This window comes from Pedobacter chinensis (assembly GCF_003339865.1).
Lineage (GTDB): Bacteria > Bacteroidota > Bacteroidia > Sphingobacteriales > Sphingobacteriaceae > Pedobacter > Pedobacter chinensis.
The window spans coordinates 749729-807399 of sequence record NZ_QPKV01000003.1; the positions used below are offsets into that span (position 1 = coordinate 749729).

At 36.8% G+C, this 57671-nt stretch carries 51 protein-coding genes and 1 riboswitch (2 of these 52 running past the window's edge); of the genes, 33 read left to right on the forward strand and 18 right to left on the reverse strand.

What is annotated here, in order from left to right:
* From murQ to DU508_RS08635, 8 genes are all read left to right on the forward strand, one after another.
* On the forward strand, positions 1 to 482 hold the 3' portion of the coding sequence (gene murQ / locus DU508_RS08600; protein WP_115402401.1) for an N-acetylmuramic acid 6-phosphate etherase. 334 nt of this gene lie to the left of the window's left edge; only the last 482 of its 816 coding nucleotides appear in the window; its start codon lies beyond the left edge, outside the window; the stop codon is at positions 480 to 482.
* A gap of 53 nt (positions 483 to 535) precedes the next feature.
* Entirely contained in the window at positions 536 to 1102 is a 567-nt protein-coding gene (locus tag DU508_RS08605; RefSeq protein WP_115402402.1) for a hypothetical protein, read from the forward strand.
* Between the two features lie 36 nt (positions 1103 to 1138).
* Positions 1139 to 1894 (forward strand): Bax inhibitor-1/YccA family protein, encoded by a 756-nt coding sequence (locus tag DU508_RS08610; RefSeq protein WP_115402403.1) that lies wholly within the window; start codon positions 1139 to 1141, stop codon positions 1892 to 1894.
* A 156-nt stretch (positions 1895 to 2050) separates the two neighbouring features.
* Positions 2051 to 2153: riboswitch (SAM riboswitch) on the forward strand.
* A 178-nt stretch (positions 2154 to 2331) separates the two neighbouring features.
* The gene (metH, locus tag DU508_RS08615) at positions 2332 to 6528 is read left to right on the forward strand and encodes a methionine synthase (protein ID WP_115402404.1); all 4197 of its coding nucleotides are present in this window, start codon (positions 2332 to 2334) and stop codon (positions 6526 to 6528) included.
* Positions 6529 to 6657: 129 nt separating this feature from the next.
* A complete protein-coding gene (locus tag DU508_RS08620) occupies positions 6658 to 7611 on the forward strand; it encodes a methylenetetrahydrofolate reductase (protein ID WP_115402730.1) in 954 nt (317 codons plus the stop codon).
* 198 nt (positions 7612 to 7809) lie between these two features.
* Positions 7810 to 8112, forward strand: a complete 303-nt coding sequence (locus DU508_RS08625) for a hypothetical protein (RefSeq protein ID WP_115402405.1) — start codon at positions 7810 to 7812, stop codon at positions 8110 to 8112.
* Between the two features lie 162 nt (positions 8113 to 8274).
* The gene (locus tag DU508_RS08630; RefSeq protein ID WP_115402406.1) at positions 8275 to 8694 is read left to right on the forward strand and encodes a tail fiber domain-containing protein; all 420 of its coding nucleotides are present in this window, start codon (positions 8275 to 8277) and stop codon (positions 8692 to 8694) included.
* Positions 8695 to 9355: 661 nt separating this feature from the next.
* Complete coding sequence (locus tag DU508_RS08635) at positions 9356 to 10879, forward strand: glycoside hydrolase family 10 protein (RefSeq protein WP_115402407.1); 1524 nt, start codon at positions 9356 to 9358, stop codon at positions 10877 to 10879.
* 203 nt (positions 10880 to 11082) lie between these two features.
* Here DU508_RS08635 and DU508_RS08640 read toward each other — a convergent pair whose 3' ends face one another.
* The 4 genes from DU508_RS08640 to thrA all read right to left on the reverse strand — a co-directional run bounded on the left by DU508_RS08640 (position 11083) and on the right by thrA (position 16637).
* The gene (locus DU508_RS08640) at positions 11083 to 11553 is read right to left on the reverse strand and encodes an REP-associated tyrosine transposase (RefSeq protein WP_199562675.1); all 471 of its coding nucleotides are present in this window, start codon (positions 11551 to 11553) and stop codon (positions 11083 to 11085) included.
* A 146-nt stretch (positions 11554 to 11699) separates the two neighbouring features.
* Entirely contained in the window at positions 11700 to 13007 is a 1308-nt protein-coding gene (gene thrC, locus DU508_RS08645; protein ID WP_115402408.1) for a threonine synthase, read from the reverse strand.
* A gap of 82 nt (positions 13008 to 13089) precedes the next feature.
* On the reverse strand, positions 13090 to 14085 hold the full coding sequence (locus tag DU508_RS08650; RefSeq protein ID WP_233509433.1) for a homoserine kinase: 996 nt from the start codon (positions 14083 to 14085) through the stop codon (positions 13090 to 13092).
* A 101-nt stretch (positions 14086 to 14186) separates the two neighbouring features.
* Positions 14187 to 16637 (reverse strand): bifunctional aspartate kinase/homoserine dehydrogenase I, encoded by a 2451-nt coding sequence (gene thrA / locus DU508_RS08655; RefSeq protein WP_115402409.1) that lies wholly within the window; start codon positions 16635 to 16637, stop codon positions 14187 to 14189.
* A 507-nt stretch (positions 16638 to 17144) separates the two neighbouring features.
* Here thrA and rsgA point away from each other — a divergent pair.
* The 3 genes from rsgA (at position 17145) to DU508_RS08670 (ending at position 19656) form a co-directional block, all read left to right on the forward strand.
* Positions 17145 to 18065: a ribosome small subunit-dependent GTPase A gene (gene rsgA, locus DU508_RS08660; RefSeq protein ID WP_115402410.1), complete on the forward strand. Its 921-nt coding sequence runs from the start codon at positions 17145 to 17147 to the stop codon at positions 18063 to 18065.
* A 111-nt stretch (positions 18066 to 18176) separates the two neighbouring features.
* Positions 18177 to 19127, forward strand: coding sequence for a Smr/MutS family protein (locus DU508_RS08665; RefSeq protein WP_115402732.1), 951 nt, complete (start codon positions 18177 to 18179; stop codon positions 19125 to 19127).
* A 103-nt stretch (positions 19128 to 19230) separates the two neighbouring features.
* Positions 19231 to 19656: a YybH family protein gene (locus DU508_RS08670; RefSeq protein ID WP_115402411.1), complete on the forward strand. Its 426-nt coding sequence runs from the start codon at positions 19231 to 19233 to the stop codon at positions 19654 to 19656.
* Here the strand turns inward: DU508_RS08670 and DU508_RS08675 are convergent.
* The 8 genes from DU508_RS08675 to hemW form a co-directional block, all read right to left on the reverse strand.
* Positions 19653 to 20924, reverse strand: coding sequence for a DUF5690 family protein (locus DU508_RS08675; RefSeq protein ID WP_115402412.1), 1272 nt, complete (start codon positions 20922 to 20924; stop codon positions 19653 to 19655). The two genes, DU508_RS08670 and DU508_RS08675, sit on opposite strands and share 4 nt — an antisense overlap.
* 82 nt (positions 20925 to 21006) lie before the next feature.
* Positions 21007 to 21621, reverse strand: coding sequence for a sugar O-acetyltransferase (locus DU508_RS08680; RefSeq protein ID WP_115402413.1), 615 nt, complete (start codon positions 21619 to 21621; stop codon positions 21007 to 21009).
* Positions 21622 to 22436: 815 nt separating this feature from the next.
* Complete coding sequence (locus DU508_RS08685) at positions 22437 to 23315, reverse strand: cupin-like domain-containing protein (RefSeq protein WP_115402414.1); 879 nt, start codon at positions 23313 to 23315, stop codon at positions 22437 to 22439.
* Positions 23316 to 23479: 164 nt separating this feature from the next.
* Positions 23480 to 24271 carry a DUF3050 domain-containing protein gene (locus DU508_RS08690; RefSeq protein WP_115402415.1) on the reverse strand — a complete coding sequence of 264 codons (792 nt, stop codon included), beginning with the start codon at positions 24269 to 24271 and terminating at the stop codon, positions 23480 to 23482.
* Between the two features lie 94 nt (positions 24272 to 24365).
* Positions 24366 to 25247, reverse strand: coding sequence for a cupin-like domain-containing protein (locus DU508_RS08695; RefSeq protein ID WP_115402416.1), 882 nt, complete (start codon positions 25245 to 25247; stop codon positions 24366 to 24368).
* Between the two features lie 312 nt (positions 25248 to 25559).
* A complete protein-coding gene (locus DU508_RS08700; protein WP_115402417.1) occupies positions 25560 to 26111 on the reverse strand; it encodes a fasciclin domain-containing protein in 552 nt (183 codons plus the stop codon).
* Between the two features lie 360 nt (positions 26112 to 26471).
* A complete protein-coding gene (locus DU508_RS08705; protein WP_115402418.1) occupies positions 26472 to 27254 on the reverse strand; it encodes an SDR family oxidoreductase in 783 nt (260 codons plus the stop codon).
* 79 nt (positions 27255 to 27333) lie between these two features.
* Positions 27334 to 28461, reverse strand: a complete 1128-nt coding sequence (gene hemW, locus DU508_RS08710; RefSeq protein ID WP_115402419.1) for a radical SAM family heme chaperone HemW — start codon at positions 28459 to 28461, stop codon at positions 27334 to 27336.
* Positions 28462 to 28559: 98 nt separating this feature from the next.
* On the opposite strand from hemW, the gene DU508_RS08715 reads away from it, so the two are divergent.
* From DU508_RS08715 to porN, 6 genes are all read left to right on the forward strand, one after another.
* Positions 28560 to 29537: a DUF4271 domain-containing protein gene (locus DU508_RS08715; RefSeq protein WP_115402420.1), complete on the forward strand. Its 978-nt coding sequence runs from the start codon at positions 28560 to 28562 to the stop codon at positions 29535 to 29537.
* Between the two features lie 13 nt (positions 29538 to 29550).
* Positions 29551 to 30321 (forward strand): uroporphyrinogen-III synthase, encoded by a 771-nt coding sequence (locus DU508_RS08720; RefSeq protein WP_115402421.1) that lies wholly within the window; start codon positions 29551 to 29553, stop codon positions 30319 to 30321.
* A 224-nt stretch (positions 30322 to 30545) separates the two neighbouring features.
* Positions 30546 to 31871, forward strand: a complete 1326-nt coding sequence (porK, locus tag DU508_RS08725; protein WP_115402733.1) for a T9SS ring complex lipoprotein PorK/GldK — start codon at positions 30546 to 30548, stop codon at positions 31869 to 31871.
* A 42-nt stretch (positions 31872 to 31913) separates the two neighbouring features.
* Positions 31914 to 32720: a type IX secretion system motor protein PorL/GldL gene (gene porL, locus DU508_RS08730; RefSeq protein WP_115402422.1), complete on the forward strand. Its 807-nt coding sequence runs from the start codon at positions 31914 to 31916 to the stop codon at positions 32718 to 32720.
* Positions 32721 to 32763: 43 nt separating this feature from the next.
* Positions 32764 to 34299, forward strand: coding sequence for a type IX secretion system motor protein PorM/GldM (porM, locus tag DU508_RS08735; protein ID WP_115402423.1), 1536 nt, complete (start codon positions 32764 to 32766; stop codon positions 34297 to 34299).
* A gap of 7 nt (positions 34300 to 34306) precedes the next feature.
* Positions 34307 to 35218, forward strand: coding sequence for a type IX secretion system ring subunit PorN/GldN (porN, locus tag DU508_RS08740; RefSeq protein ID WP_233509437.1), 912 nt, complete (start codon positions 34307 to 34309; stop codon positions 35216 to 35218).
* A gap of 150 nt (positions 35219 to 35368) precedes the next feature.
* Here porN and uvrC read toward each other — a convergent pair whose 3' ends face one another.
* From uvrC to porW, 5 genes are all read right to left on the reverse strand, one after another.
* Positions 35369 to 37171, reverse strand: coding sequence for an excinuclease ABC subunit UvrC (gene uvrC / locus DU508_RS08745; RefSeq protein ID WP_115402425.1), 1803 nt, complete (start codon positions 37169 to 37171; stop codon positions 35369 to 35371).
* Positions 37172 to 37200: 29 nt separating this feature from the next.
* Positions 37201 to 37458 carry a PIN domain-containing protein gene (locus tag DU508_RS08750; RefSeq protein WP_115402426.1) on the reverse strand — a complete coding sequence of 86 codons (258 nt, stop codon included), beginning with the start codon at positions 37456 to 37458 and terminating at the stop codon, positions 37201 to 37203.
* 2 nt (positions 37459 to 37460) lie between these two features.
* Positions 37461 to 37691 carry a hypothetical protein gene (locus DU508_RS08755; protein WP_115402427.1) on the reverse strand — a complete coding sequence of 77 codons (231 nt, stop codon included), beginning with the start codon at positions 37689 to 37691 and terminating at the stop codon, positions 37461 to 37463.
* 80 nt (positions 37692 to 37771) lie between these two features.
* On the reverse strand, positions 37772 to 39991 hold the full coding sequence (locus DU508_RS08760; RefSeq protein ID WP_115402428.1) for a transglycosylase domain-containing protein: 2220 nt from the start codon (positions 39989 to 39991) through the stop codon (positions 37772 to 37774).
* 107 nt (positions 39992 to 40098) lie between these two features.
* The gene (gene porW / locus DU508_RS08765) at positions 40099 to 42864 is read right to left on the reverse strand and encodes a type IX secretion system periplasmic lipoprotein PorW/SprE (RefSeq protein ID WP_115402429.1); all 2766 of its coding nucleotides are present in this window, start codon (positions 42862 to 42864) and stop codon (positions 40099 to 40101) included.
* A gap of 109 nt (positions 42865 to 42973) precedes the next feature.
* Between porW and DU508_RS08770 the strand changes: the two genes are divergently transcribed.
* The 13 genes from DU508_RS08770 (at position 42974) to DU508_RS24185 (ending at position 53835) form a co-directional block, all read left to right on the forward strand.
* Positions 42974 to 43198 (forward strand): AtpZ/AtpI family protein, encoded by a 225-nt coding sequence (locus DU508_RS08770; RefSeq protein WP_115402430.1) that lies wholly within the window; start codon positions 42974 to 42976, stop codon positions 43196 to 43198.
* A 200-nt stretch (positions 43199 to 43398) separates the two neighbouring features.
* Positions 43399 to 43788 carry a hypothetical protein gene (locus DU508_RS08775; protein WP_233509440.1) on the forward strand — a complete coding sequence of 130 codons (390 nt, stop codon included), beginning with the start codon at positions 43399 to 43401 and terminating at the stop codon, positions 43786 to 43788.
* A 14-nt stretch (positions 43789 to 43802) separates the two neighbouring features.
* Positions 43803 to 44927 carry a F0F1 ATP synthase subunit A gene (atpB, locus tag DU508_RS08780; protein WP_115402431.1) on the forward strand — a complete coding sequence of 375 codons (1125 nt, stop codon included), beginning with the start codon at positions 43803 to 43805 and terminating at the stop codon, positions 44925 to 44927.
* A 43-nt stretch (positions 44928 to 44970) separates the two neighbouring features.
* Complete coding sequence (atpE, locus tag DU508_RS08785; protein ID WP_025144011.1) at positions 44971 to 45183, forward strand: ATP synthase F0 subunit C; 213 nt, start codon at positions 44971 to 44973, stop codon at positions 45181 to 45183.
* An 89-nt stretch (positions 45184 to 45272) separates the two neighbouring features.
* Entirely contained in the window at positions 45273 to 45767 is a 495-nt protein-coding gene (locus DU508_RS08790; protein WP_090765368.1) for a F0F1 ATP synthase subunit B, read from the forward strand.
* 71 nt (positions 45768 to 45838) lie between these two features.
* Positions 45839 to 46378 (forward strand): ATP synthase F1 subunit delta, encoded by a 540-nt coding sequence (gene atpH, locus DU508_RS08795; protein ID WP_115402432.1) that lies wholly within the window; start codon positions 45839 to 45841, stop codon positions 46376 to 46378.
* A gap of 295 nt (positions 46379 to 46673) precedes the next feature.
* Positions 46674 to 48248 (forward strand): F0F1 ATP synthase subunit alpha, encoded by a 1575-nt coding sequence (gene atpA / locus DU508_RS08800; protein ID WP_115402433.1) that lies wholly within the window; start codon positions 46674 to 46676, stop codon positions 48246 to 48248.
* An 87-nt stretch (positions 48249 to 48335) separates the two neighbouring features.
* Positions 48336 to 49229 (forward strand): ATP synthase F1 subunit gamma, encoded by an 894-nt coding sequence (gene atpG / locus DU508_RS08805; RefSeq protein ID WP_115402434.1) that lies wholly within the window; start codon positions 48336 to 48338, stop codon positions 49227 to 49229.
* Between the two features lie 191 nt (positions 49230 to 49420).
* Positions 49421 to 50551, forward strand: a complete 1131-nt coding sequence (locus DU508_RS08810) for an ATP-binding protein (protein ID WP_115402435.1) — start codon at positions 49421 to 49423, stop codon at positions 50549 to 50551.
* 139 nt (positions 50552 to 50690) lie between these two features.
* Positions 50691 to 51455 (forward strand): 5'-nucleotidase, lipoprotein e(P4) family, encoded by a 765-nt coding sequence (locus DU508_RS08815; RefSeq protein ID WP_115402436.1) that lies wholly within the window; start codon positions 50691 to 50693, stop codon positions 51453 to 51455.
* 58 nt (positions 51456 to 51513) lie between these two features.
* Positions 51514 to 51732: a hypothetical protein gene (locus DU508_RS08820; protein ID WP_115402437.1), complete on the forward strand. Its 219-nt coding sequence runs from the start codon at positions 51514 to 51516 to the stop codon at positions 51730 to 51732.
* A gap of 409 nt (positions 51733 to 52141) precedes the next feature.
* The gene (locus DU508_RS08825) at positions 52142 to 53035 is read left to right on the forward strand and encodes a DUF4349 domain-containing protein (RefSeq protein ID WP_115402438.1); all 894 of its coding nucleotides are present in this window, start codon (positions 52142 to 52144) and stop codon (positions 53033 to 53035) included.
* A gap of 671 nt (positions 53036 to 53706) precedes the next feature.
* Positions 53707 to 53835 (forward strand): hypothetical protein, encoded by a 129-nt coding sequence (locus tag DU508_RS24185; protein ID WP_262511019.1) that lies wholly within the window; start codon positions 53707 to 53709, stop codon positions 53833 to 53835.
* Between the two features lie 24 nt (positions 53836 to 53859).
* Here DU508_RS24185 and ruvC read toward each other — a convergent pair whose 3' ends face one another.
* Complete coding sequence (ruvC, locus tag DU508_RS08830; protein ID WP_115402735.1) at positions 53860 to 54447, reverse strand: crossover junction endodeoxyribonuclease RuvC; 588 nt, start codon at positions 54445 to 54447, stop codon at positions 53860 to 53862.
* Positions 54448 to 54488: 41 nt separating this feature from the next.
* On the opposite strand from ruvC, the gene DU508_RS08835 reads away from it, so the two are divergent.
* The 3 genes in view from DU508_RS08835 to DU508_RS08845 are tightly spaced (each overlapping or abutting the next) and all read left to right on the forward strand, a layout consistent with a single transcriptional unit that may run on beyond the window.
* On the forward strand, positions 54489 to 55466 hold the full coding sequence (locus DU508_RS08835) for a lysylphosphatidylglycerol synthase domain-containing protein (RefSeq protein WP_115402439.1): 978 nt from the start codon (positions 54489 to 54491) through the stop codon (positions 55464 to 55466).
* Complete coding sequence (locus tag DU508_RS08840; protein WP_115402440.1) at positions 55444 to 56580, forward strand: glycosyltransferase family 2 protein; 1137 nt, start codon at positions 55444 to 55446, stop codon at positions 56578 to 56580. The genes DU508_RS08835 and DU508_RS08840 overlap by 23 nt, the downstream gene beginning before the upstream one ends.
* On the forward strand, positions 56580 to 57671 hold the 5' portion of the coding sequence (locus DU508_RS08845; RefSeq protein WP_115402441.1) for an ABC transporter permease. The gene runs 51 nt beyond the window's last position; the window shows 1092 of its 1143 coding nt (coding positions 1-1092); it begins with the start codon at positions 56580 to 56582; its stop codon lies off the right edge, out of view. Before DU508_RS08840 ends, DU508_RS08845 begins: the two co-directional genes overlap by 1 nt.

Below are 57671 nucleotides of genomic sequence, written 5' to 3' on the forward strand. Positions count from 1 at the left end.
ATGCCGAACAAGCCTGGAAAGATCTTCAGGAGTATAATATCAATGAAAAAGATTGTCTTGTTGGCTTAGCCGCATCAGGAACTACGCCTTATGTAATTGGCGGACTGAATACTGCCCGCAAACATGGTGTATTAACAGGCTGTATTGTTTGTAACACCGGCGGCCCGATAGCTGCTGAATCTGATTTTCCTGTTGAGGTAGTGGTAGGCCCGGAGTTTATTACCGGATCTACACGTATGAAATCAGGCACTGCTCAAAAACTGGTTTTAAATATGCTGAGCACTACTGTAATGGTTCAGTTAGGTCGTGTGGTTGGCAATAAAATGGTTGATATGCAGTTAACCAATAATAAACTAGTTGATCGCGGTACGCAAATGGTGGCTGATGAATTGAACATTAATTATGATGAGGCAGCAGATTTGTTATCTCAGTATGGAAGTGTTCGAAAAGCGGTGGAAGCTGGTCAAAAGCAGCACCATTAACCTGGTGAATCATTATTTTGTGTAAACTATTTTCGTAACAAATTACAATACCCATGCACGAAATCGAGCCTTATTACCAGTGGAGAGATGATTATATTTCGGCAGAAGATGAGCGTTCGCCATTTTACAATACCGAATATTCAGAGCTTTATTTCGATAAGCAGATCTACAATTTTTTGTTACACCCGCAGTGGGATGAATTTGGATCGAACACACTTTACATGAAAGTGCTTTATGCTGATTACGATCGGAGTTATGCTATTATCGAATTTATTGGCGAATGGAATGATGCGATCAATAATGATATCATGCTTTTGAAGCGGGATATTTTAGAGATAATGATGGATGAAGGCATTAACAAATTCATCCTTATTGGTGAAAACATTTTAAATTTCCACTCTTCTGATGACAGCTATTATGAAGAATGGTTTCAGGAAGTGGAAGATGGTTGGATTGTTGGTGTGAATTTTCAAGAGCACGTTATTGCTGAGTTTAGAGATAACAATATCGATTATTATATCAACTTTGGTGGAGCATTCGATAATATGCCATGGCGAACCCTTAAACCTTTACAGTTCTTTAAGAAAGTTGAAGAACTACTGACAAAAAGATTAAATTAAATTATTATTTTTAAAATCATTTAACACACAATAAAAATGGAACAACAAAATTATCAATACCATACAGATAGTGTTTTCGTTCAGGAAAAATCTGTTTCTAAAAAATTCTTTGCAAATGTTTTCTTATGGATGTTTGTGGCACTGAGTTTATCAACTGTAGCAGCCTATCTATTTGGAGTTAATGAGGGTTTAATGACTTATTTAAGAGTGCTAAATCCGGAAACTGGGATTTATAAACCAACAATTTTTGGATTTGTGACTATGTTTGCCCCGCTTGGATTAGTGTTGTTAATGGGTTTTGGATTAAGTAGATTATCCTTGCCTGCATTAGTAGGAGTATTTGTGCTTTACTCAGTTTTAACGGGGATGAGCTTGAGCTTTATTCTGCTGGCTTACACGTCAGGTTCGGTGGTGAGTTGTTTTGCAGGTGCAGCAGGTATATTCGGTATTATGGCTTTTATGGGTTATACAACTAATATTGATTTGAGCAAGTTTGGCCCAATCTTAATGGTTGGTGTGATTGGTTTAGTAATTGCAATGGTAATCAATATGTTCGTTCAAAGTGAGCAGTTTAGTTTATTTATGGCATTTATCGGTATCGCAATTTTTACTGCATTGACCGCTTACGATGTACAAAAAATAAAAAGAATTGGCGAAGGAATTGAAGCGAGTGGTGAACAAGTTCTTCAGGTAGAATCAAAAAAAATGGCAATTGTTGCTGCTTTATCTTTATATCTTGATTTCTTAAACATTTTCCTTTTCTTACTGCGCATCTTCGGAAGCAGAAAATAATTCCAGGAAAAAAATCTAACCAATCAGATTTACAATTTAAAACACAAAAACAAAACAATATTCTTAAGGCCGTGCAGTTTTGCATGGCCTTTGTAATTTTATTTGGTTGCGATGCGATAATTTTTGGAATTGATGTTGCTTTGTTGCATTTTTGTATGCTTATTAAGAAAGACGGAGGGATTAGACCCAACGAAGTCTTAGCAACCTGTGCCAACAAGGTGCTAAATTCTATTCTGCAAATAGCAGGAACAGATAAGTTTAAGGAGTACTATAACGTGCCAACTTTTTAAATAAGCCTTTTGAGTATCAAGAATAAAGTATTAAGTATCAAGATTTACTGTTTTAATACTTTGCTCCATTTTTAATAGCATTTATCAAAATCGTCAGGAAAATCTTGATACTTGATACTCGCTGCTTGATACTAATTACCAACAACAATGAGTATAAGAGAAGAATTAGAGAAACGTATTCTGGTGATTGATGGTGCAATGGGTACCATGATTCAGCGCTATACTTTAACCGAAGAGGATTTTAGAGGAGAGCGATTTAAAGATCATCCTTGTGATGTAAAGGGCAATAACGATTTGCTTAACATTACACGCCCTGATATCATAAAAGCCATACACCTTGAATATTTAAATGCAGGTGCCGATATTATTGAAACCAACACTTTTAGCACCCAAAGAATTTCCATGGCTGATTATCAGATGGAAAACCTTTCTTATGAGTTAAGTTACGAAGGTGCCCGTGTGGCTAAAGAAGCCGCTACAGAATTCATGGCAGCCAATCCTGATCGCAAATGCTTCGTTGCAGGTGCAATTGGTCCAACCAACCGTACACTATCGATGTCTCCAAATGTAAACGATCCTGGTTTCAGGGCGGTATATTTTGATGAATTGGAAACGGCCTATTATGAACAAGTTCGTGGCCTGGTTGATGGTGGTTCTGATGTACTTTTAATCGAAACCATTTTCGATACGTTAAATGCAAAAGTGGCAATAGTTGCCATTAAAAAATATGAGGAAGTTATCGGTCGTAAGCTCGAAATCATGATTTCAGGTACTATAACTGATGCTTCCGGCAGAACTTTATCAGGACAAACAGCTGAGGCTTTCTTAAACTCTGTAATGCATGCAAAACCCTTGAGCATTGGTTTTAACTGTGCTTTGGGGGCTAAAGAAATGCGTCCGCATATTGAGGAATTGGCGGCAAAAGCTGGTTGTTACGTATCGGCATATCCAAACGCTGGTTTGCCAAATGAGTTTGGCGCTTATGATGAACAACCCCATGAAACAGCACACCTGGTTGATGATTTCATTCAATCAGGGTTTGTGAATATTGTTGGTGGTTGCTGCGGTACCACACCAGATCATATTGGCTGCATAGCAAAAAATGCAAGAAAAGCTTCGCCAAGAAAATTGCCCGTTATTGAACCTTTTATGCGTTTAAGCGGTTTGGAACCTGTAACCATTAAACCTGATAGCATTTTTGTAAACGTTGGAGAAAGGACAAATATCACCGGATCTCCAAAATTCTCAAAACTAATTTTAAGTGGCGATTATGAAGCTGCGTTGGCGGTTGCTTTGCAACAAGTTGAGGGTGGTGCCCAAATCATCGATGTGAACATGGATGAAGGTATGCTCGATTCGGAAGCGGCCATGACCAAATTCTTAAATCTCATTGCATCCGAACCTGATATAGCCAAATTACCAATCATGGTCGATTCATCCAAATGGTCGGTTATTGAAAATGGATTGAAATGCTTGCAGGGAAAAGGAATTGTGAATTCCATATCGCTAAAAGAAGGAGAGGATAAATTCCGCGAAAGTGCCCGTAAAGTTATGAAATACGGTGCTGCTATAGTGGTAATGGCTTTTGATGAGCAAGGACAGGCTGATAATTACGAACGCAGAATCGAAATTTGTAAAAGAAGTTATGATATTTTAGTAAATGAAATTGGTTTCCCTGCTGAAGATATCATCTTCGATCCAAATATTTTAACCGTTGCTACCGGATTAGAAGAGCATAATAACTATGCCGTCGATTTTATAAATGCCACACGATGGATTAAAGAAAATCTGCCTCATGCAAAAGTAAGCGGCGGAGTTTCCAATATTTCCTTCTCCTTTAGGGGAAATAATGTGGTGCGTGAGGCAATGCACTCCGCATTTCTTTACCATGCCATTCAGGCGGGCTTGGATATGGGAATTGTTAATGCCGGAATGCTTGAGGTTTATCAGGAAATTCCACCAGAATTGCTGGAAAGGGTAGAAGATGTTTTACTAAACCGAAGGGATGATGCCACAGAACGTTTGGTTGAATATGCCGATACGGTAAAATCAAAAGGAAAAGAAGTTGTTAAAGATGAAGAGTGGAGAAAGGGAACGGTTGAGGAAAGATTATCGCATTCATTGGTAAAAGGTTTGGTGGAGTATCTTGATGATGATGTGGAAGAAGCCCGCCAGAAATATGCCCGCCCGATTCAGGTTATTGAGGGGCCTTTAATGGATGGAATGAACATTGTTGGAGATTTATTCGGAGCAGGAAAAATGTTTCTGCCTCAGGTAGTAAAATCTGCAAGGGTAATGAAGAAGGCAGTTGCTTATCTGTTGCCTTATATAGCAGAAGAAAAAAAGAAAAACGGCCCATCCCCAACCCTTCCCAAAGGTAAGGGAGTGCAAGGCGGCTATGAAACTGCCGACCCGATTCTATATCCAATATTAAAAGATTTTGCACTTAAAAATAGAAACAACCCAACTGAGGCAGAAAGAATAGTTTGGACATTAATAAAATCAAAAAAATTAGAAGGCTATAAATTTAGACAACAACATATTATTGGGCAATTTATAACCGACTTTGTTTGTTTAGATAGAAAATTGATTATCGAAATTGATGGTTTGATTCATCAACTGCCTGATAATATATTATCAGATGAAAACCGTACGCAATGGTTTGAAGAAAAGGGATATTCGGTGCTTCGTTTTAAAAACGAAGAAATTATTGGCAATATAGATGCTGTTTTGAATAGAATTTTGGATAGGCTTAACGAATTACCGTCAATAAAAGCATCAAAAGAAATAGAAGCAGAAGCCAATTCTCTCCCCTTGGGGGAGAGTGAGAGAGGGGCCGGACGTATTCTTATGGCCACCGTTAAAGGCGATGTACATGATATTGGAAAAAATATCGTAGGCGTTGTTTTGGCTTGTAATAATTTCGAAATTGTGGATATGGGAGTAATGGTTCCTGCACAGGACATCATTAAAAAAGCAAAAGAAATTAATGCCGATATTATTGGCTTAAGTGGATTAATTACCCCATCACTGGATGAAATGGTTCACTTTGCCAAAGAAATGGAGCGCGAAGGTTTTACTATTCCTTTAATTCTTGGTGGCGCAACAACATCACGTATTCATGCAGCTGTTAAAGTGGCGCCAAATTATTCTGGCCCTACCATTCATGTTTTGGATGCTTCCAGAAGTGTTACTGTTTGCAGCACCTTAATGAATCCCGAAACGAAAGATGCTTATGTTGCCGGCATCAGAGCTGAATATGATAAAGCACGGGAAGCCCATTTAAACAAGCGTTCTGATAAGCGTTTCAAGACACTTGAAGAAGCTCGTGAAAATAAATTTAAGATAGATTTTAAATCAGATCTTCCCGTTCCTGAATTTACGGGAACAAGGGTTTTTGATCATTATCCGTTAGAAGAATTAGTTCCTTATATCGACTGGACACCTTTTTTTCATACATGGGAGCTTCGCGGCAGTTATCCTAAAATATTTGATGATAAAAATGTTGGAGATGAAGCAAAGAAACTTTTCGATGATGCACAAGCATTGTTGAAACGTATTCTGGATGAGAAATTATTAACAGCAAGGGCAGTTATTGGTTTCTGGCCAGCGAATGCGGTTGGAGACGATATTGTTTTAGAAGTCGGAAGTCAGGAGTCGGAAGTCGGAAGTCTGGAATGCGACTCCAAACTCCAAACTCCAAACTCCAAACTGGCAACTGAAAACTCCAAACTAGTTAAAATCCACACGCTCCGTCAGCAAGCTGAAAAGGTAGATGGGCAGCCCTATTATGCTTTATCAGATTTCATTGCTCCAAAAGAAAGTGGAATTCAGGATTATTTTGGTGGTTTTGCCTTAACGGCAGGTATCGGCATCGATGAACTGGTGGCCGAATTTGAAGCTAACCATGATGATTATAACAGCATAATGGCCAAAGCATTGGCCGACCGTTTAGCAGAAGCTTTTGCAGAACGGATGCATGAACGTGTACGTAAAGAATATTGGGGTTATGCTAAAAATGAAAGCTTAAGTAATCAACAGTTAATTAAAGAAGAATATGCTGGTATTCGTCCTGCGCCAGGCTATCCGGCTTGTCCTGAACATACCGAAAAAGGTACTTTGTTTGCTTTGCTTGATGCTGAAAATAAAATTGGACTGCGCCTGACTGAGAGTTACGCCATGTACCCAACAGCAGCAGTAAGCGGATTTTATTTTGCTCATCCGGAATCAAGGTATTTTGGTTTGGGAAAAATAACGAAAGATCAAATAGAAGATTATGCCATTCGTAAGGATATGTCGATTGAAGAAGTGGAAAGATGGCTTAGCCCGAATTTAGCTTATTAACAATTGTCGCTTTGTCATCCTGAGGGAACGAAGCATTTCGGGGTAAAAACAAATATTTGAAGCCGGCAGTCATCAAACCAGAAAATGCTGGAGTGCTTAATGCCTCGGCATAACAGATTAAACACGGTTATGAAAATTACAGACCATATAAAAAACGCTAAGGGTAAAACCTTATTCTCTTTTGAACTTCTGCCTCCTATTAAAGGCCAAAGCATTCAGTGGATTTATGATGCTATTGATCCTTTGCTGGAGTTTAATCCACCTTTTATTGATGTTACCTCTTTAAGGGAAGATTATATTTATAAGGAACAGGAAAATGGTTTGCTGCAAAAGGTTTCTTATCGTAAACGCCCGGGAACCATTGCCATTTGTGCTGCCATCATCCACAAATATAAAATTGATGCTGTTCCGCACTTAATTTGTGGTGGCTTTACCAAAGAAGAAACTGAAAATGCATTAATCGATTTGCAATTTTTAGGCATTGATAATGTATTGGCATTACGTGGCGATGCCCGTGCAGCCGATCATTCTTTCGTGCCAACTAAAGGCGGTCATTGTTATGCAACGGATTTAATTCAACATATCAAAAACCATAACGAGGGCAAATTTCTTCATGAAGATGTGGAAACATTTAAAAGTGATTTTTGCATTGGTGTTGCCGGATATCCGGAAAAACATTTCGAGGCACCAAATTTAAACTCCGATTTTAAATATCTGAAGAAGAAAGTTGAGATGGGAGCAGAATTTATCGTGACCCAGATGTTTTTCGATAATCAGAAATATTTTGATTTTGTTAAAAAATGTAGAGAAAACGATATTAATGTGCCCATTATACCAGGTTTAAAACCCATTAGCACACTTACTCAATTAACGGTTCTTCCTAAGGTCTTCCATATTGATTTGCCAGATGAATTAACAGATGCATTATCTTATGCAAAAACCAATGCTGAAGCAAAAGAGATAGGAACTGAAGCCATGATTAAACAATGTAAAGAACTTATTGATTTTGGAGCACCTGTTCTTCATTTTTATACTATGGGCAGACCGGAGCAAACTAAAAAAATTGCCAGAGCAATATTTTAAACGGTTCAAAAATCCATTGTTTTTTAACTGCGGTTCGTGAAAACAAGTACCTCGGCCTGATGCCCTGATTCATGTCTGCGAACCATACAATTTAACTCCCTTAAAATTTAACTTTTAGCGATAACAGATTTTTAATTTACAGAACTTTAACGTTAAAATGTATGTTTTAAAAGTATACAAACTTATATTTGTAACTAAATGAAGTCTAGCAGTTTTAAATATATATTGATTCTTTGCATTGCCCTTACCTTGTTTCTGAAAGTTGGTAATGCGTCATCGTATTTAAGTTATTCTACAGTTGATATTGAAAATGTTTCATCAAACGATGATGCTACCGAAAAGGAAGAAAAGAAAATTGAAGCAGAATATTTTGATGATTATTTTCTTTGCTATCAAAATTTAAAATCGCCCATTCAGTTCGCTGTTAAAATTATATTGCCGAAAAATCTTTTTACTTCGCCTTATTATCCTGAAATTTTAACACCACCGCCTTCCTTATAACTTTGAAGTAATTTATCGTTTAAAAGGGTTTTTAAATGCCCCTTGCATTAAGATTGCTTCGTACCCCGTAATAACAGGAGGAGGCCGTCATCGCAAGGCACGAAGCAATCCTACACTAAAGTATATATCTAATTCATTTTACCACTCAAAATTTATAATAATATGAAACGAGCAATTTCATTTTCTTTTGCGGTATTTTTAATATCCGCATCTTTAAAAATCAGCGCACAGGAAGTTGCGCAAACCAATGTAAAACCAGTGAATAATTCTTTAGAAATGGTTTCTAAATTACAGCCAGTTAGTTTTAATTACGATAAAACCTGGGCAGAAAAATTAAGATTACCTGCTACCTCACAATATGGTTTTGTTGGAGCCGATGCAAAATCTGCAGTACCAAGTGTGGTTACAATTCAGGCTAAAGATTATACTGTTGGCAAAAATGCCTATCGATCGGCAACCCTGACCAAAGTAGATTACGAAAGTTTAATTCCATTGTTGGTTGGTAGTATTAAAGAGCAACAACAACAAATTGATGAGTTAAGGCGAGAGATTCGATCATTAAAATCACAGGGAGCTAAATAGTTTTAAAGGCTGGAATTAATCATCCAGCCTTTTTCTTTAATGGATAAATATCTTTTTGAATTTTGACTACGGAACAGCAATATAAAAGAGTTAACAAATTTTGAAAATCGAACTGGCTTACAACAAATGCAGGTTCTCTCGCTTTCTTAGGCAGGTGGGAATCTAATGTTATTAAGTTAAGACAATTGCTGTTAGTCTGACGTTGAGATTCTTCAGAGATTTCCCGCAGATGCTGCTGATTACGCAGATAAAAATAAAATTCACGTAACCTTCTTAAATCTGCGGGATGTTTTTTCTTTAAAACTTAAGTTAAAAACTATGATTAAAGTAAGTTACAAAAACACATCAATGGTAGCGTAGTCGAACATCTTTCTATGAACGGGAAAAAAGAATTTATCCTTTGAATATCTTCAGGATTGACAATTATTTTTTGTTTTCTCCTTAAGTTAACCTGAGTTCCGGGTAAGTTCAACATCAGGATAATGTTACCCTCTCAGGTGTCATGATCTCTTATCCGGAATGCACATAGTGAGTAATCGTAGTTTCCCATCCAATGTTATAGAGAAAGTTCAAATTAAGGCCTGCATCATTCGTAAAATATTTAAGATAATTCATGCAGGATAAATTTAAATGGATTATGTTTATTTCTTAATCTTGTTTTATGTTTCATAAATTTCTCCTCACATTATTATTTTTAAGTTCAAGTCTGTTTTATTCGATAGCGCAAACGGTTACGTCCCAAGTTCCAAAGCCTGAAAGAGAATTTAGAGCAGCCTGGGTTGCAACAGTAGCAAATATTAATTGGCCAAGTAAACCTGGATTATCAGTCCAACAACAGCAGGATGAGGCAATTGCATTGCTGGATATGCTAAAGAAAAATAACTTTAATGCCGTTATTTTTCAAGTTCGTCCGCAAGCTGATGCCTTGTATAAAAGTAAGCTTGAGCCCTGGTCTTATTTTCTCAGTGGTGTTCAGGGACAGGCTCCAAAACCTTTTTATGATCCACTTGAGTTTTGGGTAGAAGCCGCTCATGAACGTGGTTTGGAATTACATGTATGGTTAAATCCTTACAGGGCCCATCATATTTCTGGCGGACAACCATCTGAATCTTCGGTGGTAAAGAAACATCCAGAATTGGTTTATAAGCTGAAACAGGGCTACTGGTGGTTTGATCCGGCTAAAAAAGGAACTCAGGATTTATCTGCTGAAGTGGTTAAAGATATTGTTAAACGTTATGATATAGATGGTGTTCATTTTGATGACTATTTTTATCCTTATGCAGAATACAACGGGGGAGAAGATTTTCCTGATGCAGATAGTTACGCTGAATATCAAAAAAATGGCGGGCAATTATCTCGTGGCGATTGGCGCAGAGAACAAGTGAATGTTTTTATCCAAAGGGTTTATAAAATCATAAAAGATGAGAAGAAATATGTAAAATTCGGTATTAGTCCGTTTGGAATTTGGCGGCCAGGATTTCCGGAATCGATTAAAGGATTTGATCAATATGATAAACTATATGCCGATGCTAAACTTTGGCTTAATGAAGGTTGGATTGATTATTTCATGCCTCAGTTATATTGGCAGGTAAATAACATTCCACAAAGTTTCCCGGTGTTATTGGGCTGGTGGCAATCTGAAAATATTAAACAAAGGCATTTGTGGCCGGGAATGAATAGCGGCATAGGCGGCGGAGAAAAAAATAGTGATGAAATTATTAACCAAATTATGATTACCCGTGGTATTTTACCGAAATCGCCGGGGGCGGCACATTGGAGTATCGCCGCATTAACCACCCACGAGAGTTTGCGTAATGATTTATTGAAAGGCCCATATAAAAATGAAGCATTGGTTCCTGCATCTCCATGGTTAGATAATGAAAAACCTTTGTCGCCAAAAGTAGATACTGAAGACAGAGCAGCTGATTTATATATTAAATGGAAGCCAGCAAATAAGCGTGATGACTTTAAATATATTGTTTACACCAATTATGGCGGTAAATGGAATTATACCATTTTAAATTATAAAAGCAGATTTTTGCTCGTGCCAAAGTATGGATTTGCTGATGCTGCAAAATTAATTAAACAAAATTTGCAGGGAATAGCTGTTACTGCAATTGACAGGACAGGTAATGAAAGTGTTATGGAAGTGGTTAATGTTGCAGAAAGGATTGAAAATCCTTAGCTCTTAAGTCGGGACTATAAATCCCGACTAGCATTGTTCGTTTTGTTGGTCGGGATTTGCAATCCCGACCATTGAGTTGTGGATTTCAAATCCACTTTATTACTAAATACAAAATCGACAATTAATTTTGAAGTTATAAATACACAACTTCTATCAATCCCAATCCTCCACTATAATTCGATGCCGAACTTAAATTATAATGTTCATTCTGAAACGATGCCAGCCTCAACAGGATTGTCATGAATGTAATTTAATTTTTGATCCTTAAACTCATTCGAATAAAGAGCAATGGGATGAAAGCCATCTTGCCAAAATTTAAATTCCTCTGTTTTAGTATTTATTCTTGCTGCAAAAGAAAATTTATCCAATAACCAATCCCGGCTTTCATTAATCTCTTTTATTGTTTTTATAATCTTTTTAGATGTAAATTTTTTAAAGTCTCTCATGATGTCAGATAAATTTTTACCTTCTTCTGCACTTATAATCATGTGGAGATGACTTGGCATTAAACACCAGGAATAAACATTTAATCCTTTTTCTTTTTGGCAATATTTAATGCTTTCAATGATTACTGACGCAAGTTCTTTTCGAGTGAAAGCATCGATCCAGCCTACAACGGTTGTTGTGATAAAATAGATACCGTTGTCATTGGCAACTTTATATTTAAACCCCATTGATAAATTTAAGATATTATAATGAGGATTAAAAATCCTTAGCTCTTAAGTCGGGATTATAAGTCCCGACTAGCATTGTTATAAATCCCGACTAGCATTGTTGGTCGTTTTGTTGGTCGGGATTTGTAATCCCGACCTTTGATCCATTAAGCGTCCAACAGATAACTTTTAAATCCTTCAAAATCCACGTCTAATTGGTCAGCATGTTTTGGTTTGCTTTCCAACGCGGTAACCTGATCAGGAATTTCAATTTTTGCGGCAATATCTTCCGGGAAAATATCAGGAAATTTGCAGGCATGTGCTGTAGATAAAAATACAGCAGCGCTTTCATCTTCCGGGTTTTCTTTCCTGAATTGCTCAATAGCTAAATATGCAATCGCAGTATGCGGACAAGCAACATAATCAAATTTAGCGTCAATTTCTTTGATGCCTGCTAATGTTTCTTCATCATTGAAACGATAAGAAGTAACCACCTTTTTTAAAGCTTCCACATCGCCATTAAATAAATCCATAATGCGAACCCAATTGCTGGGCGCACCAACATCCATGGCATTTGAATAAGTTTGAGTTGACGGTTTAGTTTCGTAAATCCCTGTTTCTAAGAAACGAGGAACGGTATCATTCACATTGGTTGCTGCGATGAATTGCTTAACTGGTAAACCTAATTTGTAAGCGAGTAAACCTGCACCAATATTTCCAAAATTTCCACTTGGAACTGAAAAAATAACATCCTTAAAGCCTTTTTCTTTCAACTGTGCATAGGAGTTGAAATAATAAAAAGTTTGCGGAATTAATCTTGAAATATTAATGGAATTAGCAGAAGTTAAACGGAATTTTGCGTTCAGTTCGTCATCTGCAAAAGCTTGCTTCACTAAAGCCTGGCAATCATCGAATGTGCCTTTTACTTCAATCGCTCTGATGTTTTGTCCGTTAGTGGTTAATTGCAGCTCCTGTATCGGACTTACCTTTCCCTCCGGATATAAAATGGTGACCCGGGTATTCGGAACACCTAAAAAGCCTAATGCTACAGCGCCGCCGGTATCACCAGAAGTTGCGACTAAAACATTTAACAACTGTTCGCCATCTTTCAGGAAATAAGCCATTACCCGGCTCATAAAGCGAGCGCCAAAATCCTTGAATGCTAAGGATGGCCCGTGGAAAAGTTCTAAAACAAAAGTTTTGTCATCAAGCTTTACAGCTGGTGCTTCAAAATTAATGGCATCTTCAATCAGTGCTTTCAAATCCTCAGCAGGGATTTCATCTTTTAATAAAGCTGAGGCTACTTTGTAAGCAATTTCAGGTAGAGAATATTTTTCAATGTTTTCGATAAAATCAGCATCCAACTGAGGAATTTCTACGGGCATATACAAACCTCTATCCTGCGGCATGCTGTTAAAAACGGCTTCTTTAAAGGAAACACGTAAATCTTTATTGTTGGTTGAATATAGTTTCATTGGTGGTTTAAGGTTTAGGGTTTAAGGCTTAGGGTTTGGGCGCTTTAACCTTACGCCTTTTACCTTAAACCTTATGCCTTTCTTACATAACCCTCGGCCCTTCGGCGTTAACCGAAGAAACGTAGGCTTTGCTGTTAATATTAATTTTATGTAAATGTTGTTGCTGCGCTTTAGTGATTTTCTTAGCCGTTTCTTCATCTTTTGTTAAGGCAAAAACTGATGGACCGGAACCAGAAATTCCAAATCCTATCGCACCGTTTTCCATGGCGATGGCTCTCATTTCTTCAAACCCCGGAATCAAGATGGAACGTGTTGGCTCTATCAAAACATCTTTCATACTGCGGCCGATGAGGTCAAAATCGTTCATGAACAATCCGCTGACCAAGCCAGCAACATTTCCCCATTGGGTAACGGCATCTTTTAAAAACACCTTGCTGCGAATCATTTGGCGGGCATCTTTTGTTGGTACATCAACTTCAGGATAAACAATTGCCGCATACATTCCTACAGGTGTCGGTAGTGAAATTACATCAAGTGGTTCGTAACTTCTTACCAAAACAAAACCACCTAAAATGGCTGGTGCAACATTATCGGCATGACCATAGCCGCAAGCCAATTCTTCACCTTTCATGGCAAAAGGAACCAATTCCTTTGCGGTCAATAAATCGCCCATCAGTTTGTTAATGGCAAATAAACCCGCAACTGTACTGGCAGAACTGGAGCCCAAGCCACTACCAATTGGCATTTTTTTATGGAGCTCAATTTCAACTCCTACATCCAAACGATCAATGTGTTTCAGGTAGTGCTGAACGCTAGCACTTACTGTGTTTTTTGAAGCATCTAACGGTAGTTTACCATCATCGCCGGTAATGCTTTTGATCACTACTCCTGGTGTATCTGTTAAGCGCATTTCAACTTCATCACCAGGTTCGTTTACTGCAAAACCAAGTACATCGAAACCGCAAACTACGTTAGCTACAGTGGCAGGAGCGAAAACCCTAACTTCTAACCCTCCGAATGGGGCTTTTGGCTTTTCAGGATTCAAAACTTCTTCTTTTGAATTTATATTCTCTGACATTTTATTTTCTGTTTTTTCCAGGGTTGAAACCCCGGACTATACTGTTAATTTTTCCAGGGTCGAAACCCTGGGCTATAGGTTCTCAATTCCACTTTAGGGGACTAGGGAGTTTGGCCAACATTTATAATATCTGCAAAAACACCTGCAGCGGTAACCTCAGCGCCTGCACCAGGACCTTTTACTACTAACGGACGGGATTTATACCTGTCGGTAGTGAAAGATATAATGTTGTCACTTCCTGAAAGCATATAAAAAGGATGGTTGTCATCAACCATTTGCAAGCTGATTTCTACATTGCCATTTTCGAGTTTGCCAATGTAACGTAAAACCTTTCCTTCATTGGCTGCCTGGTTTTTCAAGTCTTCAAAGTAGGCTGCGTTTTTCTGTAATTCAGCATAAAACTCTTCCACGGAAGTAGCATTTAAACAAGCTTCGGGTAAAATGTTATCAATTTTCACATCAGCCGCTTCTAATGGATAACCCGCATCCCGGGCCAGAATCAGCATTTTGCGCATAAAATCTTTCCCGTTCAAATCATCACGTGGATCTGGTTCGGTATAACCCAATTCTTGCGCTTCTTTTACCGTTTCGTAAAAACCAGCGTTGCCTTTAAAGTTGTTGAAAATGTAAGAAATCGTTCCTGATAAAATTGCTTCGATACGGGCAACTTTATCACCACTCATCATCAACTCCCTTAGTGTACGGATGATTGGCAAACCCGCCCCTACATTGGTTTCGTAATAGAAATCTACGCCGAATTTGCGGGCGGTATCCTTAAACGATTTGTATTGAGCGAAATCTGCAGAATTTCCTTTCTTGTTACAGGTAACCACAGAAATGCTGCTTTCAAAAATGCCCTGGTAAAACTCAATCGGAGATTCTGCCGCGGTATTATCTACAAATACACAATTCGGTAAGTTCAACGCTTTCATTCGCGCTACAAAACCAGCCAGATCTGCTTGTTCACCATCGGCATTTAACTCAGCTTCCCAATCTTCAAGCGACAATCCATCAGGATTGAAAATCATTTTCCGGGTATTGCTGATTCCGGCAACTTTAACCTGCAAATCGTTATTTGCTGCCAGGAAAGGCATTTGCTCTTTCAATTGGTTGAACAATGTTTTACCGATATTTCCGGTTCCTAAGCAGAAAATGTTCAAGGTGCGTTTCAAATCAGTAAAGAAAGCATCATGAACCGCATTAACTGCTTTTGATAAATCAGATGCACTGATAATTACTGAAATATTATATTCTGATGAACCCTGTGCAATCGCCCTGACGTTAATACCATTTCTACCCAAAGCGTTAAATAATCTTCCGCTCATGCCCGGTGTGTGTTTCATGTTTTCGCCAACAATAGCCAGAACTGCCAAATTGTTTTCAACTTCCGGAAGCTCCAGTTTTTTTGCATCCAGTTCCAGTTCAAATTCCTTTTTAATTAAAGCGATGGCTTGCGATGCATCAGTAGGTTTAACTGCAAAAGTGATGCTGTGCTCCGACGATGATTGAGTAATCAACACCACGTTAATCTGCTCACGGGAAAGCAGAGAAAATAACCTGCCACTGAAACCAGCCTTGCCAACCATCCCACTACCGGTTAGGTTAATGATGCTGATGTGATCGATGGAAGAAATTCCTTTTATTGGTAAGCTCGATGCCCTTACATCGCTTTTTATATAAGTTCCTGCGAAATCAGGCTTGAAAGTATTTTTGATCACAATTGGAATTTTCTTCATGAAAGCTGGGATCATCGTTGGCGGATAAATCACTTTCGCTCCGAAATAACTCAACTCCATTGCCTCGGTATAGCTCAATTCAGGTAAAGAAAATGCCTTTTTAACGATCCGGGGATCGGCGGTCATCATGCCGTTCACATCAGTCCAGATTTGGATTTCCTCAGCATTCAATGCCGCGCCCCAAACCGCTGCGGTATAATCAGAACCACCACGACCTAAAGTTGTAACCCTGCCTGCCGCATTGCTCGCAACAAAGCCTGTAACAAAAAGTACCTTGCTTTTATTTGTCTGATAGAAGTTGTTGATCAATATTTCTGTTAGTTTGGTGTCAACCTTTGCTTGTCCGAAATTACTATCGGTTTTAATCAATTCAGAACCATTTACATATAACGCTTCGGCAAATTGTTGTGAGGCGATGTGTGCAATCATAAAGGTTGAACAACGTTCACCATAGCTCAAAATCTGGTCTTTGGTTTGCAAACTTAGCTCACGCAGGTTGGTAACGGCCTGCAATAAATCTTCCAGTTCATTAAAGAAGATTTTTAGCCTGGTAAACACCGGGTTTTGTGCCGCCGCTGGTAAAAGCGAACGGATAACCGCAAAATGTTTGGCCTCAATTTCTTTTAAAGAGGTATCGTAATCTTCGCCACGTTCAGCACTTTCAGCCATGTCGGTTAGCAAATTGGTTACGCCACTCATTGCCGATAATACAACTACCGGATTGTGCTGTGATTTTTCTTTTGCCACTATGTTTAGCAGCGTTTTAATGTTCTCGGCCGAACCTACGGATGTGCCGCCGAATTTTAATACTTTCATTAGTTTATATGGTTTTAACTAAACTGGGTTCAAGAGCCTTTAAAAATTTAAAGATGGTCAGCTCTTGGGGCTTCATTTAGTTTGGGTTTAAAAAAAAAGCGTCCCGATTTGTATCGGGACGCTTTTTGTGTTTTTATGTTATTTCAATCTACAACAAATTAGCCCCGCTGGTTTATACCGGTGGTAATAATAATTGTTGTAATAATTGAAGTATTAAAAGTCATACTGTCTTGGTGTATTTTGTACACCGTAAAGTAGCAGATTATTTTTCTTAATTGCAAACAATTTTAAAATTTATTTGAAAAAATTTTAATAGAACGTTGAATCGGATGAAATAGCCGTATTTATGAACCGAAAACCATTCCGGATAACATGGTTAGCTTACAACAAGGTGAATATAAATAAAGCACAATTTTTGCTTTCCAAATTACTCTCAATTTCTTCTGTCATTTTACCTTTTTCATTTTACAACCTTTTCCATTCCTAATTGATACCTTTGTTCCAAATATGCAGGGCTTAGTTATTAAATCTACGGGAAGCTGGTACAGCGTTTTGGCCGACAACGGCGAACGTTATGATTGCCGTATTGTGGGTAAATTCAGAATTAAGGGCATTAAAACCACAAATCCAATTGCTGTTGGCGATCGCGTAAAATTTGATCTGGAATCTGGAAGTTCGCAAGGGATCATTCATGAATTGCTCCAGCGAAAAAATTACATCATTCGTAAATCAATTAACCTAAGTAAGCAAGCCCAAATTTTAGCAGCCAATTTAGATATGGCCATTTTGGTGGTTACATTGGCTTCGCCAAGAACCTCTTTAGGTTTTATCGACAGATTTTTAGTTACTGCCGAAGCATATGATGTGCCAGCGGTGTTGGTGTTTAACAAATTGGATTTATTCAGTAAAGAGGGATTGGAAATCCTTCAGGATTTTAAAGAGATCTATCAATCTATTGGTTATCCCTGCTACGAAGTTTCTGCTTTAAAAGGAATTAATATTTCAATTATACAAGAACTCATAACAGATAAAATCACATTGATTTCTGGTCATTCTGGCGTTGGAAAATCAAGTTTAATTAATGCACTTTTACCCGACAGAGATTTAAGAACAGGACAAGTATCTGATTGGAGTGATAAAGGGCAGCATACCACCACCTTTGCTGAAATGTTCGAGCTACCGCAAGGTGGATTTATTGTTGATACGCCCGGAATCAGGGAATTAGGTATAATTGATATCGAAAAAGAAGAACTCGGGCATTTCTTTCCCGAAATTTTTAAAACTTCTCATGATTGCCGGTTTAATAATTGCAGGCATATTAACGAACCAGGATGTGCAGTTATGGAAGCTGTAAATGAAGGCGATATTGCCATTTCAAGATATGAAAGCTACCTGAGTATTTATCACGGCAACGATACAAGGCATTAACCTCAAACTCCTTGGAAGGGTAACGAGACATGTACAACTAAAAAGGTCAAACATTTTTGGCAATTTACAATTAACTATACAAAGGAGAATCCTTTCATGGGATTTAGGGTTATGAAATTTAAACTAGGAGATTTTGTTCGTTTTGTTGATGAAAAACGTGAGGGTTATGTAACCAAAATCATTGATGCACAAACATTAGGTGTTACAGATGAGGATGGGTTCGAAATTCCGGTTGCCATCAGTAATTTAACTTCGGTGCACGGGCATGGTGCTGTTGCTGAAGAAGTAGATGAGCCCAAGCCGATTCAGGTAAATGTTCCTGGCCTCAATAAAATTGAAAACGGGATTTATTTAGCAGTTGCTAATGATAATAAAGCAGGTAACGTAGTTCACTTTTATTTACACAATCAAACTCCGGGCACTTTATTAGTGGCTTTAAATACCGAGCGCAAGGATAAATATTCAGGCGCTTATCATGGCATGATAAACACTGATCTTTCCGCTTTGGTTTATTCGGCTTCACTGGCCGATTTAGATATTTGGCCACAGTTTTTGTTCCAGATATTGCTATTTAGCAATGCTGACGTTAAACCGCTGAACCCCTTGGTGATTCATAAGAAATTCAGAGCTAAAGATTTTAGTGGCGAACTGAAAGACTTGCCAAATTCGAAACAAAAAGGCTGGTTAATTCGCCTTGATGCACCAACTCAACTGATTGATGCTCAAAAGTTAAAGGAGAGCTTTTTTAGGGGAGCCGATGAGAAAAAAACTGTAGATACCCCACCAAAAGAAGTGGATTTGCATATAGAGAAATTAAGAGATGACCATCATTTTTTAGCAGCTGATGAAATACTTCAAATTCAGCTAAATTATTTTCAGAAGACCATTGATGCTGCCGTAGTTCATCATTTTGACAAAATGATATTTATTCACGGTTCAGGAAATGGAACACTTAGGGATAAAATTCACAAATTAATCAGCAAAAACCCCCACGTAAAGACCTATATGGATGCAAGAAAAGAAAAATTCGGTTATGGTGCCACAGAAGTTGTGTTTAAATAACAATTGAGTTTTATCCAAAATCTTATAAACGCTGATTAAAGACTCAATTTTTAAGTAAACGAAATCATTTGTTTTATATCTTTATAAAAAGACTGATAAATTTATGAGAAGAATTTTGACTGTAATAATTGTAATGTTCGCCTTTGGAGTATTTGCCCAAACACCGAAAGACAAACAAGCCATACTCAACGTATTGGAGAAACAAAGAACAGCCTGGAATAAAGGTGACATTGAAGGCTTTATGCAAGGATACATAAATACAGATAGCTTGCTGTTTGTGGGTAAAAGCGGGCCAACTTACGGTTGGCAAAAAACATTAGATAATTATAAAAAAAGTTATCCAGGCAAAGCGGGAATGGGCTTTTTAACTTTTGGGATTAAAAAAGTGGATTTCTTAAATAAAGATGTGGCATTTGTGTTGGGCAGCTGGCATTTAAAACGGGAAAATGATGAGCCTCAGGGATATTTTACCTTGTTATTTAAAAAGATTAATGGAGAATGGAAAGTAATTGTTGATCATTCCAGCTAAGTTTTTAAGGCTAGCTTCTTGTATTTTGTGGTAAAATAATATAAAGAGAAAACAGTAAGCAAACACCCTAAAATTGATAATGCAATAACGCTGTTGGAGAAAAAAGTAACCCAGTTCAATTTCACTTTAAATATTTCTTTGCTTAATAAAACGCCTATACTTCCTACGTAACCTAATGAATCGGCAATATAAATGAGGAAGCCAACATTACCTGCATATTTGAATGTTGATATTAATCTGTCAAAGAATACCGCGTTAAATGGAATGTACACCATGTAAAGGCCCAGGCCAATAAGTGTCATCCACCAGATTGGTTGAAGAACCTGGGCCTTGAATAAAAGGGTACAGGCTCCGGCTAAAATAAACCCGATCAAAATAAAATAATGTGCTATTTGTAAAGCCCTAAAGTTATTTTTAATCAACACCATACTTCCAATCAGAATTAGAACGATGAGCGTTATTGGTGTTTCTGTTTTGGCAAATATTGAAGGCTGATTATAAAAACCCATCTCTTTCCACATTTCAGCACTGAAGTTATCCCTGATATCCCTGAAAATAGTTGCGAAGCAATAGATCATTATACAGGCGATCAAACCTCCAAAGAAATCTTTTACAAATAGCTTTCTATCTATGTTGTTCATCGGGATTCTTTCTATGCGATATTTTATATCTTCGGCATCTGGCGGTGGTATTTTCTCCATTAAAAACACAAATAGAATGAGGGGCAGCGCAAAAACCAAACCTGTGCTGAAGGGAATCCAGAATTCTGAAAGGTTAAACGTCAGGCTAAGCCACGAGCCAACTGATTTTACAAAACCTGAAGCAAAAATGAAACTCACGGCTAAAGTTGCCCCTATAAAATCTGTACTTCGCCTGCCTTCAACATAAGAAAATACAACGCCCCAGAGCATGCCCAATGGAAATCCGTTTATGAAAAGGAAAACAATATTATAGGGGATGGGGGTTATTGCAAAGAACAGCCAGCTTAACCAGGAAATTCCGGTTAAAATGATGATGATTTTCCCTCTACCGGTTCTTTTAAGTTCAGAGATGTATTTAATTCCATAGAACTTTGCTAATAAGTAACCCAGCATCTGGCAAATGACCAATATGGTTTTATAACTGTAACCTGCAATGTGCAAGCCATCGAATGTTGCAACAGTAAATGATTTCCTGAAGCCAAAAATCATGGTGTAAGCTAAAAAAACTACTACTGCGGCATATAATCCTGTTTTAACCTGATTGCTAAACTTAAAACTGTTGATCATTAATGTTTCCGGGGTATTTTGTTTCGGAAATATAACAGTAAAAGTTGATATTAATGTTTTAAATTGGAATGCTGGTAAGTTCTTATTCTCCCAATTTTAAATCCTTATAGTAAAAATCTTTATCTTCATCGGTAAGCTGGCGGATTACTCTACACGGGTTTCCTGCGGCAAAAACACGATCAGGAATATCTCTTGTAACTACGCTACCCGAGCCAATCACTACATTTGAACCAATTTTTACCCCTGGATTTACAACTACATTTCCCCCAATCCAAACACTGTTTCCAATGGTAATTTCTTGCGCCCATTCATATTCCTGATCGCGTAGATGTGAATGTATAGGGTGGCCTGCTGTATAAATGGCTACATTTGGTGCAATAAATACATTATTCCCGATGCTAACCTTGGCACAATCTAAAATTACGAGGTTGAAGTTGGCATAAAAATTATCTCCAATTTCAATGTTATAACCATAATCGCAACGAAATGGTGGTTCAACATAAAACATCTTTTCTGTTTTGCCAAAAAGCCTTTTTAATAACTCTTTTCTTTGTTTGATAAATTTGGGGGCCAGATTATTAAATTCAAAAACAATTTCCCTGGCTTTTAATCTTTCTTTTGATAATTCTGCATCGCCGGCCTGATAGGCTTTTCCGGCAAGCATTTTTTGTTTTTCAGTAAGGGTGTTGGCTTCCATTTGTGTTTTAATTTTTGCGAATTTAAAGAAATCGTTTTCCTATCTGTAGCAATGCGAAGCTACAAAAGTAATTTATTTTACAAGTAGAGTTAATGTTTTCAATAGTCTTGCAGCTAATCGTGGTCAGCATCATTCATGCCAGATGAGATTCCCGCCAGCGCGGGAATGACGGAATGTATATAGATTTACCATTAAGAAATTAAGGACATGAAGGCTTTACTTAATGTTCTTAATTTCTTAATGATCATTTAAAAAATGTGTGGAGTTTTAAGAGTTGGCAACTTTAATGGCAACAGCTTAATCGATCAAACTTTCCATAGCTTATGCCATTAAGATCCTGAAACAAGTTCAGGAAGACGACCGTTCATGTATGGTGTGTTAAGCGTAATGCCTAGCCACCACGTCATGCTGACCTGTAGCGAAGCGGAAAGCCACGAAGTAAATTTATTTTACAAGTGTAAATGTTAATTTTAAGAGGTCTTGCAGCTAATCGTGGTCAGCATCATTCATGCCAGATGAGATTCCCGCCAGCGCGGGAATGACGGAATGTATATAGATTTACCATTAAGAAATTAAGGACATGAAGGCTTTACTTAATGTTCTTAATTTCTTAATGATCATTTAAAAAATGTGTGGAGTTTTAAGAGTTGGCAACTTTAATGGCAACAGCTTAATCGATCAAACTTTCCATAGCTTATGCCATTAAGATCCCGAAACAAGTTCAGGAAGACGACCGTTCATGTATGGTGTTTTAAACGCTTCACCAAGGGGCTATCTTAATTGATGCCCCGCTGTATTTCATTTCTGAATATCAGTTAAGGTCTGCCTTTGGCCAAAGCCTTCTCTGCTATTTTAACTGCTTTTTTCTCCCGCCAGTTAGCATACTTTTCTTTGAAAGTCATTTTAATCAAACTATCGATGGCGCCATGCGTAAATAAACTCCAAACACTGGCCACTTTGCGTGAAATGGATTGATCCCAGGCACGAAGACTTAACGAGAATGAACCATCAACATATTTCATCCAGTGCCACATTCCTGTAGGCATAAATAAAGTATCGCCATGTTCAAGGAAAACTTCATAACCTTCCACTCCGTTTAATGCAGGGAATTTTTTGAAATCAGGATTGTCCACTTTGTAATCTTCCAGGGCGTATGTTGCATTTGGCAAACAATACAATCTGTCTTTCCATTTATAATCAAATAGAATGATGTGTTTTCTGCCCCCAAAATGAGTATGAAAAATATGCGGCAAATCGATATCGTAGTGTAAAAAAGTAACCGAATTAGAGCCGCCAAAAAACATTGCTGGCATGCTTTCTATAAAGCCACCCATCAAATCTTTAGGTATTTTAATATCGTTAATTAAGCTTGGAACTTTTTTAAACAAGTTGAAGAAAAATATTCTTAGCTCAGTTGGTTCACGTTTGATCAAATCGAGATAATCGCCAAATTTCATGTGCGCTGTAGCGGCATTAATCGGTTTAGACGGATCTGCTTTAGAATTATCATATAACGGAACTTCTAAATCTCCTCCAATTTCTTTCAAATATTCGGTAGTCCATTTTTCTCTCGCAGGCCAGTCTTTAGTTAAGCCTCTGATCACTAATGGCTTTTTTGTTTTCAGATAATTTTTTTTGAAATCCTCAGGAGTGATATTCTCGACGATGTCTACAGGTTTTAAAATGAAACTCATGCGTATTAAATTGATTATTTGTTGCCGAACAACAAATGTGTAAATTTTATTTTACAAATAATATATCTCAAAAGAAATGTGACGTAAATTACTTAATTCTGGGCTTGCATCTGGTTAAATAAATCTGGTTAAATAATGGCAGTTCTATATAACTGAATACAATATTAAACTTCTGCAAGTACTTTTCTTTTGGCAATTTCAGCATAGGCTGCATCCCATAAGTCAATGCGTTTTTGCAAAGCCTGCTTAGTCGTTTCTTCAGCTTCAAGCCAGAAATTTTCATCTTTTACGCAAAGCTTTTCGGTCATAGATAATGCTAAATGACTATGATGATCGCCATCTACTTCAATATGACGTTCCAGGTAATATTTAAAAATAGAAACCTGATCAGGTTGTGCACTGTTCAAATCGTTAACCATGCTAAAAAACATATTCGGGATTAAATCTTCCCGCCCGAAAGTAAAGCTAGCGGCCTGTAGATGAGTTTTGCCGCTGTTAATGGTTTCGAAAGTAGAGTTAACAAAATTCCTTGCCGATTGAGGAACCTGCGCCAATTCAAAAGCCATATCAAAATCTCTTCCTTTTTGCAGGGAAAGCAGAAAATTGTTAATTGGAGCTGTATTGGCTCCGCATTGCTCCATTGCATCTAAGTAAAGTTCAAAATGACTTTTAATGTTTCCATCAGCATCAACATCGCTTTCTTCGCCTGCTACAATCTCATTAATGAGTTGTCTGGTAACTGCATTGCCAACAGGAAACCACGGTAAAGTGGTACAAGTTAAATTTATCTGTAATGCCTTAAGGAGCGACATGAAATCCCAAACGGCATAGATATGGTGTTCCATGAAAACCCGGAGATCTTCTAATTCACTAATGGCAGAATAAACCTTGTGGTTGATAATCTGTTGCCTCAGTGGCTCAATATTTTCTTGAATTTTTAGAATGTTGGGATGCATATTAAAATTATTGAATGCTTGGAGTTGTTGAATGAGTATATGTTTTATTGAGTGATGATTCTCTCATCCGTTCATTCAATAATTCAATCATTATTTATTTTGGTAAATTATTTTTAAGTGATCTTGTTGCTCGTTTTATAGCCAGCTTTTCTTTCCAGCTCATATATTTCTCTCTGTAATTGGCTTTCATGAAGTCATCAAACTTACGTTGTAAGGTTAAGTTGTACAAGCTTTTTGCTTTTACCGACCAACTTTTATCCCAGGCCCTTAAACTGATGGAGAAAGAGCCATCGAGATATTTCATCCAATGCCAATAACCAGTGGGCATAAAAAGTGTATCGCCATGCTCAAGGAAAGCTTCTACTCCTTTAACGCCTTTTAATGCCGGAAATTTCTCGAAATCCGGATTTTCAACATCGTAATCCTCCAGCGCGTAAGTGGCATAAGGAATTTGATATAAGCGTTCTTTCCATTTATAATCGAATAAAATGACGTGTTTTCTACCATTAAAATGAGTATGAAAAATATGGGCCAAATCAATATCGTAATGTAGAAATGTGACAGAACCTTTTCCTCCAAAAAACATATTTGGATAGCGATCTAAAAAACCACCCATCAAATCTTTAGGCGCAATGTAATCTTCTAATAATTTTGGTGCAAACTTAATCGGATCAAAAAGGAATATTCGTAAATCTGTTGGAGTCTCTTTAATCAAATCGATATAATCCGCAAATTTCATTTCTGCTGCCGAAGCATTTATTGGTTTTGATGGATCGGCTTTTGAACTATCATACAATGGAATTGTTTTATCTCCCACCACTTCCTTCATATATTCCATTGTCCATTTCTGGTAAGCAGGCCATTGTTTAGCCATGTTTTTTATAACCAGGGGTTTGCGGGGGTTGAGGTAGTTCTTTTCAAAATCTAGTTTGGAAATATCTTCAACTACATCTATCGGAGATAAATCGAATTTCATGTTAATAAACCATTAATTCGCCAAAATTAAATAGTTAATAACAGCAACAGAACAAAAGCTGAAAACTTTAAATATATCTGACAAATACGGTCATTAATATCTGTATCAAAAAAAATGTTCTTGTTATATAGCCTGAACGTTTGATTTAAAAATGACACTTGATGTGTTATATCTTAATAAAAGATGTCTTTTTGCTTTATTAAAGCTGTTTATTGGAAAGGAGATTTAGTGGTTTTCTAAAAAGATACTTCTCTTAAATAAAAATAAGATTCCTGATTGCTCAAGAACCTTAAAAATGATAGTTGCTTAAAATTATTCAGGCATTAAAACAGTATCAACTACATGGATAACGCCATTTTTTTGATTTACATCAGCAATGGTTACTGTGCTCATGCCACCTTTTTCATCTTTTAAAACCAATTTTTTACCTTCCATCCATGCCCAAAGTTTACCACCCTGCACGGTTGTAAATTCCGCTTTACCACCACCAGCTTTAATTGCAGCAGCAATTGCTTTACTATCCATTTTACCGGCAACAACATGGTAAGTTAAAATTTTTGTAAGGGCTTCTTTATTTTCTGGTTTTACCAACATATCAACTGTTCCTGCCGGAAGTTTATCAAACGCTGCATTTGTCGGTGCAAAAACTGTGAAAGGTCCGGCGCTTTTTAAAGTTTCAACCAAACCTGCTGCTTTTACCGCTGCAACCAATGTAGTATGATCTTTTGAGTTTACAGCATTGTCAACAATATCTTTTGTAGCATACATTGCTGCACCGCCTACCATTGGGTTTTTTTGAGCGTAAACCTGGGAAGTAAATGCCATAGTTACTACAGCAAATACAGATAAGATTAATTTTTTCATTATTTTGTTTTTAAGTTTTGTTATTTGATTTCATTTACGATGCCTTACAGATTCTTGGTTTTTTAGAAATAAAAAAAACATTTAATTGGTTAATAATGAGTTGATTAAAATTATTGGAAAAGATGCTGTAGTAATTTTTGGGTTCGTGTAGTCCGTCTTTTCGCTAAATCCCCGATGAAGTATGTGAACAAAAAATTAAATGCAGATGCTTAAATCGGGGTATACCGCTTCAATACGGTTTAGATAAAATAAGCTTATGCAATCCACTCAGTTTTCCTTGCTTATTGCAAAAAAAAACCTGCAATTTTTAAATTGCAGGTTATATATTCAAAAGGCTGAACTAAAAAACTAATGACTATCTCAGGTAACCTTTGCTTCGCGAACTTTCTTTGAAAAAAAATTTGGAAAAAACCGTTTAAGCCAAACGGCTTTTGTTTCTTTGCCACCTATATAAACCTCTTCTTTTTTTGCTTTTACCGCTTTAACAATTTCCTTTGCGCATGCCGCTGCACTCATGCCATTTGCCTGCGCATCGTCCATTGTTCCCTGGCTATTCCCTGCTGCAGTTAAGGCGTTTACAGAAACATTTGTTTTAATAAAACCCGGGCAAACGATGGTAATATCGATGTTTTTGTCGTAAATTTCTGAGCGCAGGGAATCAAAATACCCATGTAAAGCATGTTTCGATGCTGAATAAGCTGATCGTAATTTTGTGCCGAATTTTCCAACCAGGCTGCTTACTACAACGATTTGTCCACCACCGTTTTTAATCATTGAGGGCAGAACAGCTTTACTCAGGTTTACCGTTCCCCAAAAATTGGTGTTCATAATTTGTTGTTCGGTTTTTAAGTCTGTTTCTAAAGCCAACCCTCTTTGACTTACGCCGCCACTATTGATTAATAAATCGATCTTTCCAAAAATTTTGATCGCATCCTGAGCTTTGCTTGCAAGAACTTCGGTTTCACTTAAATCAAAAGGTAAAACATGAACATTAAAAGAATTTTGGCAATTTCCTTTTACCCTAAATAACTCATCGCGGTTTCGTCCGGAAATAATTAATTTATCTCCAGCCTTGAAATATTCGTAAACCAGGGCTTCTCCAATTCCTGAAGACGCTCCTGTAATCCATACAATTTTTGACATGTACTCACAATTATTGAATTTTGAATGGTAGCATTAGAGAATGATTGTAAATATCACTCATTCAAAATCCACTCATTCACTAATTTATTATAAATAGTTCAGCGGCAATATGGTCTGCAAAAAGCTTTCCGTTTTGACTCAGTTTTATTTTATTGCCGTTGGTTATTATCCAATCTTTATCCTCGAATCCGCGTAAATTATATTTCGTTTCTTCGAAAAAATCTTTTCCAAAATCTGAATTTATTTTTTCCAGATCAGTGCCCCACATCGTTCTCAATGAGGTCATGATATACTCATTAAAACGGTCGTTTAAACTTAGTTCTTCAACTATTTCGGGTAATTTGTTGCTTTCCAGCTTCTCCATATAAATGGCATTGTTGGCGGGATTCATGTACCTGTTCAAACCATCAAAACCATGTGCCGAGGGGCCGATCCCAATATAATCCACACCTTTCCAATAATTGGTATTGTGAATGGCATAATGACCTGGTTTGGCAAAATTGGAAATCTCATAATGATCAAACCCAGTCGCTATCAATTTATCCATTAAAATCACAAATTGCGCAGCACTCTGATGATCACTTACCGGAATTTGCTTTTTATGTTTAATGGCGTGAGCTAAAGCCGTTCTGGGTTCAACTGTTAATGCATAAGCCGAAATATGCGGGACTTGTAAATCAATTGCTTTATTGATATTGCTGAGCCATTTATCATCTGTAAGCAAAGGATATCCATAAATAAGATCTAAGGTTAAATTCTCGAAACCTGCATCCTGACTTCTTTTAATGCAGTCTTCAGCTTCCTGTGCATGATGTGCCCGGTTCATCCAGATTAAATCTTCATTGAAAAAAGATTGAATGCCTACGCTAAAGCGATTAACCGGTAACTGCTTTAATTCCTTTAACTTCTGAGCTGTTAAATCATCAGGGTTTGCCTCAATCGTAATTTCTGCGCTAGCATCAACTGAAAAAGTTTGATTTATTGCATCGAAAATTTTTTGCAACGCTGCCTGCGATAATATGGAAGGCGTACCCCCGCCAAAATAAATGCTGCCTACCTGTCCTGAAACTCTATCTTTTTTGATTTTAATTTCTTTGCAAATGGACTCAACCATTTCATCGGCATATTTTAAAGAGGTGCTGAAATGAAAATCGCAATAATGGCAAGCCTTTTTGCAGAAAGGAATATGGATATAGATACCGGACATTGGTGCAAAGATACAGCATAATCTAAATCCATTTATTTTCTTTAGGTAAACAATGATTAATCGACTACTTTTGCATCCTTAAAGTTTTGATTTTAAACATGCCGAAATTTATTTTCATTTTATTCGCGCTTTTACTGTCAGCAAATTTCCTTGCGGCACAAGAAATGCCGGCTAATGTTGATTCGGCATCGGTTGTAAAATATCAATTTCGAAGATATCGGTTGGATTCGGCAACGCTTGCACGGCAAAAATTCGTAACCGATTCCATGATTAAACACACCTGGGTTTTGCCAGATAGCTTAATTAACAAAACTGCTTTTTTGGATAGTGTGGAAAAAGAATACATGTTTCCTTCGCTCGATTTAATCGGCTGGCAAAAGAAATATCAACATCTAAAAAAGAAGGCAAACCCTTATCAGTTAGGCTCTCAAATTCCAAAAGGAAATGCAGGGCTGTTAGGATTTATTTTTGCAATGCTGGTCATATTTGCTATTCTGAAAAATGCATTCTCAAAACAACTTTCGGCAATTGTTCAATCGTTTTTTAGTAACAGGGTCTTAAATAACATCAACAAAGAAGATAATCTTTTCAGTTCGTGGCCATTCTTGCTTTTATTTGTTCAGTTTGGATTTGTTTTCGGCATGTTTTTCTTTTTGGTTGCCCAATGGAGAGATATGTACCAGGCCAAAGAGGGATTTAAATTTTTCTTTACCATTTCCATTACCATCATTATTTTTTATGCATTGAAACTTGTTGTTTTAAGGTTTCTGGGCTATTTGTTTAATGTGCAAAAACCGGTGGGCGAATATATTTCAATATTGTATTTAAGTTATTTCAATGCATCATTACTTTTTATACCTCTTGTGGTATCATTCGCATTGTCTCCACTTAAATATGGCGAAGTATATATCGTATTGGCGGTCTTATTGTTAGGTGTAATTTTTGCATTTCAGTTATTAAGGGCCGGAGTTACGATACTTTCTAACAATAAGTTTTCTAGAATGCATTTATTTTTGTACTTTTGCGCCCTCGAAATATGTCCTATTTTAATACTAATTAAAACGATAGGATTGTAGCAGGAAAAGGAAAATGCAAGAAAAGAACGACTCTAGAATTCGCAAAGTGAAAAGTATTTTGGTTACTTTACCAAAACCTGAAACAGAAAAATCTCCTTATTACGATTTGGCTAAAAAGCACAACTTAAAAGTTGATTTCAGATCTTTTATTCACGTAGAAGGCGTGCCAGCAAGGGACTTTAGAAAAGACAAGATCAACCTTGCCGATTTTACAGCTGTAATTTTTACAAGCCGTAATGCCGCAGATCATTTTTTCAGAATTTGTGAAGAAATGCGTTATGATGTTCCGGCAGAGCTTAAATATTTCTGCCTGTCTGAAACGATAGCACTATATCTTCAAAAATATATCCAGTACAGAAAACGTAAAATTTTCTTTGGCAAACAAACAGCTGCAGATTTAGCTGAAGTGTTAAAAAAACACGCAAACGAGAAGTTTTTATACCCTTGTTCTGATGTGGCTACTGAAGATACAATGAAGTTTCTGGAAAAAAGTGGTTACGACTTTACACCGGCTGTACTTTTCAGAACGGTGGTAAGTGATCTTTCGGATCTGGCTGAAGTGTTTTATGACGTAATTGCTTTCTTCAGTCCGTCAAGTATTCAATCACTTTTTAAAAATTTCCCGGATTTTAAGCAAAATAATACCCGTATTGCAGCATTTGGAACCAATACAAGTAAAGCCTGTACAGATATGGATCTGATTGTTGATATAGCAGCACCAACCCCCGGTGTTCCATCTATGACAATGGCTATTGAGAACTACATCAAGGTATCTAATAAATAATACGACCTATAATTTATTTTAAGTCAATACAATAAAAGCGTAACTTTGCTGTTATAAGAGAGTTACGCTTTTATTTTGATAAAAATATTATATGGTAAAGGGTTAAAAACCACCATAGTATTCCTTTAAACAAACGATTTCATGTAAAATATTTGCAATTGTTGATAATTTCAATGATTTTTGATAAAATTGCTCATAATCGTGCTTGGCACACTATAAAAAATATGAAGAAAATCTACCTTCTAGCTATTGCGGGTATAACTGTATTGCTAGCAAGTTGTGGTCACGGTGGCCAGGGCGAGCTAGTGGGTGCCTATAACCGGAAATTCAGAAATAACAGAATACCATTAGGCATGGTTTATATTCCGCCAGGTCATACACCACTCGGAGGATCTGATGAAGATATTACCTTTTCTCAAAATGGACCAAGCAGAATGACTACCATTCCTGCTTTTTTCATGGACCAGACTGAAATTTCTAATGCAGAGTATCGTCAATTCACCAATTGGGTCCGCGATTCTATAGCAATTGCCATGATGGGAAATCCTCAACAGTTTATGATTACTCCACGCGGTAATGCTGCAGCAGCGGTTGGTGGCGAAAGATATATTGATTGGAGAAAAGTTGGTACGAACGGTGTTAATATTTGGCGAAACAGAGGTAGAAATGGTGCTGGTGCACAAGCCAGTCAACTAGATGGTATGTATTATTCTGGTTTAGATGCACTTCCCGGAAAGAAAGAACTTGACGTTCGTAAATTCGAGTATACATACGCTGAGTTAAATATGGATAAAGCTGCTCTTGGACATAAAGATCCAAATAGCAAACGCCAGGATTATATCGATAGATATACTGTTGCGATTTACCCTGATACAATGGTTTGGAAAACTGATTATTCATATTCAATGAATGATCCAATGGTACGTGCTTATTACAATCACCCTTCGTATGATGATTATCCTGTTGTGGGCGTAAGCTGGGAGCAAGCCAAAGCGTTTTCTCATTGGAGAACCAGATTATATGACGGTGTTGCTGCTGCCAGAAGAATGCCTGTTGGATCAAGATCTGATTACAGATTACCGGCAGAAACTGAATTTGAATATGCTGCAAGAGGCGGTAACACAAAAACAAAATATCCTTGGGGAGGTCCTTATATCAGAAATACTAAAGGATGTTTGCAAGCTAACTTTAAACCTGGTCGTGGAGATTACTCAAGCGATGGTGGTATTTACACTGTTGGTGTAAGATCATATTTTCCTAATGATTATGGTTTATACAATATGGCAGGTAATGTTTCAGAATGGACAATTACAGCGTATAATAAAGGTGCGGCTCCGTTGTTACACGATTTAAGCCCAAACTTTACTTATGATGCAGGTCCTAATGACAGCAAATACAAAAAGCGTAAAGTAGTTAAAGGCGGATCATGGAAAGACACTGGTTATTTCCTTCAAAATGCAGTATCAACATACGAATATCAGGATACACAAAGATCGTACATTGGCTTTAGATGCGTTTCATCTTATCCGGGTACTGACTTGAGGAATTAAAACCAAACAATCTAAATACTAAAAGAAAAACATTAAAATTTTATGGCAGCAAAAAAAACACCAAGATGGTTGAATCCAGCAATTTCATTCGGAGCTAGTATTGTAATTATTGGAGCGTTATGCAAAATCCTTCACATTGGCGGGATTTTCGGGAACTATGCAATTGGAATTGGATTAGGTGTTGAAGCTATTTTATTTGCTTTAACGGGATTTTACCCACCAGAACCTGAACCAGCATGGGATAGAGTTTACCCAGAATTAAGGGAGGATTTTAAAGGTGAATTACCAACTGCGTCGGCGAGACCTGCTACAGCTGTTTCTGCAGGTAATACAGCCGCATTAGATAAATTGTTATCTGATGCTAAAATCGGTCCTGAATTAATTGAAAGCTTAGGTGCCGGCTTACGTACATTTGGCGATAAAGTAGCTACAATTTCAAACGTTGCTGATGCATCTACCGCTACAAATGAGTTCACTGGAAAAGTAAAAACAGCTTCTACCAGTTTTGATAATTTAAGTGCGGCATTTGATAATGCTACTCAAAATTTGAAAGCAATGGGCGAAAGCAATGTAGATTCTCAGGCTTATCACGATCAGGTTAACAACCTGGCTAAAAACTTATCAGCATTAAATGCAGTGTATGAATTAGAGTTACAGGATTCCAGCGCACATTTAAAATCGATGAATAGATTCTATTCTAATTTATCACTTACCATGCAAAACTTTAACGAATCAATGGAAGATTCGAAACAGTTTAAGGAAGAGGTAAATAAATTAGCTAAAAACTTATCATCATTAAATGCAATTTATGGTAATATGCTTTCGGCTATGAATGGCCCACGTGTATAATTATCTAGTTTTTAATTTTTAAAAAAGGAAAGCTACATAACACATGGCAGGCGGAAAAGAAACAACAAGGCAGCGGATGATCAATATCATGTATTTGGTATTGTTGGCTATGCTTGCCTTAAACGTATCAGATACAATTTTAGATGCATTCAAAAACATTAATGATAGTTTGGATACCTCTAAAAACAATGTGAATACCAGTATTGATCAACTATTTACTGCGTTCGAAAACTCTAAACTCAAAGAAGAACCAGCACGTGCTCAACCTATTTATGACAAGGCAAAACAAGCAAAAGCCGCTGCTGATGATTTGAATAACTATATTGAAGGCATTAAAAAAGAATTTACTCAGGCAGGAGATGGTATCGATCCGGAAACCGATGATTTAGTAAACAGATCTAATCAGGATATTGCTCAAAATATCATGATCAACCAAAGAAAGGCCGATGAGTTAAAAAAGAGAATAAACGCAACCCGCGAGAAGTTAATCTCATTATTGGATCCTGCCGATAGAGCAGCAGTTGCTTTTTCTCTTGAAGCTAAAGATCCTGTAAGAAAAAGAAAAGGTAACTGGCAGGAAACTTATTTTGGTGAAGGAACACCATTAACAGCTGCAATGACTATTTTAACTAAATTGCAAACAGATACAAAAAATGCTGAAGCAGAAGTTGTTAAAAAGTTGTTCGGAAATATGGATAAAGCACAGGTTAACTTAGACCAGTTTGCGGCTGTAGCGGTTGCACCAACTTCTTATGTTATCCAGGGCCAGCCATATACTGCTGAAGTTTTTTTAACAGCAAGTGATTCAAGATCAACTCCGGATATTACTGTTAATGGAAACAAATTGTCAGTTAAGGATGGGAAAGGAACATATACCGGTGGAACAGGCAGTGTAGGTGAGTTTACCTGGGTGGGTACTATTCGCGTTCGTCAAACTGATGGTCAAATAAAAGAGTATAAAACCCAGCCTCAGAAATATCAGGTAGCAAAACCTTCTGCCAATGTTTCTTCAGATAAGATGAATGTAATCTATGCAGGGATTGCTAATCCATTTTCAGTTTCTGCCGCAGGTTTTCCATTGGAAACGGTAAATGCAAACGCAACAGGTGCTTCAATGAGTAAAATAGGAGCAGGAAAATATAATGTTATTGCCGATGGAAGTAAAGTTGGTAGTGAAGTAACCATTAATGTTTCTGCCTTAAATGCAGGTAAAACGGTTTCTTTGGGTAGTACCAAATTTAGAGTAAAAGCCATTCCTGCGCCAGTGGCTAAAGTTGGTGGAAGAGCAGGTGGAGACATTGCTTCTGTACAGTTAAAAAGCGAATCGGAAATTGAAGCGGATCTGGATGATTTCCCTTTCGATGTTAAATTTAAGATCCAACGTTATAAATTAACGATTATTAAACCACGTTCAGACGCGGTTACCATTGCCGGAAGCGGTGGAAGTTTTGCTGGCGCTGTTAAAGGTGCTATGAACTCCATTACTCCCGGAACGAGAGTATTTTTTGAAGATATTGTTTCTGTAGGACCAGATGGTCGTCAGAGAATTTTACCTTCATTAGCATTTAGTGTTAAATAAGAAGAAGATGAAAAGGATTGTAAGCATTATTGTTTTAGCTTTATTCGCTACGTTGGCCTTTGCACAAAATAAACCAACAAGGTTAGCTCCGAAAACAGCCACACCAGTAACACAGACGCCTGTTACAGATACTGTTCCGGCTCCAGTTAAAACAGCTAAGAAAAAGCTGAAAGTTCCGCCAAAAGATGGTTTCTATGCCCGTAAAGATATAGATAGCACAGAAATGGTTCCTTTAGCTGATGTACGTGAAGAAGATGTGTTTTACGCTAAACGCATCTGGAGAGAAATTGATTTAAGAGATACCGTAAATTCTGCTTTGAAATCTCCGAAATCTAGATTGATTGATGTGTTAATAGCAGCGATTAAATCAGAGGAATTAACAGCCTATTCTCCAATAGACAGTGTGCTGAATGAGGATGATGCATTTAACAATCCAATGAGTGCAGATTCTGCTGCCAGATCAGCTTTAGGTACTGCTGAAGTTTCAAACAATAAAACAGGTACAGTAACCACTGTTGTTAATGATTTCAATCCTGAGTTGTTTTTGAAGTTCAGAATAAAGGAAGATTGGATTTTTGATGTTAAACGTTCAATTTTTGAACCTCGTATAGTAGGTATTGCTCCATTGAAATTTAATGAAGTTTCTAAACAATGGCAACCGGTTTTCTGGGTATACTATCCTGAGGCAAGAGAAATCCTGACCAAGAAGCGTTTGATCAATACCAATAATGATGCTTCTACTTTAAGCTTTGATGATTTCTTTATCCGTCGCTTATTTAGCAGTTACATTGTAAAAGAATCAAATCCGGGTGATAATAAAATCAGAGATATTATTACTGATCCAAGAGAAAGGTTGTATGAATCAGAAAGAATAAAAAAATCTGTTCTCGATTACGAACAAGGACTTTGGGAATATTAAAACACAAAGGCTTCGATTTTTCATCGAAGCCTTTGTGTTTTAATAAGAGTCGTCATTGCGAGGAACGAAGCAATCTCCTACTACTTTAGGTTTTGATAACTGCGAATGCATTAAGATTGCTTCGTTCCTCAGCAATGACGATTGTCTTATTTACTCCACTTTAAAATATTCCTGCAAAGTTAACATCTGCTTTTTATTCAAAACCTCTGCTAATTCTTTCTCTGTAGCCTCACGTATTTTCTTAACCGATTTAAAGTGTTTTAACAATTTATCGGCAGTTGTTTTACCAATGCCCTCAATTTGTTCCAGTTCTGTTTTAAGCGTTCCCTGATCGCGTTTTTTCCGATGAAAGGTAATGCCAAATCGATGTGCTTCATCACGTAATTGCTGGATTACCTTAAGTGTTTCCGATTTTTTATCAAGATACAATGGAAAAGAATCTCCAGGATAAAATAATTCTTCAAGTCTTTTAGCAATTCCGATCACAGTTACCCTGTTTTCTATTCCTAATAACTTTAAACTCTTCATAGCCGATGAAAGCTGGCCTTTACCGCCATCAATAATAATCAGTTGCGGCAAAGGCTGGTCTTCATCAAGCATTCTTTTATAGCGACGGAAAACAGCCTCTTCCATGGTGGCAAAATCATTCGGGCCTTCAACGGTTTTCACATTGAAATGGCGATAATCTTTTTTTGAAGGTTTTGCATCCTTAAAAACCACAATTGCTGAAACAGGATATTTCCCCTGAAAGTTAGAGTTATCAAAGCACTCGATATGTTTCGGTAATTGCGTTAAACGTAAATCCTTTTGCATGGTGGTTAAAATGCGGTCAGTTCTTAAATCAGGATTTAGTTTTTCGTATTGATTTAATTTCTCTTTTTTAAAGAACAACACATTCTTTTGCGATAGCTCTAAAAGTTTCTTTTTCTCGCCCAGCTTAGGAACAGTGAACTTTAGGTTTTCATCTTCTAAAGAAAGTTCAAACGGAACAATGATTTCTTTTGAGGTACTGTTGAATTTCGTTCTGAACTCCAGCATTGCAGTGATCAAAAGCTCATCATCACTCTCATCCAGTTGTTTTTTTATTTCGATGGTTTGTGTTTGAATGATTGTGCCATTCATCACTTTCAGGTAGTTTACAAAAGCATACCTTTCATCTGATGCAATACTCACAACATCAACATTGGTGATGGCGCTGTTAACCACAGTCGATTTACTCTGGTATTTTTCCAGAACCTGTAACTTACGTGAATATTGATGAGCCAGTTCAAAATTTAACTCTTCAGAAGCGGTTTTGATAATTCCCTTCACATCACGAATAACATTGCCAATTTTACCATTTAAAATTTCCTTGATTTCTGCAATATTCCTATCGTAATCACTTTCCGTTTGATAAGCCTGGCAAGGTCCCTTGCAATTTCCGATTTGATATTCCAGGCAAACCTTGAATTTCCCTTCAGCAATGTTTTTCTCATTTAAGGGCAGGTTACAGGTTCTTAAAGGATAGGTTTCTTTGATTAAATCTAAAATGGTGTGCATCATCCCTATTGAACCATAAGGACCAAAATAGGTAGAACCATCTTTAATCACTTTTCTTGTCCAGTAAATTCTGGGATATTGTTCATTCTTAACAATAATCCACGGATAAGTTTTATCATCCTTTAAATTGATGTTAAACTTGGGTTGGTGCTTTTTAATTAAGCTATTTTCAAGCAGCCAGGCATCAATTTCCGTATCTACAATGGTAAACGTTATCTTCCTGATCTTAGAAACCAGTACTCTTGTTTTGCCATTAAACTGCTGTCTGTCACTATTGAAATAGGAGCCCACGCGATTGCGAAGGTCTTTTGCCTTTCCAATATACATCAGCTTCCCATCTGCATCCCAGTATTGGTAAACGCCTGGTTTATGCGGAATGGCTGTTAATGCTGTTTTATGGTCGAAACTGCTCATGTAAATAAGAAGAGCAAAAATGTTATAAATTAATGACTGAGTTTGAAATTTTCTATAAGCTCAATAGATTTTTGGGATATTAAACTGTCAAAATGTATAACATCGTAATATTTAATTTTTTTCTTCATCTGAGCAAGCTCAATTTTATTTCCCATACCTTGTAACAGTTCCATTGTTGTAACTGAAGAAAGTAAAATGTTTTTAAAGCCGATTTCCTCCAGTGCTTCAATGGTTCTGGAGTTTCCGTTAAAAGCGTGTATGAATATGTTGGTGTCACACAAGATCATAACTACTTTTTACGATCCCAAGATTTAATTCTTATTTCTTCAATGCTTTTTGGTGCATCTTTCCAAATGCCAAAAAGCTCTTTTGGGTTAAGTTCTTTATTCCCCTTAGATATGTTCAGTTCAGAATTATTCTGCAACGAGATAATTTTGATGTTGTCCAATTTCATTATTTGAAATAAAGAAAGGAGTTTTTCCATTTCATCAAAATCTGATATTTCCAATGTAACTTTCATATATTTCAAATTTCCAGTACAAATTTAATATTTATATCCTATAGTTCGATGGAAACTTCCTGTAGCCAGATCGAGAAAGGTTAAAACCCTAACTTTTCATCTAGCTCCGTTGTTCCTTCCTCTTGTTGCTGGTATTGGTTACAATCATAAGTGATGGATACTCCGGATTTTGGCGGCTCAAAATCAGCATGGCTAATTTTTAAAGCAGGATTTGCATACACCCGCTTAATAAAGCCTGCAAAAATAGGAAGCGCTGTATTTGCTCCCTCTCCCTGGTTGGTGCTGATAAAGTGAAATGCCCGGTCTTCGCAACCTGTCCAAATTCCAGTTACCAGCTGAGGTGTAATGGCCATAAACCAGCCATCAGAATTATTTTGAGTAGTACCTGTTTTAGCGCCAATTGGAGCGTTCACCTTGTACTTATAGTTTAACCTTGAACCTGTTCCGTTCGAAACTACACCTTTAAGCATTCTGGTCATTACATAAGCAACTTCTTCACTCATAATTGGTTTTGGGATTTCTTTTTGTGAGAAAAGTACCACACCATTTTTATCTTCAATTCTTAACAAATAGATTGGTTTGGTGTAAGTTCCTTTGTTGGCAAAAGCACCGTAGGCACCAACCATGTTAAAAATGGATGAATCGAAAGTACCTAAACAGATAGATGGATATGGAGGAACATTTGGAATGCCCATTTTAGTGGCCAGGTTGGAAACTGCGACCGGGCCAACCTGTTTCATTAAATAGGCGGTAACGTAGTTTTGAGAATAGGCCAATGCTTTTTGCAGTGTGATGCTGCCCGGCAATGGTTTGCCAGAGTTTCTTGGTGTCCATGGTTCGCCATAACCATCAATAGTTACAGGTGTGTTTACAACAGAATAACAAGGAGAATATCCATTTTCGATAGCTACGGCATAAGTAAACGGTTTTGCAGTTGAACCTACTTGTCTGGTTCCCATTTTTACTTGGTCATATTTAAAATGCTCATAATTGATCCCGCCAACCCAGGCCTTCACGTGTCCGTTGGTTGGGTCCATGGTCATCATGGCATTACGCAATAACATTTTATAGTAACGAACCGAGTCAATAGGTTTCATTACCGTATCAAGATTTCCTTTCCATGTAAAAATGGTCATCTCTGTTTTGGTATTGAAATCTTCTTTAATTTCTTCGTCAGATTTACCTTCCAGTTTTAAAGATTTGTAACGGTCTGATCTCTTAATGCCTTGTTCAATTTGTAATTCTTTACCCTTAAACGGGTTTCTGCCTTTCCAGCTATTGATAAATTGAGCCTGTAGAATTTTCATGTATTCTTTTTGAGCCTCTTCTGCATATACCTGCATATCATAATTCAATGTGGTATAAATTTTAAGTCCATCGCGATCTAAATCATAAGGTGTTCCATCTGGTTTTGTAATACCCTGCTCCTGAAAAATGGTTTTGATATCATTTTTTAACACGGAACGGAAGTATGGGGCAACGCCATCATTAACGGTTGCTGCATTGAAATGTAAATCCAGCGGTTTATCCTTTTGCTCATTAAACTCTTGTTGAGATAACAGTTCAGATTTTACCATCATGGCCATAACCGTGTTTCTGCGGTTTCTTGAACGCTCAGGATGGCGGGTAGGAGAGTACATGGTAATTCCCTTTTGCATCCCAACCAATGTTGCGGCCTGAGTAATTGTCAATTTATCTGGAGTGGTATTGAAATAAACTCTTGCTGCAGATTTTATACCATAAGCCTGGTTACCGAAATCTACAGTATTTAAATACATGGTAATAATCTCCTCTTTGGTATAGTTCCTTTCTAACTTAACCGCCACAATCCATTCTTTGAATTTGGTAAGCACCAGTGAAAAGAAGTTAAGATTTGATTCTCTCGGGAAAAGATTTTTAGCCAATTGTTGGGTAATGGTACTGGCGCCCTGTTTTTTCCCGATCAAATTATAACCAATAATGGTAAATGTACGTTTGAAATCTATTCCAGAATGCTCTTTAAAACGAGTATCTTCTGTTGCAATTAAACCGTTAATTACATTTTCAGAAATATCCTTGTAAGTGACATTCGATCTGTTTTGAACAAAATAAGTTCCCAGCGGACGACCATCTTCTGCAATGATTTCCGAAGCCTGATTACTTTTCGGATGTTCAATGTCTCTGAAAGAGGGCAGGGCGCCAAAAAGCCCTAATCCGATCATCGAAATAAAAATAGCAAAAAGTGCTATTCCGCCGATCAGTATCTTCCAAATGACTAAGCTATATCGTTTTGTTTCTTGCGCAGAAAGGGATTTATTCATTTTGTGTGGTAATTAGTCCAAATGCTACTTTAATTGAAGCTATTTAGACGCAAATTTATTAAATTTTAAGGAACTGAGTTTTGCATGGTGTTGCAAAAAATCAGTTTCTATTTATAATTATCTTTTAAAAAATCCAAATATTCGTTAATGCGATCTCTACTGGTCAGCTTTTCGAAATTCTCTTTGCTGATAATAAAGCCTCTGTAAAGGTTTGCCGGAACTTTCATAATGTTTTTCAGCTGACCTGTTATACTTGATTCATAAATTTTAGCATCTTCCAGATCAACAAAGCTGGTTATGTAAATCAATTGATTATCATCCAACTCAATCAATTTATGCGCCAAATCATTATCTGGATAATTTCCCCTGTTAAATTGACCGATCCCGAAGCGCGATGAACTTAAAGTTAAGGTCGCGTCTGCCACATCGATCACATAGTAATATTCTTCTGATTGGGCAGCGCTGAAAATACTTGCAGGTTTAACCACATCAGTGGGTTTAACTTCCAAAGGCATTTCAACTGGTTTCACAACTGGCTTTTCTCCAACCGCTGTAATATCGTTATTTAATGGTTTAGCAGGAACGGTAATTGTTTTTGCCTGACTTACAAAGCGGGGTTCATTTGAATCAAAATCTACAAGGGCAACTGGTCTTTGCTTAAATTCCTCCAGGTTTGCCTCAATATATTTTAAATGATCTCTAACCAATGGCGTAACAATCATATCGTTCGGATAAAGCGTGATGATCGAGTTAAACTCTGCCAATAAAGGATCGAGTTTAGCAGTACGTCCAACAGCAATGGCTTTTAAATAAGCATATTGAGGGGCTAAATCATTATTCGGAAACGCACTGATATTTTCATTCGCTTGTTTAATCACACTGTGATAATCTTTTTTTGCATAAGTATCAAAAGCAACATTGTAATTATTGTTTGCGGTGTTTTCCATTTGGCTTTGTTTTGCCGAAAATGTAGGATCTAAGATGGTTTTGGCATAATTCGATTCAGGGAATTTGGCCAATACCAATTGTCTGTATTCATTCGATTTATTTTCATCTGCACCTTGATTGTTTAAGTACAAACTATAATAAATAGCAGCTGAATGATTATTATCAGGATATCTTCTCAGTAATTCCAGGTAAATTTTATTGGCCTCATTTTTATCGTTTAATTCCTGTTGATAAAAACTCGCAATTTCGAAATAGGCATCAATGATTTTCTGATCAGATGCGGCCAACAGTTCTGGAGTGGTGGGTAAAGCATCTGAATATTGTTTCTCTAAAGAGGTTTGATCAATTGCCGTTTGTGGATTTATTTCATTTGCAGGTGTAACTGCATTGGCAACATTTCCGCCAGTCATGACCTGGTTATTCTCTTGTGCTGATGAACGTTGACTTTGTCGCCAGTTATCTTCCAGCTGTCTGTTTCCCCAACGCTTTTTGAAATCGCCAAATCCATTACTGATCGCCGCATTATTATTAAAGTAAAAAGTGCTCCCTGCACCAACTTGTGGGGAATTCAAAGATTGATTCGGAAAATCAGGATTATTAAGAGATTGGTTGTTTAAAACGGTAACATTAGTCACTTCAGCTTTTGGTGTCAGATAAGCTTTTATTCGGGCTGCTCTTGCCGCAACCGGGAGCTTTGCAATCGCTTGTGCGGTATCTTCCTTTGCGATGATGGTAAAGCGATCTGTTAAATATTGCAGGTTACCAGCTTTCTTGACAATGTTATCAAAGTCAGGAAAATTTTTAGGCAAAATCATTACCGCACTGTCGTAGTAAAGTTTTGCTTTAATATAATTATTAACTTCCCTGAAGTTTAAATCGGCTATTCGTAAATATGATAAAGCTTTTTGATTTTGGTTCTTCGTGCTTTTTTGAATCGATTTCTGATAGTTTTCTTCTGCTTTAGCGAATTTCCCTTCTTTTGAGAAAAGTTCGCCAACCTGATAATAAATCTGATCAGTATAGTCGAAATTTTTATCATCTTTTAGTAAAGCAAGTAAAGCTTTATCTTCATCAACTTTGTAGCCACTAATCAAAGCCTTCACTTTAATACGCTGCAAATTGGCATGAAAATACATTTCAAATGGAGCATTACTGTTTTCAACCCTGGTATAATTAATATAGGCATTTTGAAGATCGTTTTCTTTTTCCTGAAGCTGAGCCAAAATATACCTCCAGCGAATACGAAGTTGCTTTTCATTGCCCAATCTAACTGCGTTTTCAAGAAGTAAAATTGCTTCTTTATTACGTTGTTGATAAATCCTCATCTGGGCGGTGGTGGCTAAAGGTTCAGCCAAATCTTTCTTCAAATGATCAGCAGCACGCAGCATGGTATCTAAAATTTTATCAGCTACCACCATATTGTTTAGTTCCATCTGGCTACGGGCTTTCCAGTTCATCGCCATTACAAAAGTTTTCAGGTCGTTATTATAAGCTTTGGCTACATAATCAAAATATTCTGAAGCGATGAAATAATTCCCTTTTAAATAATTCGCCTTACCTAAAAGCATATAGGCATCATCGATGTAATTACTAAAGCTTTTATCGTTAATGATGGTTTGTCCTTTGGTAATAACCTCATCCAGTTGTTTGTTTGCTGCTCCGGGCGTTAAAACCAGGTTTACCTGCGGTTCAGGATCAAGATACACAGGCAAAATCTTTCCGTAGTCATCATTATAACTTTGTAATAACCCTTCATAATGCCCGGTAAGTAAAACATTTGAGTTATAGATATAGTTATACCTGGCCGTTAAGTTTTGAAACTTACGGTCAATAGCAGTATCTTTATTTGCTATACAGCCATAAATAAAAAGAAGGCTAAAAAAAATGATGAAGGGATTGAAGGTTTTGCTGGTGTATTTTTTCAAGTATGATAAATCGCGTTAGTGGATATACAATAAACAAAATTTTAACAAAAATATTTTATTTGGCAACCAATTATAATGATCAAAGTTAACTTAATTATTGCATTTATAAATGGAAAATCCTAAAGAAGAAGATACAAAGAAAAAAGTAAATGCTGCTGCAAAATATTCAGCCATAGGCTTTCAAATGATCGCTACAATTGGATTACTCACTTTTATAGGTTATAAGATTGATGAACACCGGAACAGTAAAACCAATATCATTACTGCAGCGTTCGCCCTTGCCGGAGTGGGCATTGCTTTATACCAGGCCATTCGGCAGGCAACTAAAGATTAAGTTGACAGTTTTCAGTTGGCAGTTGGCAGTTGGCAGTTTTCAGTTGGCGGTTTCCATTTGACAGTTTTCAGTTAACCGATTAACCAATTGCAACAGTTAACCAAATATTAACCAACCTAACAATATTCCCTTCTTACTAGCTACTTGATGCTAAAAAACCTATCTTTGCTGAAGTTTTTATTCGCTAAGAAATTATTCCATTGACTCTAGCCAAATTTACAAGTATTTATCTCATTTTTGTCGGATTGTTAATCGGCATCATTGCTGTTCTACCTGTTCTTTTTCCTGGTAAACAACTATTTATAGATAATTTTTGGGTGATGTTTGGCTTTTTAGCAGGCATAACATACGTGGCGTATATGCTTGTTGATATTGGAATAAAACGCGATCCTGAAGTGGGGATAATGGCTATTATGGGATCAATTGCTGTAAAGATGATTTTTTGTATGGCTTTTGTGCTGATTTACAGTATAAAAACAAAGGGAATTGGCACTGTATTTCTGCTAAATTTTTTTTCTTTATATTTATTGTTTTCAGTCTTTGAAGTTTACTGTTTGTTACGTAACTTGCGCCACCAAAATTTAAAGTAAAAATCTGCCAATAAATGGATTGTAACCAAGTTTTTGTGTCGAAAGTTAAGAAGGTAATTGTTGTTTTTACGCTTTTAATCGCGTTTTTGTCTATCAAAATTGATACTTTCGCTCAAGTTGATAGTGCTGTTGTTCCTGTTGATAGCGTTGTAGCTGAATCTGCTGAAGCAGTTTCGGGACAACATGGCGCTGTAGAACATGGTAAAGAAAAATTCGAGCCTACTAAAGTGATCATGGAGCATATTGCTGATTCGCACATGTGGCATTTGTGGGGGCACACTTCATTGCCTCTCCCTGTAATTTTATATACTAACGGAGGTTTAGAGATTTTTTCTTCTGCTCATTTTCATCATGGAGAACATGATTATGCAGGTAAATACAATACTTATCGTTTGGTGGAAGATCACGTTAAAGTGGTTGGTGCTAACGGACAAATTGATGAAACTGCATCTGTTTTGGATTTCTCTATCACAAAAAACGTTGCAGCAATGTTTGTTGCGATTTTAGTGATCTTAATCGTGTTTATTTCGGTTGCTGGTGCTTATAAAAAACGTGTTGGTAAAGCCCCAAAAGGATTACAGTCTTTTATGGAGCCAATTATTGTATTCGTTAGAGATGATATTGCCAAACCAAACATTGGTCATAAGTATGCGAAGTTTATGCCTTATTTATTGACCACATTTTTCTTTATTCTTTTTAATAATCTGTTTGGTTTAATTCCAATTTTTCCGGGTGGTGCAAACGTAACCGGTAATATTGCTTTAACTTTTGTTATGGCGCTTGGTACCTTAATTATAGTGAATATTAATGGGAACAAATACTATTGGAAACACATCTTTAAACCAGATGTTCCATTCTGGTTGTATCCAATTATGATTCCGGTAGAATTAATTGGTATCATTTCGAAACCATTCGCTTTAATGGTGCGTTTGTTTGCGAACATTACCGCTGGTCACATTATCGTATTAAGCTTAATTTCCCTAATATTTATTTTCGAAACATTAGCTATTGCTCCTGTATCAGTTGCATTCGTATTGTTTATGGATGTGTTGGAATTGCTGGTAGCATTTTTACAGGCGTTTATTTTTACATTACTTACTGCCTTATTTATTGGTATGGCAGTAGAAGAACATCATTAATTAGAAAACTATTTTTTACAAATTAATATAAATTAAATTAGTTATGGTAGGTTCAATCGCGGCAATCGGTGCCGGTTTAGCAGTAATCGGTGCAGGTATCGGTATCGGTCAAGTAGGTGGTAAAGCAATGGAAGGTATTGCTCGTCAACCAGAAGCTGCATCAAAAATTCAGACTGCAATGATTATCGCTGCTGCCCTTATTGAGGGTGCTGCTTTATTCGGTGTAGTAGTTGCATTATTAGGCTTAAACGGTTAATAATCACTGAAAAAATTAGGCTGGGTATTTAACGATTGGTTATTTACCCAACCTTATTAACAAGATTAAGATTAAAAAAATTAGATAAAATGGAATTAGTAACCCCAAGTATAGGATTGGTTTTTTGGACAGCTCTTGCGTTCATCTGCTTATTGATTTTACTTAGAAAATTTGCATGGAAACCTATTTTAGGTGCTATCCACGAACGTGAGCAAAGCATTGATGAGGCGTTAAACAAAGCTGAATTAGCTAAACAGGAAATGGCTCGTTTAACCAGCCAAAACCAGGATTTAATGCAACAGGCCCGTGCTGAGCGTGATGAAATTTTAAAGGAAGCTAAAACCTTAAAAGACAGTATCTTAAACGAGGCTAAAAAACAAGCTCAGGTAGAAGGTGCAAAATTGATTGAGAAAGCTAAAATTGAAATCGAAAACCAGAAGAAAGCTGCTTTAGCTGAAGTTAAAGATCAGGTTTCTACCTTATCATTAGAAATTGCTGAACGCGTTTTACGTACTCAATTAGATGATAAAACCAAACAAGAGGCTTTAGTGGCCAACTTGTTAAAAGACGTTGAACTAAACTAGTTTTGAGTAATGAGTTTAGAGTTTTGAGTGGGATTCCCAACTCCCAACTCCTAACTCCCAACTAAGATAATATGTCAGAAATTAAAGTTGCAAGCAGATACGCCAAATCATTAATCGACCTAGCTGTTGAAAACAACGGATTAGCCGAATCTTATAATGATATGGTTTTGTTTGAGAAAGTGGTTGATGAAACCCCTGAGCTGGAAGCGATATTGAAAAACCCTATTGTGCCTTTAGATAAAAAGATTGGTATTTTGAACGATATTTTCGCTGATAAAGTAGGTAAATTAACCCTTACTTTTTTTAAAACTGTAGTCAACAAAGGCCGTTCGGCAATATTATTTGCTACTGCAAAACAATTCGTGCAACAATACAATGAAATTAAAGGTATCATTACTGCTGATGTTACCACTGCTACAGCATTAACCGCTGCTGCTAAAGAAGAAATTGTTGCCATTGTAAAAAGAGAATTAGGTGCTAATGAAGTGATCGTTAACGAAAAAATTAACGAGAAACTAATTGGCGGCTTTATCTTAAAAGTTGGCGATAAGCAATTTGATGCAAGTATTGCTAACGGTTTAAGTAAACTTAAAAAAGAATTTGCGCAGTAGTAGCAAGATTTGAGTATCAGGTGTCAAGCTGGTTTTGTGAAACGATGAGGGATACTGAAATAACCGAATAACTACAGCACTAAATATATAAACCCGATAGTAGTGAAAATACTTTTTTGGAGTACAAAGGTAAAATAAGCTGTCATGCTGACGTAGGAAGCATCTGCAAGCGATGAAACAGATTCTTCGTTCCTTAGAATGACAGAAGTTCACAAAAAAGATTGAAACGTATAGCGGGACCAGAATAACAAAAGAACTACAAGATTTACATTTACAAAAAGATATAATTAAAATTATGGTAGAGGTAAGACCAGACGAAGTATCGGCAATTATCAGACAGCAATTGGCGGGCTTCAAATCAGAAACCGAACTGGAAGAAGTTGGTACCGTGTTGCAAGTGGGCGACGGTATTGCCCGTGTTTACGGTTTAACTAAAGTTCAATCGGGAGAGTTGGTTGAATTTGCAAACGGCCTGCAAGGCATTGTATTAAACCTTGAAGAGGATAACGTGGGTGTGGTACTTTTAGGTGCATCTGACGAGATTAAAGAAGGTGATACCATTAAACGTACCAAAAAAATTGCCTCTATTAAAGTTGGTGAAGGTATGCTTGGCCGCGTAGTGAATACTTTAGGTGAACCTTTAGATGGTAAAGGTCCAATCTTAGGTGAGACTTACGAAATGCCTTTAGAGCGTAAAGCACCAGGTGTAATTTATCGTCAGCCGGTAAATGAGCCTTTACAAACTGGTATTAAAGCAATCGATGCAATGATTCCAATCGGTCGTGGTCAGCGTGAGTTGGTTATTGGCGATCGTCAGATTGGTAAAACTGCAGTTTGTATTGATACCATTATCAACCAAAAAGAATTTTATGAAGCAGGCCAGCCTGTGTTCTGTATTTATGTAGCTATTGGTCAGAAAAACTCTACTGTAGCTAACATAGTACGTACATTAGAAGAAAACGGTGCTTTACCATATACTATTGTTGTTGCTGCTTCGGCTGCAGATCCTGCTCCAATGCAGTTCTATGCGCCGTTTGCAGGTGCTGCAATTGGCGAGTTTTTCCGCGATACAGGTAGACCAGCTTTAATTGTTTATGATGATTTATCTAAACAAGCAGTTGCTTATCGTGAGGTATCTTTATTACTTCGTCGTCCACCGGGCCGTGAGGCTTATCCAGGTGACGTTTTCTACTTACACAGTCGTTTGTTAGAAAGAGCTGCGAAAATCAACGCTAACGATGAGATCGCACAGGCAATGAATGATTTGCCGGAATCGATTAAACACATCGTTAAAGGTGGTGGTTCATTAACCGCTTTACCAATTATCGAAACACAAGCAGGTGACGTATCAGCTTATATCCCAACTAACGTAATTTCGATTACTGATGGTCAGATCTTCCTAGAGTCGAACTTGTTCAACTCTGGTATTCGTCCGGCTATTAACGTAGGTATTTCGGTATCACGTGTGGGTGGTAATGCGCAAATTAAATCGATGAAAAAAGTAGCAGGCACTTTAAAGTTAGATCAGGCTCAATACCGCGAGTTAGAGGCTTTCTCTAAATTCGGTTCTGACTTAGATGCTGCAACAAAATCGGTTTTGGATAAAGGTGCACGTAACGTAGAAATGTTAAAACAAGCGCAATTCTCTCCATTTACTGTAGAGAAACAAGTTGCAATTGTTTACGCTGGTACTAAAAACTTAATGCGTAATGTTCCGGTTAACAAGGTTAAAGAATTCGAAACAGAATATTTAACTCAATTGGAATTACGTCATCCTGAAACTTTAGCAGCATTAAAAGCTGGTAAATTTGATGATACCATTACTGGTGTTTTAGATACCGTAGCAAAAGAGATTTCAAGTAAATATTAATTAGATACAAGTAGTGAGTATCAAGTATCAAGACAGGTAAACTAATCCAATCTTGATACTTGATACTTTATACTCGATACTTAAAGAATGGCTAATTTAAAAGAAGTAAGAAACCGGATTGCATCGGTACAGTCGACACAGCAGATTACGAAAGCTATGAAAATGGTTTCGGCGGCTAAGTTGAAACGTGCTACTAATGCAATTATCGCTTTACGTCCTTATGCAACTAAACTGAAAGAGATCTTAGGTAATCTTTCGGCTAGTTTAGAGGGTTCTTCATCACCTTTTATTCAAGAGCGTGAGCCCAATAAGGTTTTAATTGTTACTGTATCTTCAAACCGCGGTTTGGCTGGTGCTTTCAACATGAACGTAATTAAAGCGGCCAACAATTTAATTGCTGAAAAATATAGCGAACAACTTAAAAAAGGAAACGTAAGCATTATTTCTATCGGTAAGAAAACTCAGGATTATTACGAAAAACGTAAATACAACGTTATAGGTAATAACAATGAAGTGTTTTCAGCTTTAACTTTCGAAAACGTAACTAAAATTACCGATGCAATTATGGCTGGGTTTATTAAAGGCGAGTTTGATAAGGTAGAAGTGGTTTACAATCGTTTCAGAAATGCAGCAGTACAATATATTACTACTGAGCAATTGCTTCCATTGCCAAAAGCAGAAGAAGCGGCTGAAACAAAAACAGATAAAAAATCTACTAATGTTGATTATATTCTAGAGCCTTCGCAAGAAGAAATCGTTGAGCAATTAATTCCAAAATCAATTAAAATTCAGTTATACAAAGCCGTGTTGGATTCTCACGCGTCTGAGCATGGTGCACGTATGACCTCAATGGATAAAGCAACTGAAAATGCAGGTGAATTATTGAAGGCCTTAAAGCTTTCTTATAACCAGGCTCGTCAGGCGGCAATTACAACTGAGTTAACTGAGATTGTAAGTGGTGCAGCAGCATTGAACGGATAAAAAACTTGCAGTTTTCAGTTTCGAGTTTGCAGTTTCAATAAAAATTACTAAAAAACCCATCTTAATTGAGATGGGTTTTTTAGTAATTTGTAATTCTGTAATCCAAAATTATTATGTTTTTATTGGATTTAAATCCAAAATTATTATGTTTTTATTGGATTTAAATCCAAAATTATTATAATTTTGTGGATATGATTGGTAGAAAACAAATAGATTATGCTTTAGCAAGGCTATTTAAAGGCAAGGCATTCATCATTTTTGGCCCAAGGCAATCTGGTAAAACCACCTTTGTTGAACAATTACTGGATCATGTTAACAAAAAGACTTTATATCTCAATGGAGATGATGCAGATGTAAGGGAAAATTTAGCTAAGCCTAATGCAACTCAGATTGCACAAATGCTTGGCGATTATGAAATACTTTTTATAGATGAAGCCCAGCGCATCCCGGATGTTGGCATACTGATTAAAATTATTGTTGACCGGTTTAAAAAAGTTCAGGTTATTGCAACAGGTTCATCTGCATTTGAACTATCTGGTAAAATTAATGAACCGCTAACCGGAAGAAAATATGAAATGATGCTTTTGCCATTTTCTTATGCAGAGCTGGTTAATCATACTGATTTTTTAACTGAAGAAAGATCAATAGAACAAAGGTTAATTTATGGTTCCTACCCGGAGGTAATTAATGATCCTCAAAATGCTGAGGAACACTTAAAATTACTTGCTGACAGTTATCTATATAAAGATCTTTTTGCTTTAGAAGAAGTAAAAAAGCCTTTATTATTTGAGAAAATTGTAAAAGCCCTGGCGTTGCAGGTTGGCAGTGAAGTAAATTTTTCAGAGTTGGCCCAATTGGTAAAAGCAGATCAAAAAACAGTTGAAAAGTATATAGATTTATTGGAAAAGGCATTTGTGATTTTTATTCTGCCCGCCTTTTCAGGGAATGTTAGAAACGAGATTAAAAAAAACAAGAAAATATATTTTTACGATACAGGAGTTATTAACGCCATTACAAGAAATTTCAATGCATTAAATAACCGTAACAATGTAGGTTCGCTTTGGGAAAATTATATGATCAGTGAACGTAAAAAATACCTGCAACAAAATCAAATAGAAGCAGAATTGTTTTTTTGGCGAACAACACAACAACAGGAAATAGATTACATTGAGCAAAGAGTTGATAAACTTTTAGCTGTTGAATTCAAATGGAATGAAAGGGCAAAGGATAAAATTCCTTTAACTTTTATCAAGGCTTATCCTGATGCAGAAACACTAATATTGTCAAAAACTGATAGGAGAAACTTTTTAACAGTTTCTTGATTAATAAAAAATATTCTGATTGCAGGAATATATTTTAATTCATGTATCGCCTCCAAAATTGAATAAGATCTGCCTGGCTAAGCTTTTTCGGGACTGCTAGTGATTGTCTTTTAATATCTTTGTGGTATAATATTAAGACATGAAAAAATACACCCTCATCATTTTATCGCTCATTCCGTTTTTCGTTTCTGCCCAAAACCCCGCCAGAGATTATACCAATGCTGTGCTCTGGCAACAAACCTCCGGAGAATACCGGGCACTGTGTTTTCAAGCTTATAACTTTGCTCGTTTATCTTTAAAAGAAGCTTTATGGGCCGATACCAGTAAAAAACCAAATTGCATCATCGTTGATATAGATGAAACCGTTTTGGATAATTCAGCTTTTCAGGGTCATGAGATTAAAAAAGGCTTGAGTTATACTCCCGAAGACTGGACTGAATGGACAAGTCTGGCAAAAGCTGATACCGTTCCCGGAGCTTTAGCTTTTCTAAAGTTTGCTGCCTCTAAAAACATTGAAACTTTTTATGTGAGCAATCGCGATGAAAAAGATTATGCCGCAACACTAAAAAATCTGCAGGCTTTTGGTTTTCCCTACGCTGATGATGGACATTTAGTGGTTGCCAAAGGAACATCAAACAAAGAACCCCGCCGACAGAAAATTGCAGAAACCCATAATATTTTAATGCTTTGCGGTGATAATTTAAGTGATTTCAGTAATGTTTTTTATCGTGAACAAAAAAATACTTTTGAGCAGGTAAATGAAAATCAAACTTTGTTTGGTGTTAAATATATAGTGTTGCCTAATCCCATGTATGGCGATTGGGAAAAGCCTTTATATCAGGGAGAAAAGTTAAACGATAAGGAAAAGGCAAAACAGCGTTTAGAACGATTAAAAAGTTACTGAGTATATATAAATATTCGGCAATAAGTATTACTTTTGCTGCATCATAAAAATTAAGATTATGGAGAACAACGAATTAAAGCACAATACAGAAAGTATGCAAACGGCTAACCAGCCAGGAATTTATAAATTAATGATTGTTGGTGTACTGATTTGTATGGTGGGTACCTACGCACGTTTCGCATTTGATTCCTGGGTATTATCTTTAGTTTCATGGATTGTTCTATTCATCGGAGCAATTATCAGCATTAAAGGTGTATTCAAAATTTTAGACGCATAAATATTTTCTCTCTAAATACAAGAGCCGATTATGTACCATCATAATCGGTTTTTTTGTTTTTAAAAGAGTTTTATTCTTGTTTGAAAAGCAGGTTTCAGTGTGCTTCGGTTCCGAAAGCCCTGCCATCCGCTTTAATCGTCCAATAGAAAAAATTGGACTCATGCCCGCTGCTGTCAGGTTTAAATTACGCTGGTAAACCTTGCTATTCTGATACAAAGCGTAAAACCCCGGTGGCTTATACATCCCCCATATTATACTGATAATTCCACCCTGCTCATTGTTATGGGTTACCTAAATCGCTTTTTTGTATAAAGGGAAAATAGAGCAGAACACCTAACCAAAATATGCTCACTTCTAATGGCCATTTGAAGCAATATTTTAAAATGAAACATTTTTAAACCATTGAATCATGAAAAGGAATATTATTGCCATAGCCATAGTTTTGACAATTTTTGGCTGCCAAAATGCTGAAAAGAAATATGGATCTGTAGCCACTACAGAAGAGTTAAGCATGGATAAAGCAGAAAGTGCAGATAGCATTGCTGCTGAGAAAATCATCAAAACTGCCGATATGCGATTTCGGGTAAAAGATGTTCAGAACACTAAAGAAAGGTTAAGCCAGGCCATTAAAAATCAAGGTGGTACAGTTGCCGAATTTTCGGTAGAAAGCATCATTCAGGAAACACAAAAGGTAAAACAATCAACCGACTCACTTAAAGAAATTACATCGTACAGAACTGAGGGTTTTCTGGTCGCGAAAGTGCCTTCAGAAAAACTTGATGATTTTACGAATACCATTGCTAAAATGGCTGTTTTTGTAGATCATCAATCTATGAAAATGGATGATCAAAGCATGATCTATTTATCGAATAAGCTAAAGGCAGATAATAGAATTGAAGCTGTTGATCGGATTAATAAGCTGGCCACTAAAAAGAGCCCTAATGTGGAAACATCACTTTTAATAAAAGATGATTATATAGATAAGAAAATTCAAAATATATCGATAAATAACCGGGTAAAATATAGTACCATTACACTTAATTTTTATCAGGATAATACAATCAAAACCATGATAGTGGCCAATGATGATGTTTATGATTATAAACCTGCCTTTGCGAATCGCTTGTGGCTTAACATCGTAAATGGCTGGACAATATTTAAAGAAATTATTCTTGCAATCGCTAATCTCTGGATGTTGTTTTTAGTTGGCATTGGTGTATTCTTCATCATTAGATATTTTATGAGGAAGAATAAAATGGCAATGGATTTGGCAACTAAGAATTTGATAGATGGTCGTCAATAATCATAAATCCTGTCATTTAGAGTGTGCTTTTTCAGCGATAAAGCAGTCTCATCGCTGCAAACAAATAAAAATTTAAAAGGAGATTGCCAGGAAACGATGAAGAATTGTTCCTCGCAAATGACGACCAACTTAAGATTTATACCGCTGGAAAGAAATTGCTGGGGTTATTGATCATAATTCAGATTTCGGCTTGTTCGCCTTTTCCCATCATTGCGAGGAGGAAAGACTAAGTAATGTGTTTCGCTATCAATTCAGCATTTAAAAGCTTGTTCCACTCCGCTTCACAAGCCCATCGTCAGTTTGTATCTCTTCCTTGGGGGTGGTTTACCCGCCAATTGTTTTGTTTGCCCGGTAAGCCACCGAACATGGGATAGGTATACAATTAAGTACCCTTATCATTACCTGTTCCAAACTGTTTGTTAACCCCTAGGGTAAGCAAAGGGTAAAGAAAGAGTACAGAAAGGGTTAAGAATGGGTACAGAAAGGGTTAACAAAGGGTTAAGCAGGGGTTAACCTGGTCACCACAAAAGGTAAACAATGTAAATAAAGTTGTTCTATCGGTTGGCGTCTTACCATAAATGTTCGAAGATTTTATTTATCCACTATTGTTGATATTATTAAGTTAATTTTATTTTTTTGAAGTGGTTGATTTGGTTTTTAATCATGGCCGGATGGATACATTGACCAGTAAACCACTATCATTTGTTCCAGATACGCTCTTGGAACAGCTTTCTGTTTCTACCGGGGTAAATAAATTTTCCAAAAAGCTCCAGGATGAACTCATGTTGTTCTATCGGTAGGTGTCTCGCCAACCGAAACTTACCCTATTTCTTAGCCTTACCAACCAAACCCTTAACCTTACTTTTATTATCAGTTACAAAAGATTCCCATCCTGAATAGGTTTTTGACTTACCCCCTGACGTGATTTTTTGAAAAGAGTGACAAACCGCAACAGCTAAACCATCTGTTGCATCTAAAAACTCTGGCGTTTCTTTAAAATTTAATAACCTTTGCAGCATTGCAGCAACCTGTTCTTTAGTTGCGTTTCCATTGCCGGTAATGGATTGTTTGATTTTTCTCGGCGAATATTCAGTAACCGAAATACTTCTTGAAAGTGCGGCAGCAATGGCAATACCCTGTGCTCTGCCCAATTTTAAAAGTACTTGTATGTTTTTCCCGTAAAAAGGAGCCTCAATAGCCAAAACATCGGGTTTGTACTGATCAATTAAAACAACGGTTTTTTCAAAAATCCTTTGAAGTTTCAAGAACGGATCATCAAGATGCGTCATCTTAACTACCCCCAAACTAACGAGTTCTGTCTTATTCCCCTTTTCTAAAATCACACCATAACCCATTACCGCAGTGCCGGGGTCGATGCCCATAATTACCCGTTCCTTTTTTTCGTTCAACATTACAGCAATATTAAGCATATTTGCAAACTAAAAAGATAATCTTGACAGACAAGAATAAAAAAATATTATCACTCATTATTAAAGCTACTATTGTAATATTTGCCTTTTGGTTCATATACAATAAGCTTGCGGCAAACAAAAGCCTCAGGGATTTTCAGATACTTTTAAGAGATATTCCCCAAGTCGAGATTATTACTGTTATCGGTTTGGTACTTTTATTAATGCTGGTAAACTGGTTTATGGAAGCCGCCAAATGGAAGAGGCTGATGAGTCATATTGAGCGGATCAGTTTTTATCGGGCAATTGAATCAGTCTTCTGCGGTTTAACTCTTGCTATTTTTACTCCAAACAGGTTAGGTGAATACGGTGGAAGGGTTTTCTTTCTATCTCCCAAGCGAAGAATTGTTGGGATTGTTGCCATGACTGTTGGTAATATTGGCCAGTTGGTTTTAACAAACGTGTTCGGTGCAATTGCGGCCTGTTTCTTTATCTACCGATTTGTCCCTATCGATAATTTGGTTTTTATGGCTGTTGTAGTTTTGGCATTAGCCTTTTGCTTGTTCTTTATCGTATTCTATTTTAACATTCAGTGGTTAAACGGAATCCTGTTATCCTTTAAATTTACCAGAAAATACAAAAAGTTTTATAGCATTTTGGGCAGATACCGAAAAGGTGAACTCTTTAAAATTATGCTGTTTTGCCTGGCACGGTATATTGTATTCAGTTCACAATACTTTATTTTATTTACCTGGTTAATTCCAGGTTTGCAGTATGCTGATATTATTATGATGACATGCCTGTTGTTCCTGATTCAATCTGCTTTGCCATCATTAGATCTTTTTGACGTAGGTGTTAGAAGTGTTACCGCTGTTGAATTGTTTAAACATGTAACTGATCAACACGTTGCAGTTATTGCATGTACTGCCAGTATTTGGCTTATAAATATTATTATTCCTGCTATCTTAGGCACTTATTTCGTTTTTAAACTCAATTTTTTTGGAAATCTTAAATCTAATTAGTCTTTTATCTGCTGCTTTAACCTTAGTTTATGGTTTTTTAGTGCTCACTTTTATCAGAGGGTGGCATAAGCTAATCTTATTTAAACCTCAGCTAGCTGATCCAAAAACGAAAGTTTCTGTTATTGTGGCTGCCCGTAATGAAGAGCAGAACATAAAAAGAACAATTGATGATCTGGTTGCTCAGGATTATCCAAAATCTTTAACCGAAATTATTTTTATTGATGATCATTCAACAGATAACACTGCCGAAATTGTAAACGCATACGCAGATAGAGGAGTTAAACTCATCAAATTAAATGAAGACCAGGCACTGAATTCATATAAAAAGAAAGCGATTCAAACGGCCATTGGTACCTGTACCGGAGATCTTATCATTACCACTGATGCAGATTGTAAGATGGGTTCTCAGTGGCTTTCCACGATCGTTAATTTTTACGAAGAGAAAGATTATAAAATGATTTCTTCTCCTGTTGCTTATTTTGAGGAGAAGAGTTTCTTTGAACGATTACAATCTTTAGAGTTTTTGTATCTGATTGGCTTGGGTGCATCAACCATTGGGAACAAGCAACCATCAACCTGTAACGGGGCAAATCTGGCATACGAGAAAAGTACTTTCTACGAAGTTGGAGGTTTTCAGGGAATAGATGATCTGGCCTCGGGCGATGATGAATTGCTGCTTCATAAAATTGCAGCCCGGTATCCTGATAAAATTGGTTTTCTTAAGAATAGAGAAGCAATTGTTTACACGCATGCAAAGGAAAACTTAAGCTCGTTTATTCAACAACGAAAAAGATGGGCATCTAAAAGTACAAGGTACAAGAATAAGGCTATAATCGTTTTAGGCGTATTTGTTTGGATTTTCAATTTAAGCATACTGGCAAACTTTATAACAGGTTTATTTCTGCCCGCATTTTTGTCCGTAACATTTTATCAATTAATAGTTAAAATGATTTTAGAAACATTATTTTTATGGGATGTGACTGGCTTTGCAAAAAAACGCAGTCTGCTCATATTAATCCCCGTTTTAAATGTTTTGCATGTACTTTACATGATATACATCGGCATTGCCGGAAATAGTGGAAAATACAACTGGAAAGGCAGAATGGTTAAATAATGGATAATAGCCCATCAAAAAAAGTTTGGTTAAAATTTAAGCGAAACAGGTTCGCGTTTGCTGGCTTAATCTTTATTTTGTTGTTAATGGTAATGGGCGTTTTGGGTTATTTAATTATGCCTGATAACTCTCCCGATGCCAATACTCAACGCGTACAAATAAGCAAAGAAAAACCGGGTGCCAGATTCAAATTTCTTATTATTGAAAAATACAATCACATTGAGAAAGTTGGTTTTTTTGAAAGAATGCTTTACGGGCAAAAACCAACTTTTAAGAGTATTCCGATTATTTCTTACCAGATTGTGAATGATGAAGTTTTTGTTAAGGAATATATTGGTAAAGAAGAAAGTGGTAAAGAATCGGTTTATAAACTCAATGATCTTTGTGCAGATTGTTCTCCACTAAACAAACCAGGAACTCCAGCACAACTTTTTGAAAAGCACAACATCTATGAGCAAACTTATTATCTGGGAACAGATATTTATGGTCGTGATTTGTTAAGTCGCCTGATTTTAGGCATTCGTGTTTCTTTATCAGTTGGATTAATGGCAGTAATCATTTCTTTGTTTATAGGTGTAAGTTTAGGCGCCATTGCAGGTTATTTTGGTGGCAAGGCAGATGCGGTAATCAGCTGGTTCATGAATGTGGTTTGGTCTTTACCTTCGTTACTATTAGTGATTGCAATGTCCTTTGCGTTAGGGAAAGGCTTTTGGCAAATCTTTATTGCGGTGGGTTTATCAACCTGGGTTGATGTGGCAAGGCTGGTTAGGGGACAAGTAATGGCTTTAAAAGAAGTTGAATTTGTAGAGGCTGCAAGAGCATTGGGGTTTAGCACAAGCAGAACCATTATTAAACATATTTTGCCAAATATAGCCGGCCCAATTCTAGTTGTTGCATCTTCAAATTTTGCATCAGCAATTTTGTTGGAAACCGGTTTAAGTTTTCTTGGATTTGGCGCACAACCGCCAATGCCAAGTTGGGGCAGTATGATTAAAGAACATTATGGCTATATTATTATGGATGCAGCTTATCTTGCCGTATTGCCTGGTTTAGCAATCATGTTTACTGTTTACGCTTTTAATGTTCTGGCT

Coding starts and splice junctions, on each gene's coding strand:
- DU508_RS08605 (WP_115402402.1), top strand. CDS start 536: ATGCACGAAATCGAGCCTTATTACCAGTGGAGAGATGATTATATTTCG.
- DU508_RS08610 (WP_115402403.1), top strand. CDS start 1,139: ATGGAACAACAAAATTATCAATACCATACAGATAGTGTTTTCGTTCAG.
- metH (WP_115402404.1), top strand. CDS start 2,332: ATGAGTATAAGAGAAGAATTAGAGAAACGTATTCTGGTGATTGATGGT.
- DU508_RS08620 (WP_115402730.1), top strand. CDS start 6,658: ATGAAAATTACAGACCATATAAAAAACGCTAAGGGTAAAACCTTATTC.
- DU508_RS08625 (WP_115402405.1), top strand. CDS start 7,810: ATGAAGTCTAGCAGTTTTAAATATATATTGATTCTTTGCATTGCCCTT.
- DU508_RS08630 (WP_115402406.1), top strand. CDS start 8,275: ATGAAACGAGCAATTTCATTTTCTTTTGCGGTATTTTTAATATCCGCA.
- DU508_RS08635 (WP_115402407.1), top strand. CDS start 9,356: ATGTTTCATAAATTTCTCCTCACATTATTATTTTTAAGTTCAAGTCTG.
- DU508_RS08640 (WP_199562675.1), bottom strand. CDS start 11,553: ATGGGGTTTAAATATAAAGTTGCCAATGACAACGGTATCTATTTTATC.
- thrC (WP_115402408.1), bottom strand. CDS start 13,007: ATGAAACTATATTCAACCAACAATAAAGATTTACGTGTTTCCTTTAAA.
- DU508_RS08650 (WP_233509433.1), bottom strand. CDS start 14,085: ATGTCAGAGAATATAAATTCAAAAGAAGAAGTTTTGAATCCTGAAAAG.
- thrA (WP_115402409.1), bottom strand. CDS start 16,637: ATGAAAGTATTAAAATTCGGCGGCACATCCGTAGGTTCGGCCGAGAAC.
- rsgA (WP_115402410.1), top strand. CDS start 17,145: ATGCAGGGCTTAGTTATTAAATCTACGGGAAGCTGGTACAGCGTTTTG.
- DU508_RS08665 (WP_115402732.1), top strand. CDS start 18,177: ATGAAATTTAAACTAGGAGATTTTGTTCGTTTTGTTGATGAAAAACGT.
- DU508_RS08670 (WP_115402411.1), top strand. CDS start 19,231: ATGAGAAGAATTTTGACTGTAATAATTGTAATGTTCGCCTTTGGAGTA.
- DU508_RS08675 (WP_115402412.1), bottom strand. CDS start 20,924: ATGATCAACAGTTTTAAGTTTAGCAATCAGGTTAAAACAGGATTATAT.
- DU508_RS08680 (WP_115402413.1), bottom strand. CDS start 21,621: ATGGAAGCCAACACCCTTACTGAAAAACAAAAAATGCTTGCCGGAAAA.
- DU508_RS08685 (WP_115402414.1), bottom strand. CDS start 23,315: ATGAGTTTCATTTTAAAACCTGTAGACATCGTCGAGAATATCACTCCT.
- DU508_RS08690 (WP_115402415.1), bottom strand. CDS start 24,271: ATGCATCCCAACATTCTAAAAATTCAAGAAAATATTGAGCCACTGAGG.
- DU508_RS08695 (WP_115402416.1), bottom strand. CDS start 25,247: ATGAAATTCGATTTATCTCCGATAGATGTAGTTGAAGATATTTCCAAA.
- DU508_RS08700 (WP_115402417.1), bottom strand. CDS start 26,111: ATGAAAAAATTAATCTTATCTGTATTTGCTGTAGTAACTATGGCATTT.
- DU508_RS08705 (WP_115402418.1), bottom strand. CDS start 27,254: ATGTCAAAAATTGTATGGATTACAGGAGCGTCTTCAGGAATTGGAGAA.
- hemW (WP_115402419.1), bottom strand. CDS start 28,461: ATGTCCGGTATCTATATCCATATTCCTTTCTGCAAAAAGGCTTGCCAT.
- DU508_RS08715 (WP_115402420.1), top strand. CDS start 28,560: ATGCCGAAATTTATTTTCATTTTATTCGCGCTTTTACTGTCAGCAAAT.
- DU508_RS08720 (WP_115402421.1), top strand. CDS start 29,551: ATGCAAGAAAAGAACGACTCTAGAATTCGCAAAGTGAAAAGTATTTTG.
- porK (WP_115402733.1), top strand. CDS start 30,546: ATGAAGAAAATCTACCTTCTAGCTATTGCGGGTATAACTGTATTGCTA.
- porL (WP_115402422.1), top strand. CDS start 31,914: ATGGCAGCAAAAAAAACACCAAGATGGTTGAATCCAGCAATTTCATTC.
- porM (WP_115402423.1), top strand. CDS start 32,764: ATGGCAGGCGGAAAAGAAACAACAAGGCAGCGGATGATCAATATCATG.
- porN (WP_233509437.1), top strand. CDS start 34,307: ATGAAAAGGATTGTAAGCATTATTGTTTTAGCTTTATTCGCTACGTTG.
- uvrC (WP_115402425.1), bottom strand. CDS start 37,171: ATGAGCAGTTTCGACCATAAAACAGCATTAACAGCCATTCCGCATAAA.
- DU508_RS08750 (WP_115402426.1), bottom strand. CDS start 37,458: ATGATCTTGTGTGACACCAACATATTCATACACGCTTTTAACGGAAAC.
- DU508_RS08755 (WP_115402427.1), bottom strand. CDS start 37,691: ATGAAAGTTACATTGGAAATATCAGATTTTGATGAAATGGAAAAACTC.
- DU508_RS08760 (WP_115402428.1), bottom strand. CDS start 39,991: ATGAATAAATCCCTTTCTGCGCAAGAAACAAAACGATATAGCTTAGTC.
- DU508_RS08770 (WP_115402430.1), top strand. CDS start 42,974: ATGGAAAATCCTAAAGAAGAAGATACAAAGAAAAAAGTAAATGCTGCT.
- atpB (WP_115402431.1), top strand. CDS start 43,803: ATGGATTGTAACCAAGTTTTTGTGTCGAAAGTTAAGAAGGTAATTGTT.
- atpE (WP_025144011.1), top strand. CDS start 44,971: ATGGTAGGTTCAATCGCGGCAATCGGTGCCGGTTTAGCAGTAATCGGT.
- DU508_RS08790 (WP_090765368.1), top strand. CDS start 45,273: ATGGAATTAGTAACCCCAAGTATAGGATTGGTTTTTTGGACAGCTCTT.
- atpH (WP_115402432.1), top strand. CDS start 45,839: ATGTCAGAAATTAAAGTTGCAAGCAGATACGCCAAATCATTAATCGAC.
- atpA (WP_115402433.1), top strand. CDS start 46,674: ATGGTAGAGGTAAGACCAGACGAAGTATCGGCAATTATCAGACAGCAA.
- atpG (WP_115402434.1), top strand. CDS start 48,336: ATGGCTAATTTAAAAGAAGTAAGAAACCGGATTGCATCGGTACAGTCG.
- DU508_RS08810 (WP_115402435.1), top strand. CDS start 49,421: ATGATTGGTAGAAAACAAATAGATTATGCTTTAGCAAGGCTATTTAAA.
- DU508_RS08815 (WP_115402436.1), top strand. CDS start 50,691: ATGAAAAAATACACCCTCATCATTTTATCGCTCATTCCGTTTTTCGTT.
- DU508_RS08820 (WP_115402437.1), top strand. CDS start 51,514: ATGGAGAACAACGAATTAAAGCACAATACAGAAAGTATGCAAACGGCT.
- DU508_RS08825 (WP_115402438.1), top strand. CDS start 52,142: ATGAAAAGGAATATTATTGCCATAGCCATAGTTTTGACAATTTTTGGC.
- DU508_RS24185 (WP_262511019.1), top strand. CDS start 53,707: ATGGATACATTGACCAGTAAACCACTATCATTTGTTCCAGATACGCTC.
- ruvC (WP_115402735.1), bottom strand. CDS start 54,447: ATGTTGAACGAAAAAAAGGAACGGGTAATTATGGGCATCGACCCCGGC.